At 66.3% G+C, this 55,686-nt stretch carries 58 protein-coding genes and 1 riboswitch; of the genes, 44 read left to right on the top strand and 14 right to left on the bottom strand.

Annotation, left to right across the window (positions count from 1 at the left end; genetic code table 11):
• Positions 1 to 49: 49 nt before the first annotated feature.
• From jaqu_RS12090 to gspD, 9 genes are all read left to right on the top strand, one after another.
• Complete coding sequence (locus tag jaqu_RS12090; protein WP_043919243.1) at positions 50 to 1,732, top strand: GspE/PulE family protein; 1,683 nt, start codon at positions 50 to 52, stop codon at positions 1,730 to 1,732.
• Positions 1,733 to 1,735: 3 nt separating this feature from the next.
• Positions 1,736 to 2,962 carry a type II secretion system F family protein gene (locus jaqu_RS12085; protein ID WP_043919242.1) on the top strand — a complete coding sequence of 409 codons (1,227 nt, stop codon included), beginning with the start codon at positions 1,736 to 1,738 and terminating at the stop codon, positions 2,960 to 2,962.
• Entirely contained in the window at positions 2,916 to 3,368 is a 453-nt protein-coding gene (gene gspG / locus jaqu_RS12080) for a type II secretion system major pseudopilin GspG (RefSeq protein WP_043919241.1), read from the top strand. Before jaqu_RS12085 ends, gspG begins: the two co-directional genes overlap by 47 nt.
• A complete protein-coding gene (locus jaqu_RS12075) occupies positions 3,346 to 3,762 on the top strand; it encodes a hypothetical protein (RefSeq protein ID WP_043919240.1) in 417 nt (138 codons plus the stop codon). Before gspG ends, jaqu_RS12075 begins: the two co-directional genes overlap by 23 nt.
• Positions 3,759 to 4,151 (top strand): PulJ/GspJ family protein, encoded by a 393-nt coding sequence (locus jaqu_RS20710; RefSeq protein WP_052500940.1) that lies wholly within the window; start codon positions 3,759 to 3,761, stop codon positions 4,149 to 4,151. The genes jaqu_RS12075 and jaqu_RS20710 overlap by 4 nt, the downstream gene beginning before the upstream one ends.
• Positions 4,148 to 4,795, top strand: a complete 648-nt coding sequence (locus tag jaqu_RS12065) for a hypothetical protein (RefSeq protein WP_043919239.1) — start codon at positions 4,148 to 4,150, stop codon at positions 4,793 to 4,795. Before jaqu_RS20710 ends, jaqu_RS12065 begins: the two co-directional genes overlap by 4 nt.
• Entirely contained in the window at positions 4,780 to 5,610 is an 831-nt protein-coding gene (locus jaqu_RS12060; RefSeq protein ID WP_043919238.1) for a hypothetical protein, read from the top strand. Before jaqu_RS12065 ends, jaqu_RS12060 begins: the two co-directional genes overlap by 16 nt.
• Entirely contained in the window at positions 5,611 to 6,246 is a 636-nt protein-coding gene (locus jaqu_RS20705; RefSeq protein WP_052500939.1) for a prepilin peptidase, read from the top strand. It abuts the gene before it with no gap.
• 87 nt (positions 6,247 to 6,333) lie between these two features.
• Entirely contained in the window at positions 6,334 to 8,703 is a 2,370-nt protein-coding gene (gspD, locus tag jaqu_RS20700; RefSeq protein WP_052500938.1) for a type II secretion system secretin GspD, read from the top strand.
• A 229-nt stretch (positions 8,704 to 8,932) separates the two neighbouring features.
• Here gspD and jaqu_RS12045 read toward each other — a convergent pair whose 3' ends face one another.
• Positions 8,933 to 9,625, bottom strand: coding sequence for an NAD(P)-dependent oxidoreductase (locus tag jaqu_RS12045; protein WP_043919237.1), 693 nt, complete (start codon positions 9,623 to 9,625; stop codon positions 8,933 to 8,935).
• Between the two features lie 141 nt (positions 9,626 to 9,766).
• Positions 9,767 to 9,952, bottom strand: a complete 186-nt coding sequence (locus jaqu_RS12040) for a hypothetical protein (protein ID WP_043919236.1) — start codon at positions 9,950 to 9,952, stop codon at positions 9,767 to 9,769.
• 121 nt (positions 9,953 to 10,073) lie between these two features.
• Here jaqu_RS12040 and jaqu_RS12035 point away from each other — a divergent pair, with 121 nt between their 5' ends.
• A complete protein-coding gene (locus jaqu_RS12035; protein WP_043919235.1) occupies positions 10,074 to 11,003 on the top strand; it encodes a LysR family transcriptional regulator in 930 nt (309 codons plus the stop codon).
• 48 nt (positions 11,004 to 11,051) lie between these two features.
• Here jaqu_RS12035 and ygfZ read toward each other — a convergent pair whose 3' ends face one another.
• The gene (ygfZ, locus tag jaqu_RS12030; protein ID WP_043919234.1) at positions 11,052 to 11,780 is read right to left on the bottom strand and encodes a CAF17-like 4Fe-4S cluster assembly/insertion protein YgfZ; all 729 of its coding nucleotides are present in this window, start codon (positions 11,778 to 11,780) and stop codon (positions 11,052 to 11,054) included.
• Between the two features lie 94 nt (positions 11,781 to 11,874).
• Here ygfZ and jaqu_RS12025 point away from each other — a divergent pair, with 94 nt between their 5' ends.
• The gene (locus jaqu_RS12025) at positions 11,875 to 13,098 is read left to right on the top strand and encodes a pyridoxal-phosphate-dependent aminotransferase family protein (RefSeq protein WP_043919233.1); all 1,224 of its coding nucleotides are present in this window, start codon (positions 11,875 to 11,877) and stop codon (positions 13,096 to 13,098) included.
• 67 nt (positions 13,099 to 13,165) lie between these two features.
• Here jaqu_RS12025 and jaqu_RS12020 read toward each other — a convergent pair whose 3' ends face one another.
• The 10 genes from jaqu_RS12020 to jaqu_RS11975 form a co-directional block, all read right to left on the bottom strand.
• Positions 13,166 to 14,062 carry a carbohydrate kinase family protein gene (locus jaqu_RS12020; protein ID WP_043919232.1) on the bottom strand — a complete coding sequence of 299 codons (897 nt, stop codon included), beginning with the start codon at positions 14,060 to 14,062 and terminating at the stop codon, positions 13,166 to 13,168.
• Positions 14,063 to 14,077: 15 nt separating this feature from the next.
• Positions 14,078 to 15,106 (bottom strand): primosomal protein N' (replication factor Y) - superfamily II helicase, encoded by a 1,029-nt coding sequence (locus jaqu_RS12015; protein WP_236687848.1) that lies wholly within the window; start codon positions 15,104 to 15,106, stop codon positions 14,078 to 14,080.
• Between the two features lie 80 nt (positions 15,107 to 15,186).
• The gene (locus jaqu_RS12010) at positions 15,187 to 15,720 is read right to left on the bottom strand and encodes a cytochrome b/b6 domain-containing protein (RefSeq protein WP_236687847.1); all 534 of its coding nucleotides are present in this window, start codon (positions 15,718 to 15,720) and stop codon (positions 15,187 to 15,189) included.
• 91 nt (positions 15,721 to 15,811) lie between these two features.
• Positions 15,812 to 16,213 (bottom strand): hypothetical protein, encoded by a 402-nt coding sequence (locus jaqu_RS12005; protein ID WP_043919231.1) that lies wholly within the window; start codon positions 16,211 to 16,213, stop codon positions 15,812 to 15,814.
• A gap of 3 nt (positions 16,214 to 16,216) precedes the next feature.
• Positions 16,217 to 17,326, bottom strand: coding sequence for an SPFH domain-containing protein (locus tag jaqu_RS12000; protein ID WP_043919230.1), 1,110 nt, complete (start codon positions 17,324 to 17,326; stop codon positions 16,217 to 16,219).
• Between the two features lie 179 nt (positions 17,327 to 17,505).
• Positions 17,506 to 18,105, bottom strand: a complete 600-nt coding sequence (locus jaqu_RS11995) for a hypothetical protein (protein WP_043919229.1) — start codon at positions 18,103 to 18,105, stop codon at positions 17,506 to 17,508.
• A gap of 77 nt (positions 18,106 to 18,182) precedes the next feature.
• Entirely contained in the window at positions 18,183 to 19,115 is a 933-nt protein-coding gene (locus jaqu_RS11990) for a DUF2927 domain-containing protein (RefSeq protein ID WP_043919228.1), read from the bottom strand.
• Positions 19,115 to 20,299, bottom strand: a complete 1,185-nt coding sequence (locus jaqu_RS11985; protein ID WP_043919227.1) for a toxic anion resistance protein — start codon at positions 20,297 to 20,299, stop codon at positions 19,115 to 19,117. The genes jaqu_RS11990 and jaqu_RS11985 overlap by 1 nt, the downstream gene beginning before the upstream one ends.
• A 4-nt stretch (positions 20,300 to 20,303) precedes the next feature.
• A complete protein-coding gene (locus jaqu_RS11980) occupies positions 20,304 to 21,104 on the bottom strand; it encodes a 5-bromo-4-chloroindolyl phosphate hydrolysis family protein (protein ID WP_316243065.1) in 801 nt (266 codons plus the stop codon).
• A gap of 326 nt (positions 21,105 to 21,430) precedes the next feature.
• The gene (locus jaqu_RS11975; protein ID WP_043919225.1) at positions 21,431 to 22,123 is read right to left on the bottom strand and encodes a glutathione S-transferase family protein; all 693 of its coding nucleotides are present in this window, start codon (positions 22,121 to 22,123) and stop codon (positions 21,431 to 21,433) included.
• A 115-nt stretch (positions 22,124 to 22,238) separates the two neighbouring features.
• A riboswitch (SAM riboswitch) is annotated at positions 22,239 to 22,316 on the top strand.
• 52 nt (positions 22,317 to 22,368) lie between these two features.
• On the opposite strand from jaqu_RS11975, the gene metZ reads away from it, so the two are divergent.
• The 17 genes from metZ (at position 22,369) to recN (ending at position 42,796) form a co-directional block, all read left to right on the top strand.
• The gene (gene metZ, locus jaqu_RS11970; RefSeq protein ID WP_043919224.1) at positions 22,369 to 23,565 is read left to right on the top strand and encodes an O-succinylhomoserine sulfhydrylase; all 1,197 of its coding nucleotides are present in this window, start codon (positions 22,369 to 22,371) and stop codon (positions 23,563 to 23,565) included.
• Positions 23,558 to 24,046, top strand: coding sequence for a GNAT family N-acetyltransferase (locus jaqu_RS11965; protein WP_043919223.1), 489 nt, complete (start codon positions 23,558 to 23,560; stop codon positions 24,044 to 24,046). The genes metZ and jaqu_RS11965 overlap by 8 nt, the downstream gene beginning before the upstream one ends.
• Before the next feature lie 111 nt (positions 24,047 to 24,157).
• Positions 24,158 to 25,198, top strand: a complete 1,041-nt coding sequence (folE2, locus tag jaqu_RS11960; RefSeq protein ID WP_043919222.1) for a GTP cyclohydrolase FolE2 — start codon at positions 24,158 to 24,160, stop codon at positions 25,196 to 25,198.
• Positions 25,199 to 25,359: 161 nt separating this feature from the next.
• A complete protein-coding gene (gene chrA, locus jaqu_RS11955; protein ID WP_043919221.1) occupies positions 25,360 to 26,562 on the top strand; it encodes a chromate efflux transporter in 1,203 nt (400 codons plus the stop codon).
• 98 nt (positions 26,563 to 26,660) lie between these two features.
• Complete coding sequence (locus jaqu_RS11950; protein ID WP_043919220.1) at positions 26,661 to 27,827, top strand: peptidoglycan glycosyltransferase FtsW; 1,167 nt, start codon at positions 26,661 to 26,663, stop codon at positions 27,825 to 27,827.
• Positions 27,824 to 28,912, top strand: a complete 1,089-nt coding sequence (locus tag jaqu_RS11945; RefSeq protein ID WP_043919219.1) for a UDP-N-acetylglucosamine--N-acetylmuramyl-(pentapeptide) pyrophosphoryl-undecaprenol N-acetylglucosamine transferase — start codon at positions 27,824 to 27,826, stop codon at positions 28,910 to 28,912. Before jaqu_RS11950 ends, jaqu_RS11945 begins: the two co-directional genes overlap by 4 nt.
• Complete coding sequence (gene murC / locus jaqu_RS11940; protein ID WP_043919218.1) at positions 28,909 to 30,318, top strand: UDP-N-acetylmuramate--L-alanine ligase; 1,410 nt, start codon at positions 28,909 to 28,911, stop codon at positions 30,316 to 30,318. The genes jaqu_RS11945 and murC overlap by 4 nt, the downstream gene beginning before the upstream one ends.
• 342 nt (positions 30,319 to 30,660) lie before the next feature.
• Positions 30,661 to 30,936, top strand: a complete 276-nt coding sequence (locus tag jaqu_RS11935) for a DUF2484 family protein (protein WP_043919217.1) — start codon at positions 30,661 to 30,663, stop codon at positions 30,934 to 30,936.
• 82 nt (positions 30,937 to 31,018) lie between these two features.
• Positions 31,019 to 31,942, top strand: coding sequence for a UDP-N-acetylmuramate dehydrogenase (gene murB / locus jaqu_RS11930; RefSeq protein WP_043919216.1), 924 nt, complete (start codon positions 31,019 to 31,021; stop codon positions 31,940 to 31,942).
• Positions 31,943 to 32,048: 106 nt separating this feature from the next.
• Positions 32,049 to 32,924 (top strand): D-alanine--D-alanine ligase, encoded by an 876-nt coding sequence (locus tag jaqu_RS11925; protein ID WP_236687846.1) that lies wholly within the window; start codon positions 32,049 to 32,051, stop codon positions 32,922 to 32,924.
• Positions 32,912 to 33,793 (top strand): cell division protein FtsQ/DivIB, encoded by an 882-nt coding sequence (locus tag jaqu_RS11920; protein ID WP_043919214.1) that lies wholly within the window; start codon positions 32,912 to 32,914, stop codon positions 33,791 to 33,793. The genes jaqu_RS11925 and jaqu_RS11920 overlap by 13 nt, the downstream gene beginning before the upstream one ends.
• Positions 33,790 to 35,118, top strand: a complete 1,329-nt coding sequence (gene ftsA, locus jaqu_RS11915; RefSeq protein WP_043919213.1) for a cell division protein FtsA — start codon at positions 33,790 to 33,792, stop codon at positions 35,116 to 35,118. The genes jaqu_RS11920 and ftsA overlap by 4 nt, the downstream gene beginning before the upstream one ends.
• A 234-nt stretch (positions 35,119 to 35,352) precedes the next feature.
• Positions 35,353 to 37,071 (top strand): calcium-binding protein, encoded by a 1,719-nt coding sequence (locus jaqu_RS20695; RefSeq protein WP_052500937.1) that lies wholly within the window; start codon positions 35,353 to 35,355, stop codon positions 37,069 to 37,071.
• 252 nt (positions 37,072 to 37,323) lie between these two features.
• Positions 37,324 to 38,898: a cell division protein FtsZ gene (gene ftsZ, locus jaqu_RS11905; protein WP_043919212.1), complete on the top strand. Its 1,575-nt coding sequence runs from the start codon at positions 37,324 to 37,326 to the stop codon at positions 38,896 to 38,898.
• Between the two features lie 314 nt (positions 38,899 to 39,212).
• Positions 39,213 to 40,127 carry a UDP-3-O-acyl-N-acetylglucosamine deacetylase gene (gene lpxC / locus jaqu_RS11900; protein ID WP_043919211.1) on the top strand — a complete coding sequence of 305 codons (915 nt, stop codon included), beginning with the start codon at positions 39,213 to 39,215 and terminating at the stop codon, positions 40,125 to 40,127.
• Positions 40,128 to 40,219: 92 nt separating this feature from the next.
• A complete protein-coding gene (locus tag jaqu_RS11895) occupies positions 40,220 to 41,044 on the top strand; it encodes an outer membrane protein assembly factor BamD (protein WP_043919210.1) in 825 nt (274 codons plus the stop codon).
• 90 nt (positions 41,045 to 41,134) lie between these two features.
• Positions 41,135 to 42,796, top strand: coding sequence for a DNA repair protein RecN (recN, locus tag jaqu_RS11890; protein ID WP_043919209.1), 1,662 nt, complete (start codon positions 41,135 to 41,137; stop codon positions 42,794 to 42,796).
• A 157-nt stretch (positions 42,797 to 42,953) separates the two neighbouring features.
• Here the strand turns inward: recN and jaqu_RS11885 are convergent, their stop codons facing one another.
• Positions 42,954 to 43,652 carry a response regulator gene (locus jaqu_RS11885; RefSeq protein WP_043919208.1) on the bottom strand — a complete coding sequence of 233 codons (699 nt, stop codon included), beginning with the start codon at positions 43,650 to 43,652 and terminating at the stop codon, positions 42,954 to 42,956.
• A 100-nt stretch (positions 43,653 to 43,752) separates the two neighbouring features.
• On the opposite strand from jaqu_RS11885, the gene mce reads away from it, so the two are divergent.
• The 16 genes from mce (at position 43,753) to jaqu_RS11800 (ending at position 55,524) form a co-directional block, all read left to right on the top strand.
• Entirely contained in the window at positions 43,753 to 44,166 is a 414-nt protein-coding gene (gene mce / locus jaqu_RS11880; RefSeq protein WP_043919207.1) for a methylmalonyl-CoA epimerase, read from the top strand.
• The gene (locus jaqu_RS11875) at positions 44,163 to 44,441 is read left to right on the top strand and encodes a DUF1467 family protein (protein ID WP_052500936.1); all 279 of its coding nucleotides are present in this window, start codon (positions 44,163 to 44,165) and stop codon (positions 44,439 to 44,441) included. Before mce ends, jaqu_RS11875 begins: the two co-directional genes overlap by 4 nt.
• A gap of 141 nt (positions 44,442 to 44,582) precedes the next feature.
• Complete coding sequence (locus jaqu_RS11870; protein ID WP_043919206.1) at positions 44,583 to 45,611, top strand: hypothetical protein; 1,029 nt, start codon at positions 44,583 to 44,585, stop codon at positions 45,609 to 45,611.
• A gap of 401 nt (positions 45,612 to 46,012) precedes the next feature.
• Positions 46,013 to 46,546, top strand: a complete 534-nt coding sequence (locus jaqu_RS11865; RefSeq protein ID WP_043919205.1) for a NuoB/complex I 20 kDa subunit family protein — start codon at positions 46,013 to 46,015, stop codon at positions 46,544 to 46,546.
• Between the two features lie 10 nt (positions 46,547 to 46,556).
• Entirely contained in the window at positions 46,557 to 47,195 is a 639-nt protein-coding gene (locus jaqu_RS11860; RefSeq protein ID WP_392387219.1) for an NADH-quinone oxidoreductase subunit C, read from the top strand.
• A complete protein-coding gene (locus tag jaqu_RS11855) occupies positions 47,195 to 47,431 on the top strand; it encodes a hypothetical protein (RefSeq protein WP_043919204.1) in 237 nt (78 codons plus the stop codon). The genes jaqu_RS11860 and jaqu_RS11855 overlap by 1 nt, the downstream gene beginning before the upstream one ends.
• Entirely contained in the window at positions 47,431 to 48,660 is a 1,230-nt protein-coding gene (locus tag jaqu_RS11850) for an NADH-quinone oxidoreductase subunit D (RefSeq protein ID WP_043919203.1), read from the top strand. Before jaqu_RS11855 ends, jaqu_RS11850 begins: the two co-directional genes overlap by 1 nt.
• Positions 48,661 to 48,943: 283 nt before the next feature.
• A complete protein-coding gene (gene nuoE, locus jaqu_RS11840; protein WP_043919201.1) occupies positions 48,944 to 50,500 on the top strand; it encodes an NADH-quinone oxidoreductase subunit NuoE in 1,557 nt (518 codons plus the stop codon).
• A 40-nt stretch (positions 50,501 to 50,540) separates the two neighbouring features.
• Positions 50,541 to 51,635 (top strand): hypothetical protein, encoded by a 1,095-nt coding sequence (locus jaqu_RS22090; RefSeq protein WP_236687845.1) that lies wholly within the window; start codon positions 50,541 to 50,543, stop codon positions 51,633 to 51,635.
• Positions 51,636 to 51,703: 68 nt separating this feature from the next.
• The gene (locus jaqu_RS11830; protein WP_043919200.1) at positions 51,704 to 51,913 is read left to right on the top strand and encodes a DUF5337 domain-containing protein; all 210 of its coding nucleotides are present in this window, start codon (positions 51,704 to 51,706) and stop codon (positions 51,911 to 51,913) included.
• A 5-nt stretch (positions 51,914 to 51,918) separates the two neighbouring features.
• Positions 51,919 to 53,217: an NADH-quinone oxidoreductase subunit NuoF gene (gene nuoF, locus jaqu_RS11825; protein ID WP_043919199.1), complete on the top strand. Its 1,299-nt coding sequence runs from the start codon at positions 51,919 to 51,921 to the stop codon at positions 53,215 to 53,217.
• Between the two features lie 263 nt (positions 53,218 to 53,480).
• Positions 53,481 to 53,891, top strand: a complete 411-nt coding sequence (locus jaqu_RS11820) for a DUF5333 family protein (RefSeq protein ID WP_141134340.1) — start codon at positions 53,481 to 53,483, stop codon at positions 53,889 to 53,891.
• Positions 53,891 to 54,289 (top strand): MAPEG family protein, encoded by a 399-nt coding sequence (locus jaqu_RS11815; RefSeq protein WP_043919197.1) that lies wholly within the window; start codon positions 53,891 to 53,893, stop codon positions 54,287 to 54,289. Before jaqu_RS11820 ends, jaqu_RS11815 begins: the two co-directional genes overlap by 1 nt.
• Positions 54,286 to 54,666: a DUF5333 family protein gene (locus jaqu_RS11810; RefSeq protein ID WP_043919196.1), complete on the top strand. Its 381-nt coding sequence runs from the start codon at positions 54,286 to 54,288 to the stop codon at positions 54,664 to 54,666. Before jaqu_RS11815 ends, jaqu_RS11810 begins: the two co-directional genes overlap by 4 nt.
• Entirely contained in the window at positions 54,663 to 55,040 is a 378-nt protein-coding gene (locus jaqu_RS20690; protein ID WP_052500935.1) for a hypothetical protein, read from the top strand. Before jaqu_RS11810 ends, jaqu_RS20690 begins: the two co-directional genes overlap by 4 nt.
• A gap of 97 nt (positions 55,041 to 55,137) precedes the next feature.
• The gene (locus jaqu_RS11800) at positions 55,138 to 55,524 is read left to right on the top strand and encodes a DUF5333 domain-containing protein (RefSeq protein WP_043919252.1); all 387 of its coding nucleotides are present in this window, start codon (positions 55,138 to 55,140) and stop codon (positions 55,522 to 55,524) included.
• Positions 55,525 to 55,686 lie beyond the last annotated feature (162 nt).

Raw genomic sequence — 55,686 nt, 5'->3', positions numbered from 1 at the left:
CGGGCGATTGAGCGGCGCGACGTTTCCAAGTCGGCTTTGGTCTGACGGGATGAGTCGAGTCGTCACGGTCCATCTTGAGGATGTCGAGATCCCTCAACGTCTGCTGGCGGAAGGCCGTCTGACGCCAGCGGATGTGGCGAAAGTCAGGCATCTCAGTTCCTCCAGCGGCCAGCCCGTACGCCTTGTTCTGGATCGGCTCGGGCTCGTCTCCCAGACAGACTGGGCGGGCATCATGGCGCAGGATCATGACCTGCCGCTGCTTGCCCTCGACGACTTCCCCGTACGGCTGCCGAAAGATGATCGGTTGTCCTCGGAATATATGCGGCGCAACGGGATCGCACTGCTCGAAGCGGCTGCCGATGGCGCGGCCCCGCTCATTGCCATTGCGAACCCTCTGGCGCGCCGCGTGAGGCAGGCTCTCGCGATGATCTACGGGCCGGGTATCCGCTACGCCGTGGCGACGGACCGCGACATCGAGACGGCGCTCGACCGAAGCGCCTCGGCGGAGGAGGCCGCGCCCGAAGAAGTCCTGTCGATCGCCCTGTCCGACGGCGACCTCGACGCGGATCGGCTGACGGAACTGGCGAACAACGCGCCAACCGTAAGGTACCTGGACCGGCTCTTCGCGCAGGCTGTCGAAGCGGGAGCGACGGACATCCATCTCGAAATGCTCGAAGGCGGCCCGCGCATTCGCCTGCGGCTCGATGGCATCCTGTCCGAGACGGCCGCGATGGAGAGGCATCTCTATGAAGGCGTCGTCTCGCGTCTAAAGATTCTCGCGGGGATGGACATCTCGGAACGGCGCCTGCCGCAGGACGGTCGCATCCGCCAGCAAATCGCGGGCCGACGGATCGATATCCGTGTCGCCAGCGCGCCGACCGTGCTGGGCGAAACACTCGTGCTTCGCCTGCTGGACAATGCGCAGAAGCGCGCCAGCCTCGGCGGGCTGCACTTGCCCGGCGCCGTCGCCGCTCGCTTGAGACAGGCCCTCCGCCAGCCCAATGGCCTGATCCTGATGACCGGCCCGACCGGCAGCGGCAAGACGACGACCCTGCACGCCGCCCTGGCCGAATTGAACGAGATCGGCCGGAAGATCGTGACGATCGAGAACCCGGTCGAGATCCAGACCGCCGGTCTCGTGCAGATCGAAGTGAAGGCGGAGCTCGGCTGGACCTTCGCGGCTGCCCTGCGCACGGTCCTGCGCCATGACCCCGACGTCATCATGGTCGGTGAAATCCGGGACGCCGAGACGGCCGAGCTGGCGGTTCGTGCGGCACTGACCGGACATCTCGTCCTGTCGACGCTGCATACCAATCGCGCAACCGAAGCGGTGATGCGGCTGACCGATATGGGCGTGCCGGACTACCTGCTGACCTCCGTTCTGCGTGTCGTGGGTGCTCAACGGCTCGTTCGGACTCTCTGCGATTGTGCCGCGCCTGTCGATCTTGCCCGGCGGCCCCGGCTCCGCACGTTGCTCGCCAAGTTCGCGGCGGTCGATCCGTCGCTCGGTCCTGTCGAAAGATGGTCGCCCCGCCTGCCTACCGGCTGCCCTCGCTGCAATCGGACGGGATATGCAGGCCGTGCGGCGCTGTTCGAGGTGGCGACCGAAGACGGGGCAGGCGTCCAGGGCGGTCGGACGCTCGGGCTCGAGGGTCTTGCGCTGCTCGCAAGCGGTCGCACGACCCTGGAGGAACTGGTCCGCGTCCTGGGCGCCGGCCGGTTCTGGATCTGACGGATGAGCGACCTTTCCGCCTTTCGCTACAAGGCCCGCGATGCCGAGGGGAGGCGCCGGGACGGGACGGTAGCCGCCGTAGACGAGGTCGATGCCCTCCGCCGTCTGCGCGCCGATGGGCTGTTGCCGGTGGACCTGATCGCCAACCCCCAGGCGACGACGCGGACGACCCGGCGCACGCCGTGGGGCCGCAGAACTGCGATGTCTGCGCGCGCGCGCGCGGATTTCGTCACCCGACTGGGAAAACTGACCGACAGCCGCATCGACCTCGACCGGGCGCTCACGATCATGTCCGAGGGACGCAGTGGCCCGATCCAGAAGGCTGCCGTCGGACTGCGGACGCATATGCGTGAAGGCGGCACGTTGCTCGATGGGCTGCGCGATCACGCGAAGATCGACGACCCTGCGACGCTCGCGCTGGTTCGGGGGGCAGAGGCGTCTGGCGACCTGCCCGGCGCGCTGACGACCGCGGGGTCATTGCTGACGCAGAGGCTTGCGCTTCGCAGGAAGGTCGTCACCGGACTGCTCTATCCATCGCTCCTGCTTGTCGTCGCAATGATCGCCGTCGGCGTGATCATGGTCGCGATCATCCCCCAGTTCCGGCCGTTGATCGAGGACCGGATGGACGCGATCCCGCCGCTGGGTCGGCTGATCTTCGCGTTGTCCGCCATGGTCAGCGGCCTCTGGCGTCTCTTGCTGTTCGGCGTGGCCGCCATGCTTGGCGTCTTCATGTGGCTCCACGGAAAGGGCCAGGCCGGTGCGCTCCTGCGCCGTGCGACTGCCCGACTGCCGCTGCTCCGCGATGTCGTCGGGCGGGGGCAGGTGACCATCACGCTTCACGTCCTCGGTGCGCTTCTGACCCGCGAGGTCACCCTTTCCGAAGCTCTGCGGACTGTGACCGAGGGCCTCCCGGACGGCCCTGTGCGCAGCGCACTCGAGGCGGCACGGCGCGAGGTCGAGGGCGGCGCAGCCCTTTCGGCCTCGCTTCGCGATATGACCGCGCTCGCGCCTAGCGCCGTCGAGATGATCCGGATCGGAGAGGAGACCGGCGACCTTGCCGGAATGCTCGGCCGCGCCGCTGCCGAAATGCGCGAGGCGTCGGATCGCGGCCTCGAACGTTTTCTCGCCCTGTTTCAGCCGGCCCTGATCGTCGGGGTCGGCCTCATTGTCGGAGTCAGCCTTTATGCGCTCTTTTCTGCCATCGTCGCGGTCAACTCGATCGCGCTCTAGACGTCGCCGCGGCGCTCGCGGGTTCTCGCTGGTCGAGATGCTCGTCGCGGTTGCGATCGTCGGGCTACTCGTGGGCCTGATCGGACCCGCCGCGATGCGGCAACTGCAATCGTCACGGGTCAAGACGACCGAGGCGCAGATCGCCCAGATCCGGGCGGCCATCGACATCTACCAGATCGACACGGGTCGATTGCCTCCAGCAGGCACCGGGCTTGGCGCATTGGTTTCAGATCCCGGCGCGACCCCCGGCTGGAACGGCCCGTATCTGCGGGACGGCAAGATGCCTGTCGATGCGTGGGGCGGGACGTTCCAGTACAGGCTGGAGCAGGGCAGGCCCCGCCTCGTCTCCCTCGGATCGGATGGGCAACCCGGCGGAACCGGCGATGCTGCGGACATCGAAGGCTAGACGCCGCACCACCCGCGGCTTCGCGACCGTCGAGGTCCTCGTCGCGGTGGCGGTCGTCATGTTTGTCGGGACCATCGCGCTCCTGACCTTCGGGGGCGGTGACCGGTCCCGGGTCGAGGCCGAAGCCGCGCAGGTCGCGCTGTTTCTCCAGCAGGCCCGGCTTCGCGCCCTGGAGAGTGGCCGCGCGGTCGAGGTCGCATTCGTCGACGGCGCACTTGTTGCCGGTCCGGCAAGGCACAGCCCGGGAAACGGCACCCGGATCGACGCCCTGCGCGGCGGTACGGTGATCCGTCCGTCGGGCGCATCGGACGGCCTGACACTGACCGTGAGGCGGGGCGAAGCGAGCCGGGTGGTCACGCTCGACTGGCTGACCGGTCGTGTGGAAACGAAATGAAGCGCAGCAAGAGCCAGAGAGGTTTCACGCTTATCGAGTCGCTGGTGGCACTTGCTATCGCGGCGATCGTTCTCAATGGCTTCTACGCCGCGCTGTCCACCGGAGGATTGCTGGAGCGGCGCGCCGAGACACAGGCCGGGCGGATGCTCGTTGCGGCAACCGTCCTGGACAGGGTGGGGGTTGATATCCCGTTGCGGCCGGGCACGCGCCTGAACGACCGTCTGGACGGTCACGATTGGGATCTTGTCATCGGCACGATTCCGGCGGTCGACATGCAGCTTGGCCCGGTCCGCGACGGTGAATTGCTGTTCGTTTCCGTCTCCGTTGCCGTGCCGGGCGGTCCGCCGGTAACATTGCGCGCCATCCGCTACGCCGAGGCGCCGATATGAGACGGCGCCCGGTTCGCCGCCGCGGCCCCGCGCGCGGCTTCGCTCTGGCAGAGGCGCTTGTCGCGCTCGCGGTCGCTGCGATGACGCTCGCCCTTCTGACCGGCGCCACGTGGGGATTGCGGCAAGCGGCCGAGCGGCGCGATCTGGCGCAGCAGACAGGTCCGGCCGATTGGCTCGCCACGCGCCGCGCCGTCTCTGCCTGGGCGGCGGGGCTCAGCACCAGTGGGGCGCAGGGGGCACAAGGACGCCTGATCGGGACGGCGACGACGGCCCGTATGGTCGTCGAAGGTGGCTCCCGCTATGTGGCGGAGTTGCGTGTGGAGCGTCGTGGCGCGGACGCCTTCGCCCTCGTGGCGGCACGCTATCCCGGTCGCCGCGACGTTCGGGTCGTGCCGGAGGCCGGCCAGGTGTCAGAACTCGTCCGAAGTTCGCGCCCCATCAGGTTGCTGTACCTCCACGACAGGCCGGGAAACCCCGATCCGGTCTGGGTCTACGAGACGGGGGACGACCTCCCGGCAGCGATCGCCGTCGAGGTCGGGGACACGCGTCGTCTGACCGCCGCGATCCACCCCACGGTCAGTGGCGAATGCCTCGCTGCCGGCGGCCTCGCAGCGTTGGAGGATACGACATGCGGCCTTCGTTGACACGCCGCACATCCGCGACCCGTGGCTATGTCATGATCACGGTGCTCTGGATCGGGATCGCGCTTTCCCTCTCGGTCGCGGCCTATCTGTCCGGCGCGCGCGAGCAGGCGCTGGTGGCGCGGGCCGAGGTCAACACGCTCCGGGCGGCGGAACTTGCGCGAGCCGGGCTGAACGTCGCCTTGGCCGATCTCGGCCGCGTCGGTGCGGATCAGCCTCGGACGCCCCGCGACGGAACCATGGCGACCCTGCGCATGGCCGAAGGGATCGTGACCTACCGGATCCGGGACGAGGGGGGGAAGGTCGATATAAGTCATGCGCCGTCCGAGTTGATTGCCCCGATCCTGAACCGGATCGGCGAGGTCGAGGGGATGGATGCCTTCGATGCCGTCAACGTCGCCCAGGCCCTGGCGGCGGATGCGGCGCCCGGTGCGGATGTTCGGCAGATCCTGCGGGCAGCCGGTCTGGACAGCCGAACCGCGGATATCGGCGCCCGCTACCTGACGACCTATGGCTTCGACGCTCAGATCAATCCCGCGACCGCGCCGCTCCCGGTTCTGGAGGCCGTTCCGGGCCTCGGTCCGGCAGCGGCGGCGGATATCGTGGCCCGTCGCGAGAGTGGGCGTCCGTTGCCGCGGCTCGGCAGTGCCGCCGCCTGGCTCGTTGAACGGGCCGGTCCCGCCTACACGATCGAGGCCGAAGCCCGGTTGGACACGGGTGCGACGGCACGCATTCGGGCGCTGGTCGTCGCGCGCGGCCTCGGGTTCCGCAGTGGTCGAATGCGCTACGAGATCCTCTCCGTCGAGAAGGAGCTTTGATTGGACGCCGCGCAGACATTGATCGCGCTCGCTGTCGTCGCGGTGGCATTCTGGCTGGGGCCGACCCGGATCGCCGTTCGCGCTGTGACCTGCTTCTTCGGCGGTCGACCGGCCATGGTCAGGTGGCAGGGCCCGGCTCATCTCGGCCTGATTGCAGGCGGACTGTCTGCGATCGCCATGGCTGGCCACCTGTCGGGCGGTCATGGGGCTCTTCAGGCCGCGCTTCTCGTCCTGCTTCTGATTCTCGCGGTGATCGACTTGAAATGGCATTGGCTGCCTATGGAATGGACGGTTCCGGTCCTTTTTATCAGTCTTATTTCCGCCCTATTCGCGGCCGATCTCGCCCCATCTGTGATTGGCGCATTTTTAGGCGGCGGCGCGCTCTGGCTCTTGCAGACGCTTTTCAGAGCCGTTCGCGGCATTGAAGGTCTGGGGACCGGCGATGTCGTGCTCATGGCCGGTATTGGGGCCGCAGTCGGGGCGGACGCAATATCTTGGGTCTTGGCCCTCGCCTCGGGGACCGGTCTGCTGCATTGGTTGTGGCTTTCCCTGCACGGGTCGAACACTGCATCGCGCCCGATCGCCGTGGCTTTCGGGGCACATCTCTGCGCGGTCACTCCGTTTCTTCTGTCGTGAATTTCTAGGGACGATCCCCGCCTGCTGATAGCGACTGTTTCGAACGATCGAACAAAAGAAGTCGGTCGGCATTCGTTGAGGCAGGATATGAATAAGTTGATCGCAGGCGCCGCCCTTATTGCGCTTCTCTCTGGCTGCAACGCTCTCGTGCAGCGGGATGACCCATCGCGCGACGGTTTGGAGAGTTGGCGCGCAAAGACCATTCTCGGCGGCGGGGATGGGCAGTCATCGCGCCGGTCCGAGGGTCGCGTCGTCAGCGGCCGCATGGTCGAAGCTGGCAATGGGACGATCTACCCGGGCCGCCAGCCGCTCTTCCGCAGCAGCGACATGCGTGACAGTTCCGGGCAGCGCACCGTATCACTGAACCTCGTGGACGTCTCGATCTCGGATGCCGCCGCCGCCATCCTGGGCGAATTGCTCAACATCAACTACGTGCTCGACCCCGCGGTGCAGGGCACGGTCAATATCCGCTCGACCGAGCCGATCAGCCGGACCACCGCGATCGAAGTCTTCGAACTGGCGCTCAAGCAGAACAACGCGGCCCTCGTGCGGCGTGGCGACACCTTCGCCATCGTTCCGCTGTCGTCCGATCTGTCCATCGGCGCCTCGGTCGGTCGGGACGTGCCCATCGGCTACTCGCTGCGGGTCATTCCCCTGCGGAACATCGGTGCCCAGGAGATGGCGACCATCCTCCAGCCCTTCGCAGGCAGCGGGATCGTGGGCATCGACGCCCAGCGGAACATCGTGGTCCTGGCCGGAACGTCGGGCGACCAGCGCGCCTGGCAGGACGTCATCCAGAGCTTCGACGTCGATTGGCTGGCGAACAAGTCGGTCGGCATCTTCCCAATCCGGGGCCGCTCTGCGCAATCCATCGTCGAGGGCCTCAACCTGATCGTCGAAACCGAAGCCGGGTTCGAGCCCCTCGTCGTGTTCGAGACGATCCCGGAGAACAACTCGATCCTCGCCGTCGCCAAGACGCCGTCGGCGCTCAAGAACGTCTCGACCTGGATCCAGCGCCTGACGCGTGAAGGGGCCAATGACGCGCAGGTCTATTCCTACGACATGAAATACGCACGTGCCTCCGACATCGCGCCGACCTTGGCGTCAATCCTGGGCGCGGGAGTCGAGGCCGATGTCGTCAACGCCGCCTCCGAAGAGGATCTGATGGTGGAAGCCGGGCTCGTCGCCGACCCGAATGCGACCCGCATCGTCGCGAGCGAGGGCACAAATACGCTGCTCGTCCATGCCACCCACAGCGAATACCAGCGCATCCTCGGCATGCTGCACCGCCTTGACGTTCCGCCCCGCCAGGTTCTGGTCGAGGCCACCATCGTCGAGGTCTCGCTGACCGACGAGTTGCGCTACGGGACGCAGTATTTCTTCGAGGACGGCAACGACCAGTTCGCGCTATCCCGCAATGGGGGCGCGCCTTCTGCGACGCCACCGCCCGGCTTCAGCGCCGCCTTCAACGTCCCGGGACCAGAGATCGTGGTGGATGCGCTCGACGAGGTTACGGACGTGAAGGTCGTGTCTTCGCCCAATCTCATGATCCTGAACAACGAATCCGCACGCCTCGCGGTCGGCGACCAGATCCCGATCTCGGTTCGCACGGCGGCCGACGCTGACGAGAACGACGACGAGACGATCTTTGTTTCCGATGTCGAGTTCCGCGACACCGGCGTGATCTTCGAGGTGACCCCGCGCATCAATTCCTCGGGCGCCGTCATCCTCGACATCGAGCAGGAGGTGAGCACGGTGGCCGGCACCGATGCCAGCACGGGCAACCCGATCATCTCGCAACGCACCTTCTCGAGCTCCGTGGCCATCGATAGCGGCGAGACCATTGCGCTGGGTGGCCTGTTCGAGGACCGGAAGACCCGCGGGTCCGCGGGGATCCCGGTTCTCAACCGCGCGCCCATCGTCGGCGGGCTGTTCGGCAACAAGAACCGCCGGAACCAGCAGACCGAGCTTCTGGTGCTGATCACCCCGCGGATCGTCAACTCGAAGATGGATGCACGACGCGTCACCTCTTCGCTGCGGGATCGCATGCAGCGGATCCGGCTGGACGACGCGACCCTGTCCACGAATGTCGGTGTGCCCAGCATCGGCGGCAGCGGAAGTCTTGCGGACGAGATCACGTCGATCGAGAATACGGCCGCCCCGGCAACCCGTTCAGCGATCCAGCCGGCGGCCATCGAGACCCGGCCCATCGAGCCTGCCGCGACCGGTCCCGCCACGCATCTGACCTATCTCGGCATGTTCGGCAGCGAACGGGCGGCGAAGCGGCATTGGGCCAGACTGAGCCGGGACCACGACGATGTCCTGGGGGGGCTTCAGCCGCGCCTCACGACGGAACGGGGGCGGGTCGAACTGGTTGTCGGTCCCTTCACCGCAGCACGTGCGAACGGCATCTGCGGCAAGGTCCGGTCGGACTGCTACACGCAAATGGTGAACTGAGAAGTTGATGGGAGGGCCTGGCCCTCCCGTTTGCTTTCGCGGCGGCGGTATCTTGCGGGCGGGGGCGTCCTGCACTGGTCGGGCCTCGTGGAATTCCCTCGTCCGGTTTCCTACCGGTTTGTACCTGCCGTCCAATCGAAAGCGCATGAGGCCTTGCGGACGCGGTGCACTCGATCCTCGCCCCCAGAGCCTGTTCCTCGGTCAATTTCGCACAGGCCGAAAGAGGGCCCTATCCCGCCATCTCCTTGAGAACCGCCTGCATGTCGGACTTCTCCTCCGGTTCGGCGCGCGCGATGGCCGGAGTCTCCCGGATGTGGAGATCCTCCTCTGCGCAACGGAGCATGAAATGGGCGAGGTCGCCGGTGCGGGTGCGGATCAGATCTTGGGGAATGACGTCGGCAAAGACGCCGTAATCCTCGGTCGGATCCTCGTCGAGCAGCCAGCCCGGGCGGATGGCCGTCCAGCGGAGGTCACTCTGCTGGGCGAGGATCTTCTCCATCAGCGCCATGTCATCGAAGATCGCGCGCAAGCCGACACTCGCCGCCGCGCGGAAGGCGATGGGCCCCCGCTCGAGCGTCTCCACGAAGGTGGCCGAGATCGTGATGAGCCGGTCCACGCCGGTGGCACGCATCGCGGACAGGATGTTCCGCGTGCCCTGTGAATGCAGCGGCGGAGGCGCGACCGCCGTGACGGGCCCCGCATCTATCCCGACCGCGTTGAGCACGGCGTCGATGCCTTCCATGTCCCGGTCCAGTTGTTCTGCTGCCAGAATGTCCGACGTCACCCATTGCAGCTGATCGTGGCCGCGCTCGGATCCATCCAGCGACCGGACCGATGCCCGCACTTTGTGCCCGCGTGCCAGCGCCTGTCCGACGAGGCGTCCCCCCGTCACTCCATCCGCGCCGTAGATCAGAAGATGCATCGTTCGTAACCCTCTTGCGATATCGATTCATGCTAGGGCTCGAAATGGTCCTTGCCACGAAAACGGAGCGGCCCGAGCCGCGACGCATCGTCCGACGAAGGCCGCGGCTTTGCCTTTGCATGAATGCTGCCGTTGGAAGCTTCACTCCCCTCGGGTGGCGATGGCATGGCCGCCTTTGACGGCCAGCTTTCCGGCGCCGATCCCCGTCTTCACGACGGTTTTGCCGGTCCAGAACGTCGTATCGACGGTGTTGTCGACGACCTGCTCGGTCGAGCACGCAGCGACGAAGGTCAGCAGGGTCGCGGCGAGGGTGAGGCGTAGTTTCATTGCGACATCTCCAAGATGCACCGGTCGTTCCCGGTGGCTTGGCTCGGATCTAGCCGCAGGAGATCATCATGAAAAACGAATAAGAATTGCAGTTGAAACGAGTTTCGGTAAGGTAACCGAAATGGATATTGCCCTCATCCGGACGTTTCTCGCGGTTGCCGAAACAGGCAGCTTCGTCGCCGCGTCGGGGCGCCTCTTCGTCACGCAATCGGCGGTCTCCCTTCGTATCCAGCGCCTGGAGGATGCCCTGGGGCGTCCGGTGTTCGAAAGATCGAAGGCCGGTGCGACCTTGACCCCTGCTGGCGTTGCGTTCGAACGCTATGCGCTGTCGCTCCTGAAGATCTGGGAGGAGGCGCGTCAACAGATCGCCGTGCCCGAGGGGTTCAGCCGCGCCCTGACGATCGGCGCGCAATACTCGCTCTGGCCACAGCTCGGATTCCGTTGGCTCGACGCGCTCCGGGACCGGATGCCGGACCTCTCGCTCCGTGCCGAGTTGGGGATGCCGGATCGTCTGACACGGTTCCTGATCGAAGGAACCTGTCAGGTCGCGCTGACCTATACGCCGCAATCCCGGCCGGGCCTGACCGTGGAACCGGCGCTGGAGGACGAGCTGATCCTGATCGCCGCGTGGAGCGGTGTGACGGGCCCCGACGACCCCGACCTGAAATCGGCCTACATCTTTTCGGATTGGGGGCCTGAATTCGGTCACGCGCATTCCGTCGCGCTCCCGGATCTTGCGCTTGGAGGCCTGACACTGTCTCTCGGCGCCTTGGGGGCCGATTATCTGATCGGACGACATGCGGCCTGCTACATGCCCGCACGCGCCGTGCGGTCGCATCTTCAGGCAGGACGGTTGCATCTGGTGCCTGATGCGCCGCGCTTCCCATACCCGGCCTGGGCCGTCTTTCGCGACGACCTCGACCCGGACGTGTCGGAGGCCGCGCGCCACTGCCTCGGAACCGTCGTGTCGCAGGCCGAGGATGCGCAGGAGGCGATCCTCGCCGATCTGGAGCGGATCAGCAGAGGCGATGTGGAGGTCATGTCCGGTTGAGGCGTCGGAAACGTTGCTTCCGAGCGAGCGCGAGGGCTCGGAGCCTCTCTAGACCTTTGCGTCCAGCGTCACGTGGGCATCGCCCGCGCGCATCTCCCCATCGGTGCGATCGTAGCGCAGATGGGCCAGCGCCCTGTCGCCGGAAACCGTGTGCAGCCGGCCGATGGTCCGCCCGTCGGCGGTAATGTCCGACCCCTCAGGCGCGGCGCCATCGAGGGTGACACGGGCAAGCCCCTTCCGCAGTTCGGTCTTGTGCTTCATCCGGGCCGTCACCTCCTGGCCGACGTAGCACCCTTTCCGGAAATCGACCCCGCCGAGCCGTTCGAAGCCTATCTCCAGGATGTAGCTGTCGTTGGGGATCAGTTCGCGACCGGTCTCGGGGATCAGGTTCTCGACCCGGACCCGATCCCAGTCGACATCCCGGTCAGCGCCGGCGTTGTAGAGGCGCCATCCCATGCCGGGCCGTGGATCCGCCATCGCGGCATCCGGCGGATCGCCAAGGCCCCTTGCCACGTCCGCCTCGGATGCTTCCAGCGAGACGTCGGCGCGCAACTTGTACATGGCCAGCCGCTGCATCGTGACAGTCGCGATCTCCGGGTCGATATCCAGCACGATGACGTCGCCGTCACGGAAGGTCAGGAAATCTGCGAGATACTTGCCCTGCGGTGTCAGCAGGGCTGCATATCCGAGGCCCGTCTCCGGTACGTCCCGTGTGAGCAGGCCTTGCAGGAACTTGTCCCGGTCTGAGCCGGAGACGTGGATCAACGTGCGTCGCATAGGCCGGACATAAGGATGGCTGATGACGGCGCCAAGTCGCGTTGACCGGGAGGCCCGGCGGGCGTAGCCGTCGACCGGCACGAAGGGGGCGAAGATGCGCGACGATACCACGAAAAGCGCCGCTGGTTTGGGGTACGGGCCGCACACGCTTGCAATCCCCGGCCCGTCGATCGTTCCGGACCGCGTGTTGCGGGCGATGCACCGGCCCAGCCCGAACATCTATCACGGTGAGCTGGTCGACCTGACACATTCCCTGATCCCCGACCTCAAGCGCGTCGCCCGGACCGAGCACAATGCGACGATCTATATCGGAAATGGCCATGCGACATGGGAAGCCTGTCTGGCGAACACCCATGCGCGCGGGGATCTTGTGCTGATCCCGCGGACCGGGACCTTCGCCGACGGATGGGGAGAGATGGCCCGCGGCCTCGGTCTCCGGGTCGAGTATCTCGATTTTGGCAATCGCGACGCGATGGACGCCGCTGCGATCGGCGCGCGCCTTCGGGAAGACAAGGCGCATGAGATCCGCTCCGTCCTCGCCGTCCATGTGGACACGTCGTCGAGCGTGCGGTCCGACATTGCGGCGATCCGATCCGAAATGGACGCTGCCGGCCACCCCGCATTGCTCCAAGCGGATTGCATGGCATCGATGGGATGCGACGTCTTCGAGATGGACGAATGGGGCGTCGATGTCGCCATCGCAGGGTGCCAGAAGGGTCTCATGACGCCTGCCGGGATGGGTTTCGTCTTCTACAACGACAAGGCGGCGCGTGCCCGCGCGCGCGCCGATTGCGTGACCGGCTACTGGGATTGGGTCCCGCGGACCGAGCCGGAGATCTATTTCCGCTATTTCTACGGGACCGGCCCGACCCATCACCTCTACGGGCTACGCGAAGCGCTGGACATGCTGGTCCACGAAGAAGGCGTGGAGCAGGCGTGGGAACGTCACGGACGCCTGGCGCGCGCACTTTGGGCGGCTTTCGAACGCTGGGAAGCGCCGGGCGGCCTCGAGCTCAACGTGCGGGACCGCGCGGCGCGGTCACACGCGGTGACGAGCGTCCGGCTGCCGGAACGTGGGACGGCCCTGCGCGAGTGGTCCGAACAGGAATTCGGGCTGACCCTCGGCATCGGTCTGGGGATGGCCCCCTTGGGCAGCGAGGAGTGGCACGGTTTCTTCCGCGTCGGTCACATGGGCCATCTCTCGGGGCATTCGATGATGGGGACGCTCGGGGGAATCGACGCGGCGCTGAAGGCGCTTGCGATCCCTCATGGCGACGGAGGGCTCGAGGCTGCGACCCGTGCCCTCGTCGCGGACTGACGCCGCTCGTTATCGCCGGTCGGTCCGGTCGCGTCCGAAAGGCGTCCGGGACCTGCGCAGCCGCACCTCAGACTGACACCTCGTCCCGTGTCGGTGGGTTTGCGCCGGCCCGAGAGACGGTCACGGCGGCTGCGGCGACGCCCAGTTCGAGAGCCGCGCGGAGCGTGTCGGCGTTGGGGGCCCTCTCGTTGAGATCGGCCAGCGCTCCCGCCTCGTAGAGACCGGTCAGCACGCCGGCATTGAACGTGTCGCCCGCGCCGACCGTGTCCACCACGTCCGCCTCGACCGCGGGAACGCTCACGCGCCCGTCGGCGGTGATGGCCGTCGCCCCCTTGTCGCCCTCCGTCAGACAGACGACCTTGACCCCGCGGGACAGGACCGATTCCGGAGTGACTCCGATCCAGTCCATGTCCTCGTCCGAGAGCTTGACGATGTCCGCCGCCGTCAGGAGGCGGTCCAGACGGGCACGGAACAAGGTTTCGTCCGGGATGAAGCTGGGCCGGATATTCGGGTCCATGATCAGCGGAAGATGACGGTTTCCGAGCGCGATGGCTTCGTAGGCTTGCGCGCAGGGCTCGACGGCAAGCGAAATTCCTCCGAGGAAGACTGCGGTGACCCCCTTGGTATCCGGGGCATTGGCCGGCGACAGCATCCGGCCCGCCGTTCCCTCGTCATAGAAGGCGTATTCTGCCTGACCGTTGGACAGCGTCACGAAGGCCAGCGTGGTCGGACGATCCGAACGGTAGCTCCGATCCACGACCCCGGACGCGGTCAGGGCCTCGGACAGGCGCTGTCCGAACAGGTCCGTCGAGAGGCCCGTGAACATGCCCACCGGCGCGCCCAGACGCCCCAACGCGATCGCCGTGTTGAAAACCGCTCCGCCGGGGACGGGAAGGAACACGGTTCCCTCCTCGGTCTCGCGGGGCAGCATGTCGATCAGGGCTTCTCCGGCGCAGAGGATCATCGCGGCTCCATCATTCTATTGGGCGCCCGCATAGATGGCGGCGGCGATGGCCGCAACGATCAGAGCGGCGATCACTGCGGCAGCGATCTTCCACGTGGACCAGGGCCGCTCGCCGCGGACGCGTCCCGTCTGGCCGTTCACGACGAAGCGGAACGACTTGCCGCGGTAGCGATAGGCGGCGATCCAGACCGGCAGCAGCACGTGCTTGAAGGTCACGTCGGACATCTGCGTCTTGGCCGACGTGATCTGTTGCCGGTCGCCGCCGATATCCATCCGGATGTCCCGGGCGATCACCGTGTCCATGATCTGCCGCGCCTCCGCGAGACCATCCTCTAGGTCGACGCGGTAAGCCTCGGCGCGGAAGCCGGCGAGGTATTGCGGCGCGTAGGGCGCGAGTCCGGACAGATCCCATGGCTGGAGCGCGTCGGTGTGCGACTTCGGCAGAGAGGTAGAGGCGAGGACGAGCACATCGTCGAAGAAACGTCGCACGCGTCCGCGACGAGGGGACCATCGGATCTTCGGGACGTGCACCTGCACACGCTTGCCGTCCCGGACAACCGTCTGTGTCTCGTAATAGGTATCGCCGCGCTGACCCGTATAGGCGGTGTCGGTCTGCGCGTCGAAGGTCCAGAACGGAACGTAGATCCCCTGCATCCGCTGCCCCTTGCGGGCGTATTTCTGCAAGCCGTTCGGCGCGAACCAGAGATTGCCGAGCCAGTCCGTCATCGCCTGCCGGGCCTGCGCTTCTTCGAGCGCGAAAGGGACCAGGGCTGCCGGTTTGATGTGCCGGTCGGTCCCGGTATCGATCACCACCGGCGTCGCGCAGAAAGGGCATTCGGCGGCATGGATCGCCGGGTCGAATTCGAACCGGGCGCCGCAATTCGGGCAGTCGGTGACCCGCGTCTCTTCCGTCTCGGCCCCGCCGGCATCGAGGCCCCGCTCGATCGCGATCTCAGCGATTTGCGACCAGGGCGCCGCCCGCAGCGCTTCGATATGTCCGCAATGGTCGCATACCAATCGGTCATCGCCGGGATCGAAGCGCATGTCGCCCCCGCAACTGTCGCATGGGAAACGGTGTTCCGCGGTGGCGGGGATCTCGGGCGGGCGGTCGGGTTCGGTCTGTATCACAGGAAGCGGTGTAGCGCCTTCGGGGCCATGATGCGAAGCGCATTGTCGCGAAGCCGGACATGGCGCCAGATGTGGAAGCCCGCATGAAACGCGGCGACGGCGCCGAGGGCGTAGAATTCGACCGAGTGGACAAGGCCGACCCAGTCGTTTGCCGCCGGAAGGCCGAGCGGCGGCGCGATCGGCAGGATCGTTCCCGCGAAGAGCAGCCGTGAGGACGTCAGTCCCAGAAGGAAGCCCGTCAGCGCGACGCCGAACAACCCCCAGATCAGGATAAGGTGCAGCGGCCTATGGATCGCTCGCAGCCAGCCGCGCAGCTTCGGCCCCGGTTGCGAGGCGAGACCCCGCCACAGCAGGTCGCCCGTCCAGATCAGCGCGCCGGTCACGAAGATCAGACCGAAGACGGAATGGAGATCGACCCAGAACGGCCCCCAGCGGCCGACGTCCCTAGGCTGGACCGTCAGGAACCAGACGAAGAGCGGCAGCATCGTCCAGTGCAGCGCCTTGAGCCAGCTTCGGCGGGTCAGCGGCACGGGTCGGGGGCTGGCGAGCCAGCCTTCTCGCTCTTCCCGGGAGCAAAGCTGCCGAGAGGAAGGCAAGTTCTGGCGACCGAGACCAAGTCGGCTACCACAGCGCCTTCGGGAGCATCCTGCGGAATGCCCCGTCGCCCAGGACCGACGCGCGCCAGATGTTGAACATGCCGTGAAGAACGCCCACAGCGATGGTCGCCATCAGGATCGAACCGGCCGCGACCAGCCCCATCAGCGCCGTGACCGCGCCCACGACATAGAGCGCGAGCAGAGCTGCCTGTCCCAGCCACGCAAGTTTGCGCCATGGATCTGGTAGCGCAGGCGAAGGGCCGCCGCGCAATCCCCATGCGATGGAGATGCCGGCCCAAGCGAAGGCGTGCAAGGCAAGCGCCCATGTCGGCAGGACACCGGCCAGCCAAGCCACGATGGCGATCAGCGCCGTCCAGTGCAGTGCCATGACGACGCCGCCCAGAGCGGCCGGGCCGCGCGGCGCCACGGATCAGGCACCCGGCGGAGGGGGCGGGGGCATCACGGTGAAGAGTTGCGCCAGCTCGTCCACATCCTCGGCTTTCTGCCAGCCGTCCTGGCCCTGCGTCCAGACATAGGTCTCGCGGGTGACTTCGCCCTCGGTGACCATCCGGCCGAGGCGCGCTTTCGAGAACGGCCCCTTGGTCTGGCCGCCTTCCGCGACGTGCCAGACATGCTCGACCGGTGGGGGCGGGGGTGCAGCGGGTGCGGCTTGCGGTTGCCCGCCCCACGGGCCCTGCTGCGCCATCTGGTTGGCCATTCCGAAGCCCATGCCCATCCCGATGCCGGCGCCCATGCCGGAATTCGTCGTGCCGGCTGCGGTCTGCATCGCTTCGGCGGTGGCATATTGCTGATACTTGGACAGATCGCCCAGCACGCCCATCGACGTGCGCTTGTCGAGTGCCTCCTCCACCGCGGGCGGCAGAGAAATGTTCTCGAAGTAGAGCTCCGGAACGCTGAGACCGTATTCCTTGGTCGTCTCGCTGATCTGCTCGGCGACGATCTTGCCAAGCTGATCGGTCGCCGCCGCCATGTCGAGGACCGGGATCTTCGATCCGGCCAGTGCCCGAGACGCCGACTGAACGATGATGTTCCGGATCTGATAGCTGATCTCGTCCTGGGTGAACTGACCGTCGGTGCCGACGATCTCCTGCAGGAACAGCCCGGGGTCGGCGACCTTGATGGAATAGGTCCCGAAAGCCCGCAGGCGGACGGGGCCGAACTCCGGATCGCGCAGGGTGATCGGATTCTTGGTGCCCCATTTGAGATCGGTGAACCTGCGGGTCGCGACGAAGTAGATCTCCGACTTGAAGGGCGACTTGAAGCCGTGATCCCAGTGCTGGAGGTTCGTCATGATCGGCATGTTGTTGGTCTCGAGCATGTAGAGACCCGGCAGGAACACGTCCGCCAGCTGGCCCTCATGCACGAAAACCGCGGCCTGGCCTTCGCGGACGGTCAGTTTCGCCCCGTACTTGATCTCATGTCCGTAGCGCTCGAACCGATGGACGAGCGTGTCCCGCGTATCATCCGTCCATTCGATGACGTCGATGAACTGGCCCTTGATGAAGTCCATGATGGGCATGGCTGTCTCCGTGAACGCTCGTCTTGAAGTCTATGAAACCGACTTAGGGACATTTTGCCGGATTTGCGAGGTCCGGTTGGATGCAGACCGTTCCGTCCGCGGCAGATGGAAGACGGTTTTGTATATGGGAAGCACGACGCGGATGTGGCGGCAGCGCGACCCGAACTCACCGGTTCCGGTCATTCGATACTGCGTAGGGCTTCGACGACCTCCGCCCGTCTTTCCTCGCGATCGAACGAGACGACGTCGGGCATCGAGATGATGGTGGCCAGCCTTTCCATTGTGAGACGTGCCATCGCCTCGGCGACATTTTCTTCGATTGCCGGCGCGATATATTTCATCAGGTCCGGTGCCCGTGACTCGAGGAGCTGTGCCACATCCTCGTCCAGAAGGTCGGGGCGAATCGGAATTCCCGCTGCGATCAAGCTCCTGATCTCTGGCGTTCGATAGTAATCCGCGATCCTGCCCAGTTCGTCGGCATCGAACACCGCGACGTAGGCTCGGATGGCGGCGCGGCCGGTGTCCGCGCGAAGCCGATCCGGGAGGTCCCCGAAGAGTTCCGTCCTGAAGCGGCCAGGGTCGGCGATCGTGGCTCCGAGATCTTCCAGATGGCGTGCAACGGATCGCTGGATGCCCATGACCACGGTGTCGGCCTTGAGCGTCATCTCGACCGCCGTGCTATTCAGTTCGACAATGTAGGTGGCATCGTCCAATGGATCGGCCAATACCGGGACCGGTAGGAGCGAAAAGCCGAGGGTGACGAGAAGGACGCGAACCATGCGGACAGACGCCATCTTCAGCTGGCGAAAGTGTGACGAAAATGGAGGGCGGGCCGACGTTCTCCGTCCCGCGCACGTCAGACCGGTCCGCCGCCAGCCCGTTCTTCTGCAAGACGGCGGATGATCGGGGCGGCCTGCTCGGCGGTCATGCCGATGCGCAGGCGACTGTCGTAGAGCATCCCGAGCAGTTCTTCGTCGTGACGGGTCAGCAGCGCGAATTCCTCGTCATCGTTGAAGATGGACGGTCGCGCGACAGGGCTGTCATTCGCGAGCCCGAGGCCCTGGGCGATCTCTTCGTGATAACAGCTCAATCGCATGAGGTCGGGATGCTCAGACCGGATCAGGGCGATGGCCGAGACATAGGCGTTCGGCCTGTCCGACGTGGAGGATGCGTAGACCGCGCAATAGGTGTTCCGGCCGAGCGACGTGATCTCGCGGATGGTGGTCCGGCTCAGGCCCGGCTCGACGCGACTGATCTGCGGGCCGAGTTCGCGCTGCTCGTCCAGCGACGCGACGAAGACGTGGTAGTTGCCTCCTTCGTCGACCAGTCGGATCGGGTGGTTCGTTGCCCGCCTCAGGCGCGCCAGATAGGATTCGACGCGCAGACGGTCGGTGCGGCGGGTCGCGGGATCGACGCTTTCCCCGAAATGGAGCTGCACGCGGACGGGCCCGGGCCACCGCCGCAACTTGGCGCGGCTCTGCTGGGCGACGTAGCGCCCGCCGATCTGGGTATACTCGGAGAAAAGCGCGATCCGTTCGAAATTGCGGGCAAGTTGTGCCGCACCGAACGGCGCGTCGGGCGCAAGACCATCGCGGCGCAGGCGTCCATCCGCCAGGAGCCGCGACTCGATCCGGCGATAATACCCGGACAGCGCGCGGCTTTCCCCCGACGGACCGGCCTCGGGACGCGGCGGCGGAGGTGGCGACGCGTCCGGGGCGGACGTCGTTGTGGGCTGGCAGCCGGTCAGGAACGCGCCGAACACCACGCTGAGAAGCGCACGTTTCGTCATCACCGAGAGGCCGCCTCCTGCGTGCCGCCATCACGGATCTGCCCGGCCGAAGCGGCGGCAAGCGTCTCGCGCAATTCCTTCTCCATTCCCTCCAACTCCTTCTCGGCCTCGGCACGCCGGGCCTTGCCCTCGTCGGCGATCTGAAGGCTTTCGGTGATGGTGGCAATGAGGTTTTCGTTCGCCTCGCGCACGGCGGCGATATCGAAGACGCCGCGTTCCATCTCCTCGCGAACCACCTTGTTGGCTTCGCGGAGGTTCTGTGCGTTCGACTTCAGCAACTGGTTGGTCAGGTCATTGGCATCGCGCACGGCCTCGGCAGCCTCGCGGGAACGTTGGATCGTCACGGCCTGCGCCAACTGCGTCTCCCAAAGGGGGACCGTATTCACGAGGGTCGAGTTGATCTTGGTCACCAGGCTCTTATCGTTCTCCTGGACCAGCCGGATCGAGGGCAGGGATTGCATCGTCACTTGCCGCGTCAGCTTGAGGTCATGGACGCGCCGTTCCAGATCGTCGCGAGCGGCGCGCAGGTCGCGCATCTCCTGGCTTCCCAGCATCTTGTCGTCTTCCGGCAGGGCGGCGATCTCGGCCTCCTTGGCGGGGATTGTCGTGCTGTCCAGCTCGCCCAGCTTCGCTTCGCCTGCGGTGATGTAGAGGCCCAGCTCTTCGTAGAAGTCGAGCGTCTTCTCATAGAGCTTGTCGAGCGATTTGATGTCCTTGAGGAGCGTGTGCTCGTGCTTGAGCAACGTGTCCGTGATGCGGTCGATCTGATCCTGCACGTCCTCGTAGCGGGCAACGAACTTGGCGAATGGCGCCGCGCGCCCGGTGATCCGTTCCCAGAAGGAGCGCTTGCGGCGGACGTCCAGCTCGCTGACCGAGAAGCCGCGGATCGTCGAGACCATTCCACGCAAGCTCTCGCCAGCCGGGCCGACATCCTTGTTCTTCACGTCCGCCAACATGGCCTGACTGATCTGCTGCAATTCGGCCTGAGCGGAGGATCCGAACTCGATGATCGACTGGGTGTCGGTGATGTCGATCTGATCCATGCGCTGACGGATCGCGGCGGCCTGCTCGGGCGGGGCCTGCTCCAGGGGAACGAGTTCGCCACCGGGCTCCGGCAGCGTGATCGCGGTCTTCTCGATCTCTGCGGTCAGCGCTTCGGCTTCGGCGCGGGTCTTAGTATCCATTCGTCTATTCCCCCATTGGCAGGCCGTCCCGTTTCAGACGGTCCCGCAAAACCTCGATCTCGACCTCGAGATCGGTACGGTCGGTAATAAGCAATGTCTCGCGCTTCGCATCGAAGCCGCGCTCCAACTCGTCAAGCAATTCGAAGAAGTCCGCCTTGGCCTTGGCGTCCCGCGTCTGGGCGTAGAGGTCGGCGAACTTGGCCGCCGCATCGCGTGCCGCCATGAGATAGACGCCCAGATACTTGCGCGCGGCCGACAGGTCGCGGGGATCGTCCTCGACGGTGCGGAACATGGCCCGGGCCTTCGCGGCGAGCCGTTCGACCCGCGTCTCCGCTTCGCGGTCGCGGGCGCGCAGGACGGCATCCTCCATTGCAGAGAGATGGGCCTCGGCTTCCTCGATCGTGCGGGCCACGCGATCCGTCTGCCAGGTGTCGATCCCTTCTATCCCCTTGTCGCGCATCGGGTCCGACCCGAAGGCCGCCACATGCAGGCCGGCGGCCACCAGCCCATAGACGATGGCCGGGAACAGCCCCGAGAGACCCGACATCGTGGCGAACCCGACACCGAAGCCCATGATCCCTGCGCCCAGCAGCTTGCGGGGAAGGGCGGGTCGACGCGCGATCTTGCGCTCGGCCCAGGCGGCTTCGGCCTTGAGGCCTTCGCGGGTCAGGACCGCGGCGCCGAAGATCGCGGCGGCCGAGATCAGGTTGATCGCCAGCGGAACAGCCCCGCCCGACCAGAGCGCAGAGATGACGGGCACGACCGAAAGCGCCATGAGGATCTGGACGCGCGCGCGTCCCGGCATCGGGGAGCGCAACGCGGGGGGCGGCGTCGGATCCGCGTCGCCCCGCGCCCCTCCCGGGCTAAACCGACCTCCATAGCGGCGCGCCATCGCTCAGAGCGCCCCGCCGTCCAGAACGCCGGCACCGGCCAGGGCAATCAGCACCGCAAGCGCGACGAATGCGACTTTCTGAACTCCGGTCGTCTTCACGATTCCCCCGATATCCTCGTGACCGTGGACAGGAACATATGAATGCCGGCGCCGCGACGCCAGCGCCAAGCCGCCGATCCGTGCGGAGGCTTGCCGAGCGTGGCAGCTTTGCGGCGCTCGGATTGCGGCATGGTCGCGGATCATCCTTTCGCAAAGAGCCCGGACCGGGCCGTGCTGCCCGGATCCGCGGGTCGCAGATCGGCGTGCAGCGCACGGCCCGCTCGCACGCCCGGTCGCGCGGCAACCCGGTCGAGCCAGGCCCGCATATGGGGCTTGTCGGACAGATCCTGCTGCTGGCCCTCCCACAGCGAGGCCCATGGCCAGATCGCCATGTCCGCGATCGAAAAGGAGTCCCCGGCGATGTAGGGCCGATCGGCAAGCCGTTGGTCGAGAACGCCGTAGAGGCGTCCGACCTCGGTTCTGTAGCGCTCCTTGGCATAGGGCAGATCCTGCGGCGGATCCATCGCGGGGGCGTACTTCAGAAAATGGTGCGCTTGCCCGGCCATAGGCCCGACACCGCCCATCTGCCACATCAGCCACTGGTCGATTTCGATCCGCTCGCGTTCCGTCTTGCCGCAGAAGCGGCCCGTCTTGCGGGCGAGATACTGCAGGATCGCGCCGCTTTCGAAGACGGAGATCGGATCGCCATCCGGTCCATCGGGATCCACGATGGCGGGCATCCTGCCGTTGGGCGACAGCCTCAGGAACTCTGCGGTCTTCTGGTCGCCCTTTCGGATGTCGACCAGTCTCACCTCGTAGGGCAGGCCCATCTCCTCCAGGGCGATGGACACCTTCCACCCGTTCGGTGTGGGCCAGTAGTGAAGCTGGATCATTGGTGGGCCTCCTTCGAGGCACCGTCCTAGGCCGCGGCCATGATGGCAAGCCCTCCTGCCGGTCCGGAGGGCGCGACGTCAGGCCGCTTGACCGCCTTGGCGGGGGGCGCTACTGCGACAGGATCGAGGGGATTTGTCTCCGGCTTGCGGCCCTCGCTAAACATACCGCTAAAGAGGGTGGGGCCCGGCCTGACAGGCGGCCCCGGCTTCCCGGCACTGCTATTCGGCCTGCAAGGAGGCCCGCCATGAAGGACACACCGTCCCGCCGTCCCCTGTCCAAACGCACCCGCGCCGTCCATGCCGGCACACGCCGCAGCCAATATGGCGAGCTGTCCGAAGCAATGTTCCTTACCCAGGGCTTCGTCTATCCGGATTCCGCTACGGCCGAGCGACGGTTCCTCAAGTCCGGGGACGATGAATTCATCTATGCGCGATACGGCAACCCGACCGTCGCCATGTTCGAAGACCGCATCGCCGCCCTGGAGGGGACCGAAGACGCCTTCGCCACGGCCAGTGGTATGGCCGCCGTCAACGGTGCCCTCTGCGCGATGCTGTCGTCGGGGGACCACGTCGTCGCCGGGCGCGCGCTCTTCGGGTCCTGCCTCTACATTCTGCAGGACGTCCTGCCGCGCTGGGGCGTCGAGGTGACTCTGGTCGACGGCACCGATCTCGACGCCTGGCGGCAAGCGATCCGGCCAGACACGAAGGCCGTCTTCTTCGAGAGTGTCTCCAATCCCGCGCTTGAGGTGATCGACATCGCCGGCGTCGCGGATATCGCACATACCGTCGGTGCCACTGTGGTGATCGACAACGTCTTCTCGACCCCCGTCTTCAGCCGCGCGGTCGAGCTTGGGGCCGATGTGGTGATCTACTCCACGACGAAGCATGTCGACGGGCAGGGACGGTGCCTTGGCGGTGTGATCTGCGGCTCTCGCGACTTCGTGCGTGGTACGGTCGAGCCCTACCTAAAGCACACGGGCGGTGCGCTGAGCCCGTTCAACGCGTGGGTCATGTTGAAAGGCCTCGAGCACATGGATCTTCGCGTCCGTGCCCAGGCCGAGACGGCGCTGCGGATCGCGCAGGCGCTGCGCGGGCATCCCAAGCTGGCGCGCGTGATCCATCCGCACCTGCCCGACCATCCTCAGCACGCCGTCGCCGTCTCGCAGATGGAGCAGGGAGGTACTATACTCTCGATCGACATCGCCGATGGCAAGGAGGCTGCATTCCGGTTCCTCGATGCGCTGGAGATCTTCCTGATTTCCAATAACCTCGGCGATGCCAAGTCGATCGCCACGCATCCGGCGACCACGACGCATCAGCGCCTCCCCGACGAGACGAAGGCAATGCTCGGGATAACGCCGGGCTTGGTCCGGCTGTCCTGCGGCCTCGAGGACCCGGACGACCTGCTCGACGATCTGACGCGCGCGCTCGACCATGCTTGAGCTCCGCGCGGGTCTGGAGGAGGATTTCGCCGCGCTGGCGGAGATCTTCTGGCGCAGCGTCCATGAAGGCGCCGCGCCTCGTTACGATGCGGCTCAGAGACGGGCCTGGTTGCCGAGACGGCCGACCCCAGCGCAGTTCGCCCAGAGGATCGACGGGCAGGTTCTGCGTGTCGCGGCGAGGGACTGGATCCCGGTCGGATTCATGACCATGACAACCAGCGGATACGTCGATCTCGCCTTCGTCCTGCCGGAAGAGCGGGGGCGCGGGACGGCCGATGCCCTGCTCGCGATGCTTTTGAACCATGCCCGCGCGACCGGCCTTGCCCGGTTGACGGTGCGGGCGAGCGAGATGGCGCGGCCTTTCTTCCGGCGGCATGGATGGCAGGCCCTCGCCCCCGCGCCGGTGGAGCGGAACGGGGTCACCCTGCTCTCGACGGAGATGGCGTTCGATCTGACCCCTCCTGTCCTGGCCGCGGAATGATCTGACGGGTGATCCGCTCCGGCGCGCTGTGCGTAGATGTGTCTGAAGGCTGGTAGAGGAGGCAACCGGCCCATACCTCATCCGCACAGCGCGAACCGAAGGGAGGGACGCATGAACGTCCACGCACCGGATATTGACCGCCCCGTCACTGAAGACGAAGCACAGGCCGCTCTGGCGTTGCTGAACCGCTATGCCGGTCAGTCAGGCGCCGCGCCGATGCCGTACCCCGTTCTGGCCGCGCTCTATGACGACGCGCATGTGGCCGACGAGGGCTATCGCACGACGCTGCCGGACCTTCAGAATGGCCCTGCCAGTCTGATCCGCGGTGCAGACCGGCGGATCCAGCATGTGGGAATTTCGAACTTCCGGCTTCCGCTGTCGGTCCCGACCCGCGAGGGGCCGCATCGAGTCGACGCTTCGGTGACCGGAACCGTCAGCCTGGAGGCCGGCTCCAAGGGTATCAACATGAGCCGCATCATGCGGTCGTTCTACCGTCATTCGGGCGACACGATGGGCTTCGACACGGTCGAGGCCGCGCTGGACGACTATCTTGTCGATCTGGGCGCGTTCGATGCGCGCCTCCTGCTGCGCTTCCAACTGCCTCTCGAAGTCACCGCTCTTCGGTCCGGGCTGAAGGGCTGGCAGTATTACGATTGCGCCATCGAGATGATCCAGAAGGACGGCGTCCGAACCCGGATCCTGCATCTGGACTACGTCTATTCGTCGACCTGCCCCTGTTCGCTGGAACTGTCCGAACATGCGAGACGCGAGCGTGGCCGGTTGGCAACGCCTCACTCCCAGCGCTCGGTCGCGCGGTTGTCCGTCGAGGTGACGGGCGCCCTGACCCACGAAGACATCGTGGATGCGTGTCGCAGGGTGGTGCCGACCGAGACGCAGGTGATGGTCAAGCGTGAGGACGAACAGGCTTTCGCGGAACTCAATGCCGCCAACCCGATCTTCGTCGAAGATGCCGCGCGTCTCTTCGCAGAGGCGTTGGAGGCGGAGGCCGGCGCCGGCGCGTTCCGCGTCGTCTGTTCGCATCAGGAGAGCCTGCACAGCCACGATGCGGTCTCGGTCCTGACCGCGGGCGACCTCTTCGACGTGGAAACGCTGGAGCCGCGCCTGTTCGGCACGCTCGTCCATCCCGGCTGACACGGAACCTTCGCTTTTCAGGTCCGGGCCGTCGCTCTACGGGTAGCTGACGAGGGGCTTGTTGCGACGATCCCGCGTTGGTTCCGGAGGAGGACGCGTTTTGGCCGGTCAGGTTCGGGTGCGCAGACCGTGATGGGCGAGATCCCAGTCCTGGGCCGCGCATGACGCCCTGGCCAGAGATGTGGCGTGCCTTCGGTCGGATCGGTCTTCTGTCCTTCGGCGGTCCCGCGGCGCAGATCGCGATCATGCAGGAAGAGCTGGTCGACCGGCGGGGCTGGCTGGACCGGGACACGTTTCTTCGGGGGCTCGGCTTTTGCACGCTCCTGCCGGGGCCCGAGGCGATGCAATTGGCGACTTTCGCGGGCTGGCGCCTGCGTGGAACGGCCGGGGGTCTTCTGGCAGGGCTCCTGTTCGTCATGCCGGGCGCTCTGGTGATGATGGGGCTCGCCTGGGCCTATCTGGCCTTCGGGCGGCTGGCGCCGGTCGAGGCGGCTTTCGCGGGCGTGAAAGCGGCCGTGCTCGCCATCGTGCTTTCGGCTCTGTGGAAGCTGCGCTCGAAGGTGGAAGGCGACAGACTGGCGGTGCCGGTGGCCCTCGCGGCCTTCGTCGCGCTCTTCGTCCTGGGCCTGCCGTTCTGGGCGGTGATCGGCGGAGCCTTGATCCTCGGTCTCATGCGAGGCGGAGATGGCACATTCGCCATACCCGCGCAGTCGACCGGCGGAGCGGCGAAGGCGGTGCGGACCATCGTCGTCTGGCTGATCGTGTGGTGGGCACCGCTGATCCCGCTGATCCTGATCTTTCCGGGCACGGCGCCCGCAGAGGCGGCGGTCTTCTTTTCGTGGCTCGCGACGGTCAGTTTCGGCGGCGCCTATGCGCTTCTGGCTGCGCTAGCTCAGACAGCGGTGGAAGGCTACGGCTGGCTGACATCGGCGCAGATGATCGACGGCCTGGGTCTGGCCGAGACGACACCCGGGCCCTTGGTGCTGGTCACGGTCTTCGCCGCTTGGTTGGGAGGGGCGGGCGATGGAGGCCTCCCCTCGGCGATCCTTACGGCCTGTGTCGCGCTCTGGGCCACGTTCGTGCCGTGCTTCCTGTGGATCTTTGCCGGCGCACCGCATCTGGAGATGCTGTCATCGCGGCCCCGCGTCGGCGCAGCCTTGCAAACCGTGACGGCCGCCGTCGCAGGGGTCATCGCCAATCTGGCTGTCGTGTTCGGACTTGCGGTCCTCTGGCCAGACGGCCCGGACCTGCAGGCCTTGTCCCTTGCCGCGCTCGCGGCCGGACTCCTCTGGTCGGGCCGGGCGGGGCTGCTCGCGACGCTTGCGATCTGCGCGACCGTGGCGCTTCTGCTGCATGTGATTTGACCCCTCGTCACGTGGGGGCTGGCCTGAAGCGCCCCGATTCGCTATTTTGAATGCACAGACCCGGAAAACCGGGCGGGGCAGAACAGGCGGATCTGAACATGACCGAGATCGCTCATGGCGCGGTCGTCGTCCTTCCGGGCGAGGCTATCCTGTCGCGGTGGTGGCGCACGGTGGACAAGGTCGTACTGGGCTGTCTGGTCACGCTCTTCGCTATCGGCATCCTCCTCGGGCTGGCCGCTTCGGTCCCTCTGGCCGAGCGGAACGGCCTGCCGCAATTCCATTACGTCGAACGGCAACTCGTCTTCGGGATCCTCGCCTTTGCGGTGATGCTCGTCGCGTCGATGCTGCAACCGCACGTCCTGCGCCGGCTCGGTGTGATCGCATTCGGGATCACCCTTCTGGCCGTCATGGCACTGCCCATCGCAGGCACGGATTTCGGCAAGGGCGCGACGCGCTGGTATTCGCTGGGCTTCGCATCCGTGCAGCCGTCCGAGTTCCTGAAGCCCTGCTTCGTCGTGGTCACGGCCTGGCTGATGGCCGCCGCGCACGAGCCGAATGGCCCCCCCGGCAAGTCGATCTCTGCCTGTCTGACCCTCGTCATCCTGGGATTCCTGGTGACGCAGCCAGATTTCGGGCAGGCCATGCTGACGGTCATCGCGTGGTCTTCGATCTACTTCGTGGCGGGGGCGCCCATCGCGGTCCTGACCGGCGTTGTCGGCGCCATCGCGCTGACCGGCATGGTCGCCTACCAGAATTCCGAGCATTTCGCGCGCCGCATCGACGGCTTCCTCAATCCGGAAATCGACCCCAGGACGCAGCTTGGCTACGCGACCAACGCGATCCGCGAAGGCGGCTTCTTCGGCACCGGTGTGAACGAAGGCCGGGTGAAGTGGACGCTGCCGGATGCGCATACGGATTTCATCATCGCGGTCGCGGCCGAGGAATACGGCCTCATTATGGTGCTGTTCATCGTCGCCCTCTTCGCGACGATCACGGTGCGCTGCCTGATCCGCCTCACGCGCGAGCGGGACATGTTCATCCGTCTCGCCGGGACCGGCCTGACCGTCCTGTTTGCTGCGCAAGCCTTCATCAACCTCGGCGTCGCCGTCCGGTTGCTGCCCGCCAAGGGGATGACGCTGCCATTCGTCAGCTACGGGGGGTCGTCCCTTATCGCGATGGGAGGGCTGGCCGGCATGCTGCTCTGCTTCACGCGTACGCGGCCGCAGAACGAGATGCGCGATCACCTGCTTGGCGGACGGGAATGAGCCCCCTGCTGGTCATCGCGGCAGGCGGGACGGGGGGGCACATGTTCCCTGCCCAGAGCCTCGCGGAAGAGATGCTCTCCCGCGGCTGGCGTGTCACGCTGTCGACCGATCAGCGCGGCGCACGGTATTCCGGCGGGTTCCCCGAAGACGTGCCGGTCGAGGTCGTTCCGGCCGCAACCTTCGCCCGCGGCGGTCCCCTGGCCAAGGCGGCCGTCCCCCTGCGTCTTACGCAAGGCACCTTTCGGGCGATGCAGGCGTTTCGCCGCGACCGGCCGGCCCTTGTCGCAGGCTTCGGGGGCTATCCCTCGATCCCGGCTTTGGCCGGCGCGACGCTTCTGAAGCTGCCGCGCCTCATTCACGAGCAGAACGGCGTTCTGGGCCGTGTGAACCAGATCTTCGCGACCCGCGTCGATGCCGTGGCCTGCGGAACCTGGCCCACCGAATTGCCCGACGGGGTGGACGGCAAGCATGTGGGCAATCCGGTCCGTGCCGCGATCCGTGCCCGCGAAGCCGCGCCCTACATCGCCCCCGGCGACCACCCGATGAGCGTTCTCGTCACCGGCGGAAGCCAAGGGGCGCGCATCCTTTCGGACGTGGTGCCCGAGGCGCTCTCCCGCCTGCCTGTCGACCTGCGCGCGCATCTGCGGGTCGCCCATCAGGCGAGGCCGGAAGACATCGACCGCGTCACCGCCGCCTATGCTCACACGGGTCTCCGGGCCGAGGTCCTGCCGTTCTTCGACGACATGCCCAACCGGATGGCCGATGCGCAGCTCGTCATCGCGCGATCGGGCGCCTCGACTGTTGCCGATTTGTCGGTGATCGGACGCCCCTCCATCTTGGTGCCTCTTGCATCGGCCTTGCGCGACGAGCAGACGGCCAACGCACGCGGGCTGGTGGAGGCGAACGCGGCGATCCTGATCCCGGAACGGAAGCTGACCCCCGACACGCTGGCCCAGCAGGCCGAATTGATCTTGACCAACCCCGATGGCGCGTCCCGCATGGCCCGTGCCGCCAACTCGATTGCAATCCCGGATGCGGCCAGCCGTCTGGCCGATCTCTGCGAAAGCCTGAGGACGCCCGCATGAACGCCACGAAGATGTCCACCTCGACCGGCCCCATCCATTTCGTCGGGATCGGCGGCATCGGCATGTCCGGCATCGCCGAGGTCTTGCTGAGCCAGGGCTTCACGGTTCAGGGCTCGGACATGAAGTCATCCGAGATCACCCGGCGGCTGGAAAAGCTGGGGGCGCGGATCTTCACCGGACAGCAGCCGCAGAACCTGGAGGGCGCGGAGGTCGTGGTGATCTCGTCCGCGATCAAGCCCGGCAATCCCGAACTGGATGCGGCGCGCGCGCGGGGCCTTCCGGTGGTCCGCCGGGCGGAGATGCTGGCCGAGTTGATGCGCCTCAAGTCGAATGTCGCCGTCGCCGGGACGCATGGCAAGACGACCACGACCACGATGGTCAGCGCGCTGCTGGATGCGGGCAAGCTGGACCCCACAGTCATCAATGGCGGGATCATCCACGCCTACGGCTCGAACGCGCGGCAGGGCACCGGCGAATGGATGGTGGTCGAAGCCGACGAAAGCGACGGCACGTTCAACCGCCTGCCGGCCACCATCGCGATCGTGACGAATATCGACCCGGAGCACATGGAGCATTGGGGCACGATCGAGAAGCTGCACGAGGGCTTCACCGACTTCGTCTCGAACATCCCGTTCTACGGGCTGGCCGTGCTTTGCACCGATCACGCCGAGGTTCGCGCGCTGGTCGGACGCGTCACCGACCGGCGGGTCGTCACCTACGGCTTCAACGCGCAGGCCGATATCCGCGCGATCAATCTGCGCTACGAGGCGGGCGTGGCGCATTTCGACGTCGCGCTGCAGGCCGAAGAGCAGGTGATCGAGGGCTGCACCCTGCCGATGCCGGGCGATCACAACGTGTCGAACGCGTTGGCCGCCGTCGCGGTCGCGCGCGAACTGGGCGTGCCCAAGGACGTGATCCGCGACGCGCTGGCCAGCTTCGGCGGCGTGAACCGCCGCTTCACCCGCGTGGGCGAGTGGCACGGCATTCCCATCATCGACGATTACGGCCACCATCCCGTGGAGATCGCCGCCGTCCTCAAGGCCGCGCGTCAGGCCATCGGGGACGAGGGCCGGGTCATCGCCGTTCACCAGCCGCACCGGTATTCGCGGCTGCACAGCCTGTTCGACGATTTCTGCGGCTGCTTTGCGGATGCCGATGTCGTGGGCATCGCCGAGGTCTACGCCGCAGGCGAGGATCCGATCGAGGGCGCCAGCCGCGACGATCTTGTCGCGGGCCTGATCCGAACCGGGCACCGCCATGCCCGCTCCGTTCACGACGAGGCCGATCTGGCCCGCCTGGTGAAGGAGCAGGCCCGCCCCGGCGATATCGTCGTCTGCCTTGGTGCCGGCACGATCTCGACCTGGGCCCGCGGTCTGCCGGAAGCTCTGAACGGGGCGGCAGCGTGACGTGTGCAAAGCCCTTTCCGGTCAGGATCGGGCGGCCTCTGGAGTCACGGGACTTCGACGCGATCAACGATCCTGCCGGCGGTGAATGGGCGTCGTGAAGCAAGGCATCCCGGCTTCCGTCGCAATGCTGTTCGACGCGCCTCTCGCGGCCTTGTGGACAAGTCGGCTGGCAGCGATCCCCGTCGTGGGTCGAGGCGGCCGCTCCGGGGCGCCATATGGTTCTCTTGGCGGGCGCCTCGTCCCCTGTGAATGGACCGACCGTTCGGATGGCGCGCACCAAGCCCATGGCCATCACGGCGGGGTGCTGGAATTCGTGGCCATCCCGGTCGGTCTTCGGACCAGATGCTCCGAAAGGGGAATGCGGTGGCCCTGATCGCGCTTTGCCTCTGGGTGGTCTTGGCCTGGATCCTGCAGACCGTCCTGACGGCCAGGCAATCTTGGCCGGCGGCCTATGGCCTGATCGCGGTCGGCCTGCCGCTCCTGATCTGGATCGGCATCAGTGAGGGCTGGGGCTGGGCGGCGCTCGGTCTTGCCGTGATGGCTCTCGTCCTGCGCTGGCCGGTCATTTATCTGGGCCGGTGGCTTCGGCGGCTCATGGGGCGATCGGGGGCGTCGTAAAAAAAACCCGCTCCGCCGATCTGGCCAGTTGGCCGGTCCTGCCGCCCTTGTCCCTGCCGCGTTGCCCCCCTAACCCCGACCCATGACCTACCCACCCGTCAGAGGCACGCTCACGCTCGACCGCGATCTCGCGTCGCTGACCTGGTTGCGCGTGGGCGGTCCCGCGGATGCCTTGTTCCAGCCGGCGGATATCGAGGATCTGAGCGCCTTTCTCGCGGCGCTCGATCCCGACGTCCCGGTCTTTCCGATGGGCGTTGGCTCCAACCTTATCGTGCGCGATGGTGGATTGCGCGCGGTGGTCATCCGGTTGGGACGCGGCTTCAACGGGATCGAGATCGACGGGGCGCGTGTCACGGCGGGCGCGGCCGCTCTGGATGCGCATGTGGCGCGCAAGGCGGCTGCGGCGGGGCTCGACCTGACGTTCCTGCGCACGATCCCCGGATCTGTCGGGGGTGCGGTCCGGATGAATGCGGGTTGCTATGGCACGTACACGGCCGACCGCCTGATCGAGGTGGAGGCCGTCACCCGGCGGGGAGAGCGCGTCACGATCCCGAGTGCGGATTTGCGGATGGCTTACCGCTCCTCTGTCCTGCCAGACGGTTGGGTGCTGATCTCGGCGGTCTTCGAGGCACCCGAAGGCGATCCGGCGGAGCTTGAGGCGCGGATGGAGGCGCAACTCGCCAAACGCGACGAGACGCAACCGACGAAGGACCGCAGCGCGGGATCGACGTTCCGCAATCCAGCCGGGTTCAGCAGTACGGGTCGCGAAGACGACGTCCACGACCTGAAGGCCTGGAAGGTGATCGACGACGCCGGATTGCGCGGCGCGCGGCGGGGCGGCGCGATCATGAGTCCGAAACATTCCAACTTTCTCGTCAACGAGGGTGGCGCAAGTGCCGCAGACCTCGAAGGATTGGGCGAGGAGGTCCGAGAGAAGGTCTTGGCCCACAGCGGAATATCGCTAGAGTGGGAAATCATGCGGGTCGGTGAGCCCGCGCCCGAATAGGTCCGTCAGAGGCCGGGGGCACAGAGTTCAAGAGGGCCATCAAGGCCCCGATACAGGCGGATCGTAGGGTATGTCGGGCAGGACACCCCGGAAAATCGCCGTCCTCATGGGCGGCCTCTCATCGGAGCGCGAGGTCTCGTTGTCGACGGGCCGCGGCTGCGCGCACGCTTTGCGCGAAGAAGGCTTCGACGTGACCGAGATCGACGCGGGTCCCGACCTCGTGGACGATCTGCGCGCCGCGGCGCCGGACGTGGTCTTCAACGCACTGCACGGACCCGGCGGAGAAGATGGCGTGGTCCAGGGGCTGATGGACTGGCTGGGCTATCGGTACACGCATTCCGGCGTGCTGGCCTCGGCATTGGCCATCGACAAGAGCCGAACCAAGGACATCTACCGCCAGCACGGTCTGCCAGTCGCGGAGAGCCGGCTGGTCCCGAAGGCAGATGTGCAAAAAGCACATCCGATGCCCGCCCCATACGTGGTCAAGCCCAACGACGAGGGGTCTTCGGTCGGGATCTACATCGTGCCCGAAGGCGCGAGTTCCCCGCCGATCCTGGCCGAGACGATGCCGGACATCGTCATGGTCGAAGCCTATGCCCCCGGCCGGGAGCTGACCTGCACCGTCCTGGGCGACGAGGCGCTGGGGGTCACGGAAATCCTCACCGACGGGTGGTACGACTACGAGGCGAAATACGAGGAGGGCGGCAGCCGTCACGTCCTGCCGGCCGATCTGCCGGCCGAGATCACCGAACTCGTCCGCGACATGGCCCTTCGGGCGCATCACATGCTTGGGTGCCGGTCGATCAGCCGGACCGACTTTCGCTGGGACGAGAGCCGTGGCCGGGACGGATTGATCGTCCTCGAAACCAACACGCAGCCGGGCATGACGCCGACATCGCTGACGCCCGAGCAGGCGGCCCATGCCGGGCTGTCCTTCGGCGCGCTCTGCCGCCGCCTGGTGGAGGACGCATGGCGAACGTGAAGCCCGATCCCGCGCCCTCGAAGTGGCGCTACCGGCTGGAGCGGTTGTGGCTCACCCCACTCTTCCGCGCGCTGGTCCGGACGGGCATCCCGTCATTCACCCTCGTGTTCCTGTTCGCCTGGTACATCAACGACCCCCACCGGATCGAAGCGATCCGGACCGGTTGGCAAAATGCCGTCGACGCCGTTCAGGATCGACCCGAATTCATGGTCGGGCTGCTCCGGATCGAAGGCGCGGGCCAGCAATTGCAGGCGGACATCCAGGAGGCGCTGCCGCTCGAATTGCCCATCTCCCGCTTCAAGCTCGATCTGGCGGAATTGCGCGCGGAGCTCGAGAAGCTGGATCCCGTCCGGTCGGTCGAGCTGCGGATCAAGTCCGGCGGCGTCCTTCTTCTTCGGGTCACGGAGCGGACTCCGGCGGTTGTCTGGCGGGGCGAGGACGGGATCGACGTGCTGGATGCGGAGGGCCACCGGGTGGCGACGCTCGACAGCCTCGATGCCGCCGGAGCGCTGCCGCTCATCTCCGGCGAGGGCGCGGCCGAAGTCGTACCCGAAGCGCTGACCCTGCTGCGCTCGGCGGACCCCATTCGCGACAGGCTGGTGGGTCTGGTCCGGATCGGCGACCGTCGCTGGGACGTGATCCTGACCGGCGGCACACGGATCCTGCTGCCGGAAGTCGCGCCTGCGGCGGCGCTCGACCGGGCGCTTGCGATGCATGAGGCACGCGACGTGCTGTCGCGCGATATCGCCGCGCTCGACCTGCGACTGCCACGGCGCGCGACGCTGCGCCTCAATCCGGGTGCGGTCGCCGAGCTCAAGCGGATGCAGCAGGTCCAGAGGTTGTCTTACGAGGAAGCGGAGGACGGATGAGCCGTTTGTTCCAGGCCCAACGCGCGATGCGGCGCAAGCGACAGGCTGCCTTGCAGCGGGGCGTCGTGGCGATCTTGGACGTGGGGACGTTTCAGACGTCCTGCCTTGTCCTGCGCTTCGAAGAGAACACGCCCGAAGGCGAGGGCGTCGGCCACATGGCCGGCCAGTCCAACTTCCGTGTGATCGGCGCGGCGACGACCCGGTCGCGGGGGGTCCGCTGCGGAGAGGTCGTCTCGATGCCCGAGACCGAGCGGGCGATCCGGACCGCCGTGCAGGCGGCGCAGAAGATGGCCGGTATCCGCGTGGACCACGTCATCGCCTGCTTCGCGGGTGGACGGCCGGGAAGCTTCGGGCTGACGGGCGAGGTCCTGCTGGAGGACGGACCTTGCGCCGTGCAGGACGTCGCGCGGGTTCTGGCAAGCGTCGACCGCCCCGATCTGGGGCCGGGCCGCGAGGTTCTGCATGCCCAGCCGGTGAATTTCGGGATCGACCATCGGGCGCAGCTGCGCGACCCGCGTGGCCAGACCGGCGAGGTTCTGCGCGCCGACATGCACCTGCTGTCGGTGGACGACCATGCGATCGAGAATCTGCTGACCTGTATCCATCGCTGCGACCTGGAGATCGCGGGTCTGGCCTCGGCGCCCTATGCCGCCGCGACGAGCGCGCTGGTCGAGGACGAGAAGGAACTCGGCGCCGCGTGCATCGACATGGGTGCGGGAACGACCGGGATCAGCGTGTTTCTGCGCCGTCACATGGTCTATGCGAATACGGTCCGCATCGGCGGCGACCACATCACGAGCGACATAGGGCAAGGGCTGCGCATCCCCCGCGAGATGGCCGAAAAGATCAAATGCCGCTATGGCGGGGTTCAGGCGACGGGCATGGACGACCGGGAGATCATCGCCCTCGAGGCGGAAACCGGTGACTGGCATCACGACCGCCGCTCGGCGACGCGGACGGAGCTTATCGGGATCATTCGACCCCGGGTCGAAGAGATGCTGGAAGAGGCCCGCAAGTGCCTCGACGATGCGGGGTTCGCACACCTTCCGGGGCAGCGGATCGTCCTGACCGGCGGTGCGAGCCAGTTGCCGGGTCTCGATGGCCTAGCGGCTCGGATCCTGGGAAATCAGGTTCGTCTGGGTCGGCCGCTGCGGGTTCAGGGACTGCCCGCGATGGCGAAGGGGCCGGCATTTGCGGCCTGCGTGGGGCTTTGCATGCAGGGCGCAGAGCCGCAGGACGAGTTCTGGGATTTCGATCTGAAGCCGCATCAGGCGTCGGGTCGCACGCTCCACAAGGCCGTGCGGTGGTTCCGGGACAATTGGTAGGAATACGTTGACTTTGCCGGGTCCGGCGTGGAATTCGTTAATCGCCGTTAACCACCTTTCGCAATATAGGGTCGGGGCGGTTTGAATGGGGCGGCGGTGCCGTCGAATTGCGTAACGAGACGCGGTGGTATGCGGGATCCGTACTGATCTCTCTGAGGCCGACCGCGTCGGGGCTTGGGGGTTAAGATGCCGGTCTCTGCGAATTATTCTTTTTTTGGAAATGGTAACTGGACGTTGGATGCCGTCGGCGGCGCCGCGACAGATGGCGGGACGCTGGAACTGCTGATCCCGGAAGGATCGACGGTGGAAGCCGCGTTCCTTTATCAGACGACGTACAGCGCCACGGTGGGCGGCCTTTCCGTCACGCTCGAAGGTGAAGAAGTCACTGGCGACGAGTTCACGGCGCTTGGGGTCAACAACAACCTTCAGGCCTGGCGGGCGGATGTTACCGATCTGATCGACGATCTCGTCGGAGATGGGGACGATGCGACGATCGAAATCGACGTCGATGCATCTACGACTTCGTTGGCTCTCGACGGCTATGTCCTTGCCGTGGCCTACAGCAATCCGGACGAGGCAGAACGCTCGATCGTTTTCCTGGACGGATTTTCGAACAGTTCCGGCGATACCGCGACGGTCGGCTTCGCAGAGGCGGTCGATACATCCGTCGACGGCTTTGAGGCGCTGCTTTCGCTTGGCATCGGCTTTGGCTTCCAGGGCGGATCACAGGACTCGGAGGTCGATATCGACGGTCGGCGTCTGACCAGTTCGGCTGGCGGGCAGGACGACGGTCTGGGCACGAACGGGGGTCTGGTGACCGTGGGCGGCACCGGAGACGATCCGGCCAACCCGGCGGACCCCTTCGCATCCGCGAACGCCGATCCCCGGCTGGACGACGAATTGTACGACCTCGCCCAGGGTAACGATGTCGATGGAACCCCCTTCATCGCGGACGGGGCCACATCTCTCGTTCTGAATACGCGGAACGCGTCCGGGGACGACAACATCTTCTTCGTGGGCCTCAACATCCTCGCCGATGCCCGGGTCGATACGGACGCCAACGACCGCCCCGATGCGCGCGACGACACGGCGATGACCGATGAAGGCGTGGCCATCGCTGCGATCGACGTCCTCGGCAACGATGTCGATGCCGACGGAGACATCCTCGCCATTGCCGCTTTCGACGCGATCTCCGCAAATGGCAGCACGATTGCGGAGAATGCGGACGGAACGCTGAGCTATACGCCCGCGGCGGGCTTTGCGGGCGACGACACCTTCACCTACACCGTGACCGATGGCGAACTGACGGATACCGCGACCGTGACCGTCACCGTAGAGGAAGACGACGACGACCCCGTGGTCATAGAGGGTCAGCGTCTGGTCGACCGCGACAGGGACTCGCTGGAGGTCGGTGCCGACGGTAACGACACGATCTACGGCCTGTTCGGTGACGATCTTCTTGTCGGCAACGGCGGAAATGACCGCATGTTCGGCGGAGACGGCGACGACACGCTGGAAGGCGGCGACGGCGACGATCTGATGAATGGCGGCGATGGCGCCGACGAGTTGATCGGAGGCGATGGAAACGATCGGATGAAAGGCGGCGCCGGCGAAGATACCGTTGATGGCGGGGCCGGGAACGATCGGATCTGGGGCGGCTTCGATTCCGACCTGCTGCTTGTCGGCGAAGGCGACGATAACCTCCGGACGGGTCTCGGTGTCGTAGGCGACGGTGCGGCCGATACGATCCTGGTGGATGTTCTGGCGAACGGGGACGATTTCGTCTTCGGCTTCGAGGGCGGCCTGGATCGGATCGACCTGAACGGGTTCGACGCGACGGTAAGCTTCGAGAACGACAACACCGTCGTGGCGCTGGACGGTGGCGGCACGATCACCCTCTTCGGGCTGAGCGAGGCCGATTTCACCGCGATCTCGGGCGACATCTTCGTCTGATCCGGACATCACGCGTTTCTGGAGCGGGCGCCCGGACCCACCGGGCGCCCGCTTTCCGTTCCGGTCTGTAGAAAGGAGATCCTGCGGTTTCATGAAGGCTACGTCGGCGCCCGGACCGGCTTGCAACAGGAAATCCGCTTTCCGGCACGTGTTTCTTGCTTTTTGGCGTGACGCGCGGAAACGCAGCGGTTAGAATCACTGCCAATGGCTCGGGAACAGGGCTGTGGCAGAAATATACAGGTGGACAGAGCAATGACATTGAATCTCTCCATGCCCGGCGGCGCTCCGGAGCATGATCTGCGGCCTCGCATCACGGTGTTTGGCGTTGGTGGGGCTGGCGGAAACGCAGTCAACAACATGATCCAGAAGGATCTGGAAGGCGTCGAATTCGTCGTGGCGAACACGGATGCGCAGGCGCTTCAGCAGAACCAGGCACAGGCTCGCATCCAACTTGGCGCACGCGTCACCGAGGGTCTGGGCGCAGGAGCCCGTCCCGAGGTCGGAGCCAGCGCCGCCGAAGAGACCATCGAAGAGATCGTGGACCGCCTCGCCGGTGCGCATATGTGTTTCATCACCGCCGGGATGGGCGGGGGCACCGGCACCGGGGCCGCCCCGATCATCGCGCAAGCGGCGCGGGAACTCGGCATCCTCACCGTCGGCGTGGTGACCAAGCCGTTCGCCTTCGAAGGCGCCAAGCGGATGCGCCAGGCCGAGGAAGGCGCCGAGGCGCTCCAGAAGGTCGTCGATACGCTGATCATCATCCCGAACCAGAATCTGTTCCGGCTGGCCAACGAGAAGACGACCTTCACCGAGGCGTTCCAACTGGCCGACGACGTGCTCTATCAGGGCGTCAAGGGCGTGACCGATCTGATGGTCCGCCCGGGCATGATCAATCTCGACTTCGCCGACGTCCGGTCGGTGATGGACGAGATGGGCAAGGCCATGATGGGCACCGGCGAAGCGACTGGCGAGGACCGCGCGCAGGTCGCCGCCGAGAAGGCCATCGCCAACCCGCTTCTGGACGAGCTGTCGCTGAATGGGGCGAAGGGTGTGCTGATCAACATCACGGGTGGCTACGACCTGACGCTGTTCGAGATGGACGAGGCCGCGAACGTGATCCGGGAGCAGGTCGATACCGATGCGAACATCATCGTCGGCTCGACCCTCGACCCGGAGATGGAAGGCTCGATGCGGGTTTCGGTCGTCGCGACCGGGATCGACGCCACCGCCGAGAACGCCGCACCGGCACCGATGCCGCGCCGCCGGCTGAGCGAGCCGACCGCTCCGGTCGAGGTTCAGACCGCTGCGGCCACCGCGATCGCGTCCGAGCCGGAGGTCGTGGCCGAACCCGCGCCCGAGCCGGAAGAGGTCTTCGCCCGCGAGGAAGCGCCGGCCGCGTCGTTCTTCGATGCGATGGAAGCGCAGGCCGCTGAAGAGGAGAGCGCAGCGGACGACTTCTTCGGCCGTCCGGCAGAGCCCACCTACGAGGCGCCCCGTCCGTCCGCCCCGCTTCAGGCAGCGGAGCCGACCGCACCGGCCTTTGTCACGGCCCGCCCGGCCGCCGGGACGCCGACGCCGGAAGCCATCGCGCGCCTGCGCGCAGCCGTCGAGAAAGGGGCCGCGTCCCGGCCGGCGGAAACCCCTGCGGAGCCGCCCCGCACCGGCGACGCACGCTTCGGCATCAGCAGCCTGATCAACCGGATGACGGGATCCGCGGACACGGCGCCGCAGCGTGTCGAGCCGCGCGCGGCAGAGCCTGCCAGCACGGTCGACCCTGACGAGGAACGGATCGAGATCCCGGCCTTCCTCCGGCGCCAGGCGAACTGACCGAGCCAAAACTCACCCTGAAACGGCGGCCCCCGGGGTCGCCGTTTTGCGTTTCTGGACGTCACGTCAGGATCACGTTCGCCTGCCGATATTCCTGCAAATCGCGTTCTGCGTCTCTTTCAACGCCTTGATTTTTCTGCCGTCTGCCGTTCACCAAGGCATTTGAGCGGAAATCTGCTCATCGTCCGATGCGGTTCCGTTGCACCCCGTAACGCAGCTTGAATTGCTTGGACGGGGTCCTTTCTCTAGCTGATCCTCACCAGAAAAGGCGCCCGCCAAATGTGGCGTCGGGAACCAGATGAGTGAGGCAAGCCATGCAGACGACAGTTCGGAATGCGATCCGCTTCTCCGGCGTGGGCCTCCACAGCGGGGCGCCCGCGCGGATGACGATCCATCCTGCCGGAGCGCATCACGGGATCTGGTTCCGCCGGACCGATCTCGACGGGAACACGATGATTCCCGCGCGCCATGACGCGGTGGAGCGCTCGCCGCTTTGCACGTTGCTCGTCAACGAGGCGGGCGTGTCGGTCTCGACCGTGGAGCATGTGATGGCCGCGCTTTCGGGCTGCGGCGTGCTGAACGCGGTCGTGGATGTCGACGGGCCGGAAGTGCCGATCCTCGATGGATCCGCGATCGAATTCGTCCGCGCCATCCTCGCGACCGGTGTGCGCCGGTTGGACGCGCCGGTCCACGCGATCGAAGTGCTGCGCCGGGTCTTCGTGACGGACGGATCCGGCAGCGCCGAATTGACCCCCGCCGCCGAGCTCGAGATCGACTTCTCGATCGAATTTCCGGACGCCGCCATCGGACGGCAGCACAAGGTTCTGCGTCTATCGAACGGCACCTTCGTGCGTGAACTCTGCGACAGTCGGACGTTCTGTCGCCAATCCGACGTCGACGCCATGCGGGCCGCGGGCAAGGCCCTGGGTGGAAGTTACGACAACGCGGTCGTCGTCGATGGCGCCAAGGTCCTAAACCCGGGCGGGCTCCGCCATGCGGACGAAGCCGTGCGCCACAAGATGCTCGACGCGATGGGAGATCTCGCACTGGCCGGTGCGCCCATTCTCGGGCGCTATACCGGTCTCAAGGCGGGCCATGCCCTGACGAACAAGCTGCTTCACGCGCTGTTCTCGGATCCTTTGGCGTATCGCATCCGGACGCTGAAGACCGAAGAGTGCCGGATCCTCCCGGGCGCCGGGCTCGAGCGTGACCGCTTCGCCCACGTTTGACTCTTTCCGTCCCGCTGCCGCTTCACACCATCGGACGGCGCCGCTAAGGTGCCGCCGGATGGGAACGATGAAGGCCTGAGGGACGCGCCCGCATGATGCACGCTCCGCGCTACGCTCTGGTCGCTATGGCCGTCACCCTGCTGTCCGCATGCGGGGGCGGAAACGACGTGGCCCTCGAAGATACGGATCCGGAAACGATCTATCAGCGGGCCGAGCGGGAGCTTGCGTCGGGCGATGCGGACGACGCAGCCGGCCTCTTCTCCGAGATCGAGCGGCTCTACCCCTATTCCGAATGGGCGAAACGTGCCCTCATCATGCAGGCGTTCGCCTACCATCAGGACCGCGACTACGAGAATGCGCGCGCCGCTGCGCAGCGGTTCATCGACTTCTACCCGGTGGACGAGGATGCGGCCTATGCACAGTACCTGCTTGCGCTGTCCTACTACGACCAGATCGACCAGGTGGGGCGCGATCAGGGTCTGACCTTCCAGGCGCTTCAGGCCTTGCGGACCGTGATCGAGCGCTATCCCGAGAGCGAATACGCGCGCTCCTCGATCCTGAAGTTCGACCTCGCCTTCGACCATCTCGCGGCCAAGGAGATGGAAATCGGGCGCTACTACCTGAAGCGCGGTCACTATCCGGCGGCCATCAACAGGTTCCGTGCCGTCGTTGAAGAGTTCCAGACCACCACGCATACTCCCGAGGCTCTGATGCGTCTCGTCGAGGCCTATCTGGCGCTCGGGCTGGAAGACGAGGCGCAGACCGCCGGGGCGATCCTCGGCTACAACTTCCAGGCCTCGCCGTTCTATGACGATGCGTTCCGGCAATTGACGGGGCAGGGCCTTTCGCCCGAAGCGCGTGGGTCGGGCTGGCTGCGGTCCATCTACGACAGGACGATCCGCGGACGCTGGCTCTGAGGCCTGCTCGACCGTCGGGGCGAAACGACCGTAGGGATGGCTGGATCAGACCGACTGGCGCAGCGCCCGGGCCGGCGATAGACCGGCGGCATGCTCCGCTCGCTCGACATTCGCGACATGCTCATCATCGATCGGCTGTCTCTCGATCTCGGAGCCGGCCTCAATGTCCTGACCGGCGAGACGGGGGCGGGAAAATCGATCTTGCTCGACAGTCTGGGCTTCGTTCTCGGCTGGCGCGGCCGCGCGGCTCTGGTGCGCGATGGGGCGGCCCAGGGCGAAGTCACGGCGGAGTTCCGGATCGGTGTGGACCATCCGGCGCGCACAGTGCTGCGCGACGCCGGGATAGAGGCCGATGACGACGAACTCCTCCTGCGGCGCGTAAACACGGCCGACGGACGAAAGACGGCGTGGGTCAACGGAACCCGCGTGTCCGGCGATGTCTTGCGGGCCTTGTCGGACACGCTTCTGGAACTGCATGGACAACACGACGACAAGGGCCTGCTCGATGCGCGGGTTCATCGCGACCTTCTCGACGCCTTTGCCAGTATCGACCTCTCGGAGGTCCGCGCCGCGTGGACCGGGCTCGGGCAGGCCCGCCGTGCCCTTCGCGACGCGGAAGCCCGCATCGAAGCGGTGAAGGCCGAGGAGGACTTTCTCCGCCATGCCGTGGCCGAATTCGATGCCCTGGACCCGCAGCCGGGCGAGGAGGCCGATCTCGACGCAAGGCGCAGGATGATGCAGGGCGCCGGGCGGGTTCGCGAGGACGTCGCGAAAGCGTTGCAGGCAATCGGACCGAACGGGGCGGAAGCCCTGATGACCGACGCGACACGATGGCTGGAGGACGCCTCCGCCGAGATGGACGAGACGCTTGGCCCGGCCGTGGATGCGTTGGGCCGCGCGATGGCGGAACTGGGCGAGGCCCAGTCCCGCGTCGAGGGCGCCTTGGACGCGCTCGATTTCGATCCGCACGAACTGGAGAACGTGGAGGAGCGGCTGTTCGCGATCCGCGCGCTCGCCCGCAAGCACGGCGTCCTTGCCGACGATCTGGCGGGCTTCGGTGCCGACCTTCGATCGCGCCTGGACTTGCTCGACGCGTCGGCATCGGAGATCGACGCGTTGGAGGCCAGGCTCAAGAGCGCGTCTGCCGGATACAAGGCCGCAGCCGACGCGGTCGGTGCGCAGCGGCGAGAGGCGGCAACGCGGCTGGACCGAGCCATGGCCGCGGAGCTTGCACCGCTTCGGATGGAGCGGGCCGTTTTCACCACGCGGATCAGCGCGGGAAATGCCGGCCCGACCGGTCACGACGACGTGGCTTTCGAGGTCGCGACCAATCCCGGCGCTCCGGCGGGAGCGCTGAACAAGATCGCCTCGGGGGGCGAGTTGTCCCGCTTCCTTCTCGCGCTGAAGGTCTGTCTGGTCGGAGGAGAAAGCGGGCGAACCCTCATCTTCGACGAGATCGACCGTGGCGTGGGTGGTGCGACCGCCGATGCCGTAGGCCGACGTCTGAAAGCGCTCGCGGAACAGGGACAGGTCTTGGTGGTCACCCACTCGCCTCAGGTCGCCGCACTCGGTGCGCATCATTGGCGCGTCGAGAAGCGGATCGAGGAGCGGGAGGGGGCGGAGATCACCGTCAGCCGTGTTCTTCCGGTCGCCGAGGGCGAGCGGGTCGACGAATTGGCCCGGATGCTGGCCGGCGACACCGTGACCGACGCGGCAAGGGCGGCGGCGCAGGCGCTGCTGGACGCCGCCTGAAAGATCGCCGGTGGCCGGCGGTCCGCAACGCGGATGAGTCCGTGGCCTCTTGGTGGCGCCGCCCTGGGCGCTCACCCGTATCGGTGTGGACGCTGGAGGCGTGATTGGTGCCGCGGCTCGGCTCGCGATCAGGAGACCGGCCGTCCGCGGCATCGCGTCAGATGATGCGTTTCGTGCTCCGGCGTTCCGCGATCAGTTCCCGGAGGCGTGGGCGTATATCCTCGTGGATATCGCGCAGGCCGCGGGTCTGCGACAGCAGGGCGGGATCGCCGCCGGTTCGAGCCAGCCCTTGCAGAAAGCCGGCCACGAAGCCGGGGGAAACCTCTTCATCTTCGAGCATCCGTTCCGCATAGGCCAGATCCTCGACCAGGGCGAGGCGATCCGGGACAACGGTTTCGCGGCTGAGCCTCCGAACACCCTTAGGATGATGCTCACTCGGCAGATGGGCGAGGATCGCCTGCTGGAAGACCGCGATGCTTTCGATCGGCTTCGCGAGGAACCCGTCCGCGCCGGCCACCTTCGCAGCCGTCTCGGCCTCCGATCGGTCGACACCGGACGTGGCGAGGATGACCTTCGGGCGGTATTGCGCGGTCGTCAGGCGTTCGATGAGGGTCAGGCCGGAGCCGTCGGGCAGGCCCAGATCGACGATGGCGACATCGGCGAGATAGGTCCTGAGATGGCGTTCTGCGCTTGCGATGCAATCCGCGCGGCGGATCCGCGCACCCGACCGAAGACAGAGCAGGCGCAGCGCCTCGGACGCGAAGCGACTATCCTCGACCGCAAGGACGGTGAGCCCCAGAAGCGGCCGCTGCGCGGTCGGCGTGAGGGGGCGGGTGTGAAGCGTCAGATCGTCCATCGGGTCCTCCGGTGTCTTGAGCCTTCGCGTCAAATTGCCCAGATGGATTTAAGAAAGCATGAAGACGGCCGGCTGATCCGGCGCTGACCGGAGGGATCCCATGATCGGACGACTCAATCACGTGGCCATAGCCGTGCCGGACCTGGAGGCCGCAGCCGCCCAGTATCGGGATACGCTCGGCGCGAAGGTCGGCGACCCTCAGGACGAGCCCGACCATGGGGTGACGGTCATCTTCGTGGAATTGCCCAACACGAAGATCGAGTTCCTCTATCCGCTGGGCGACAACAGCCCAATCGCCGGCTTCCTCGAAAAGAACCCGTCGGGCGGCATCCACCATGTCTGCTATGAGGTGGACGACATCCGAGAGGCCCGTGACAAATTGCAAGCCTCTGGCGCTCGCGTCCTCGGTGATGGAGAGCCGAAGATCGGCGCCCATGGAAATCCGGTGTTGTTCCTTCATCCGAAGGATTTCACCGGGACCCTCGTGGAACTCGAACAGGTTGCCCCCTCATGATCGGATGGTTTTCCGCATTCGTGCTGTTCGCGATGGTCTGGGCGATGGTCATGCTCGTTCTGCTGCAGACCGGCGTCACGACACAGGGGGACGAAGGGCGAAAGCTGTCGGGAACACATGCCTCGGCGCCGGTCGCCGTGGGGCTGAAGCGGCGCCTCTGGCTCGCGACGGGTATCGCGCTCGTCATCTGGGTGCCGCTGTGCTGGCTTATCGTCTCTGGCTTGATTACGATCGATGGCCTTCGTGCGGTCACAGGACGCCCGCCCCTGGACTGAGCTATTCCGATCTATGTTTCCGGTATCGGCATAGTGGCGGTTCGTCCGTCGCAGATTGCCGAAATCGGGAACGATGACGCCGCAGTTCCGACCGGTTTCCGCTCTAGCCTGCCTTTCGGGGGCCAAGATGCGGATAATTCAATGATGGCACTGCGTGTCCTGCTGTATCGCTTGTACCGTCTGAGGCGACTGGTTCTGTCGGCCATAACCCTGCCGCTCCTCCTGGCGATCGTGATCGCTGGCTTTGCGGGCGGATGGACCTACGGCCTGCTCCCGCTGGCCCTTCTTCCCGCGGCACACGCGTTGCGCTATCCGCATGAATGGTCCGAGACCCTGATGGTGTCGGCCGTCCTGATGGCGGTGATCTATCCGTTGGGGATCGTCGGGACGTTCCTCGGCCCGTTCGGGTTGATCGTGCTCTTCTGCGTTGCGCTGGCAGGTGGTGTCGCGCTGTTTGCCTGGCTGACGCAGATCGTCCCGGAATGGCTGAACGAAGGCCCTGCCGAGGCGGTGACGCTGGAAGCACGCACCCGGTCCCGACTTTCCGTGGCGACGCTGCGGGAGCGGGTTCTCCTTCGCCCCGGCCGGCGGGATGCGCGGATCACGTGCGGTGCCGCGGATGCGGGTGGAAAATTCTCTGTGACATGCACATTCCCGCCCATGCGCCGTGGCGGCTTCGAACTTCAGGCTGCGGCGCTCAGGTTCCGCGCGCGCCGCGAGGAAGATGCCGGGGGCTGGGACGAGGTCCGCACGGTTTCGGACGACGGCAAGGATGTCTCCGCCCTGCGCCTCCGGTTCCGGAAAACCGTTCTGGGAACGCTGATCGAGGCGGAAGAGGTCACCGAACCCGTGACACGCGGCCACGCGATCGGCCTTTGGCTGGTGGATGGACTCGCGGATCTTCTGACCGACGAATTGGACCGGGCTGCCGGTCGGCCCGTCCGCTCGATCCGGTTCACGGTTCCCGACAGCCTCGTTTCGGAAATCCAGCGCTTCGTGCACCGTCCCCGGCAGGTGGAGCGGACGGAAAGCGCACCGATGAAAGTCGCCACCTCCACCGCCGCCGCGATCATTCCCGAGCCGCAGGGCATGACCGAACCGATGAGCGAGGAAGAGCGCCTCGTCGCGGAAGTGCAGCGCCGACTCGCAGGAGAGGGCGCACCGGCCTGACAGGACTCTCGGGTGGGCTCCCGGCCGTGATCCGCAGGGCGATAGCCATGTCGCACCACGCCTGACCCCCGCGCGGCGGGCATTCCGACGATCGTCGATTGCCAGGCCCCGATTTGCAAATCTGGTGGATTTCACGCCGCCGATCGCCGAAGCGCCGTGCTGCAAAGCGGGCCGGTCCCAAGGAGAGTGTCGGCCGGTCGCAGACCGATCGGAAGATCCGCGATCTTCGATGCGCCGTCCGACCTCCGAAGACAGGAGCGCGACCGGCGGACGCACTTCCTCCTGCGGCGCTATCGCCTACATTGGTGGCAGGTGTCCGCGTTGACCCTCACGGGGGCGCGGGCTACACCGCCACCCGTTACCGGGCGCCAGACCGCCCGGCCTATCCCGAGAGGTGAGACATGGGCGTCCAGACCGGGCTGAACACCGCGGATGCGGACAAGGAACACGCCACGCAGCTTCTGAACCGGGAGTTGCAGGACAAGGGGTTCCTCCTCACCTCGACGGAGGACATCATCAACTGGGCGCGTACCGGCAGCCTTCACTGGATGACGTTCGGTCTGGCCTGTTGTGCCGTCGAGATGATGCACACGGCCATGCCGCGCTACGACATGGAGCGGTTCGGGACCGCCCCTCGCGCCAGCCCGCGCCAGTCAGACCTGATGATCGTGGCCGGCACGCTGACCAACAAGATGGCGCCCGCGCTGCGCAAGGTCTACGACCAGATGCCCGAGCCGCGCTACGTGCTGTCGATGGGGTCCTGCGCAAATGGCGGCGGGTACTACCATTACAGCTACAGCGTGGTGCGCGGCTGCGACCGCATCGTTCCGGTCGACCTGTACGTGCCCGGCTGCCCGCCCACGGCCGAGGCGCTGCTCTACGGTCTCTTGCAGCTCCAGCGGAAGATCCGCCGGACCGGTACGCTCGTTCGATAAGGAGGCTCTGATGGCTCTCGTGACGACCCCGCACATGGCCGACCCCGCCTCGCTGGAGGAACTAGCCGCGCATGTCGAACTGAAGCAGCCCGATCTGGTCTCGTCGAGCATGATCGACCGGGGCGAGTTGACGCTGGATTGCACCTCGTCCGACATCCCCGCGCTCGTCGAGTTCCTCAAGACCGACGAGACGTGCCGTTTCGCCTCTCTGGTCGACATCACGGCCGTCGATTATCCCGGCGACGACCGGCGTTTCGCCGTCGTCTACCACTTCCTCAGCATGTACCGGAATCAGCGCATCCGGCTGCGCGCCCGCGTCCGCGAGGACGAGGTGGTGCCCTCGATCATCGGCATCCACCCTTCGGCCGACTGGTTCGAGCGCGAGGTGTTCGACATGTTCGGCATCCTCTTCTCCGGCCACCCGGACCTGCGGCGCATCCTGACGGATTACGGCTTCCGAGGGCACCCGCTGCGCAAGGACTTCCCGACGACGGGCTATACTGAGCTGCGCTACGACGAGGTGCAGAAGCGCGTGGTCTACGAGCCGGTGAAGCTGACGCAGGAATACCGGATGTTCGATTTCGAGAGCCCGTGGGAGGGCGCGGAATACGTGCTGCCGGGCGATGAGAAGGGCGGGGAGGCGAACTGATGTACGCCGTGCAAACCTATGGCCCTGTGGTCGGCTGGGGGATGGTGATCCTCCTCACGGTCATCGTCGCCGGATGGCTGGCGCATCTCGCCGGACAGTCCCCGGCCCTCGGTCTGGTCGCACTGATCCCGGTCGCGGGACTCCTGATATTTGCTGTACTGGTCATCAGCCGTCGGGGCAGGGCCATGCGTAATGAAAGAGCGGCCCGATGGGCCGAAGAAGAGAGGGTGAAGTGATGGACGGCGACCTGAACCCGCGCGGCTACGAAGACGCCCTCACCGGCGAGCAGAAGATCCGCAACTTCAACCTGAACTTCGGTCCCCAGCATCCGGCGGCCCACGGCGTGCTTCGCCTCGTTCTCGAACTCGACGGCGAAGTCGTGGAGCGCTGCGACCCGCATATCGGTCTGCTGCATCGTGGCACCGAAAAGCTGATGGAGAGCCGGACCTACCTGCAGAACCTGCCCTATCTGGACCGCCTCGACTACGTGGCGCCGTTCAATCAGGAGCATGTCTGGTGCATGGCGATCGAAAAGCTGACGGGTATCCAGATCCCGCGCCGCGCCAGCCTGATCCGCGTCCTTTTCTGCGAGATCGGTCGCATCCTCAGCCATCTGCTCAACGTCACGACGCAGGCGATGGACGTGGGCGCGCTGACGCCGCCCCTCTGGGGCTTCGAGGAGCGTGAGAAGCTGATGGTCTTCTGCGAGCGGGCCTCGGGCGGGCGGATGCACATGGCCTATTGCCGCCCCGGCGGCGTGCATCAGGACCTACCGCCCGATCTGATCGACGACATCGAGGAATGGTGCGAGCACTTCCCCGCCGTGATGGACGACATCGACGGCCTGATCACAGAGAACCGCATCTTCAAGCAGCGCAACGTGGATATCTGCGTCGTCAGCGAGCAGGAGGTGATGGACTGGGGCTTCTCCGGCGTGATGGCACGCGGGTCCGGTCTGGCCTGGGACCTACGGCGCGCGCAGCCCTACGAACTCTATGACGAGTTCGACTTCCTCATCCCCACCGGCACGAACGGCGATTGCTACGACCGCTACCTCGTCCGGATGGAAGAGATACGCCAGTCGCTGTCGATCATGAAGCAGTGCATCGCCAAGCTGCGCGAACCCGAGGGCGGGGGAGACGTGCTGGCGCGCGGCAAGCTGACACCGCCAAAGCGCGGCGACATGAAGACCTCGATGGAAGCACTGATCCATCACTTCAAGCTCTATACCGAAGGCTTCCACGTCCCCGCCGGCGAAGTCTATGCGGCGGCCGAGAACCCGAAGGGCGAGTTCGGCGTCTACATGGTTTCGGACGGGTCGAACAAACCCTACCGCGCCAAGCTGCGCGCCCCGGGCTACCTGCACTTGCAGGCGATGGACCACGTGTCGAAGGGCCACCAGCTCGCCGACGTGGCCGCGATCATCGGCACGCTGGACGTGGTGTTCGGGGAGATCGACCGATGAGAACGCAGCGGGTCGTCGAATGCGACGCGCATGGTGCGACCCGCGCGGCCTTCATCTGCAAACATCTTGTGGCATCTCTGGATGATCGCGTGAACCGGGGCGTGAACTGTGTTCGAAGTGACATCGGAGAGGTTAACGCATGGTGCGATGCCTGCGATGCACGTTTGATCGCGGATGGCGGCGCCTAAAATGACGCGAACGAAGCATTCGCGAAGATACAATTCGTCTGCGAAGGCTGCTTTCGCTCGCTAGGTGAGACGAACACGATGAGAGATATGACCTGATGCTCCGCCGCCTGCACCCAGACCAACCCGACACCTTCGCCTTCACGCCCGCCAACCAGGAATGGGCCGAGGCGCAGATCACCAAGTATCCCGAAGGCCGTCAGGCCAGCGCGGTGATCCCGCTCCTTTGGCGCGCGCAGGAGCAGGAGGGATGGCTCACCCGGCCGGCGATGGAGCATGTCGCCGAGATGCTGGGCATGGCCTATATCCGCGTGCTCGAAGTCGCGACCTTCTACTTCATGTTCCAGCTCCGTCCGGTGGGCAGCGTAGCCCATATTCAGATCTGCGGCACCACGTCCTGCATGATCTGCGGTGCCGAGGATCTGGTCGAAGTCTGCCGCAAGGAGATCGCGCCCAAACCCCATCAGATCAGTGAGGACGGCAAGCTGAGCTGGGAGGAGGTCGAATGCCTCGGGGCTTGCGCGAATGCGCCGATGGCCCAGATCGGCAAGGACTATTACGAAGACCTGACGACCGAGCGCTTCGAAGAGATGCTGCGCGAGTTCCGCGCCGGCGAAGTTCCGACGCCGGGCCCGCAGGCGGGCCGCTGGGCGTCCGAGCCGGCAGGCGGGGTGACGTCACTGACGGACCACGCCGAAGCGCCGGACGAGAAGGCCAATGCTTCCGTCGCGCTGGCCACCTCGATCGGGGACACGATCAAGCGGATCGACGGGACCGAGGTCCCGCTGGTCGCGCCTTGGGGCAAGGCCAGCCAGGCCGACGAGGACCCGCAAGCGGCGTCCCGCGATCCGCTGCTCGGACCCAGCGGGCCCGATGGCAAACAGGGCGGTCGCGTGGCCGACGAGGCAGAGGCTCCGCGCAGCCGGGGCGACGCCAGCGACGGTCGCGCGAATGTGCGCGGCTCCGAGGCGACGGCCCGTGCGAAACCCGAACCGGGGAGTGTCGCACCGGATCCGGAAGGCAAGCCGGGCGACGGTCTGGGTGCCGATGCCACGGCCGCGGAAAAGGGTGTCGATCCCGGACCGCAGGTCACCGGCACGACCGATGACGACGGTGAGCCGAAAGGGACCAAGACCGCGGCCGAATCCACCTCCACGCCCGATGGATCCACCGGTTCCGGAAGCCCCGAGGGCGCGTCCGGCGACATCTCGGCGCCGCGGGCGGATGCGCAACAGGCTCCGGTCGGCCCGGGCGGGTTGTCGGAGCAGCGCGGCAGTGCCCCGGCCGCCGGCAGCACCCATGGCCACGACGCGCAGACCGAATCCGGCGGCGTGGCCGGCGGGCCCGAGATCGGCGCCGAAGGCCCCGGTACACGCCCGGACGCCCTGAAGGCGCCGCGCGACGGCCAGGCCGATGATCTGAAGCGGATCAGGGGGATCGGTCCCAAGCTGGAGACGCTCTGCAACGACCTCGGCTTCTACCATTTCGACCAGATCGCTGGCTGGTCGGACGACGAAGTCGCCTGGGTCGATAGCAACCTCGAAGGCTTCAAGGGACGCGTGACCCGTGACGAATGGGTCAAACAGGCTAAACTCCTTGCCAGCGGGGGCGAGACCGAGTTCTCTTCCCGCGTGGACAAGGGAGACGTCTACTGAGGCCGGCGGTAGCGGGCTCCCCTTATGACGGGAGTGCGCAATGCAACAGGAAATCCGTCCCGTAGGGACGTTGGAGAGCACAGCCATCTGCTTCGGAGTCGCGGCACTCGCGGGCTTCGGTGCAATGGTCATGCTGTATCTCCTGGCGGATTGGACCCCGCTTCAGGCCATCTTCAGTGGCGGTGCGATCGGAACGATCCTCGCCGTCTTGCTGATCGCGACGATCGGACGGCCGCAGCCCGCGCCGACCCTCATGACCGGCCAGATGGAGATGCCGACGGAAAGCCGGTCAAAGGCGACCTCGCCGGGTCAGCCAGGTGAACCGGCCATGCCCGAGCCGATGGGGCCGCGCGATCTGAGCGCGCCGTCGCCGCACCGGAACGAGATCCCGGGTTCCATCATCTCTTCGACGGATACGCTCGAGCCGCATCCGATCGCCAAGATACTGGAAACGCCGAAGGTCGAGGCTGTACCCGCGACGCGGATCCCGTCACCGGCACCGATCAATGCGGCCGACCCGGCCGTGGCGCGGCCGGTGGGCGTGACCTCCGATCCCCGGCCGATGGGTCAGCCGGCGCCGCTGAACGGCAAGGTCGTCTCACCCGAGCCGCCCGTCGCGCCGCCCTTCGCGGCTGGTGCCGCTTCGTCGGCACCCGCGGCGAACCGAAACGAGGCCGCACCCGGTGGCGGGGACGCCCCTGCGCCCACGGCGTCGGCGGCGGCACAGAGCTACAACGAGACCGACCCGATGCCGGATGCCGTCGCCCGCACGTCGGAGCCTGCGGGCGTGGCGCCGAAATCCAGCGGTAGCAGCGCCGCGGCCGCGGCTGCGGGTGAAGCGCAGGAGGAACAGAAGCCCGTCACCCTCGACGCGCCGAAGGATGGAAAGGCGGATGATCTGAAGATGATCAAGGGCGTCGGACCGAAGCTCGAAAAGCTCTGCAATGAGCTCGGCTTCTATCATTTCGCCCAGATCGCCGCATGGACGCCGGCCGAGGTGGCCTGGGTCGACCGCCATCTTGAAGGCTTCAAGGGGCGCGTCAGCCGGGACGATTGGGTTGCTCAGGCCAAGCTGCTGGCCGATGGCGGCGAGACGGAGTTCTCGAAAAAAGTCGGGGACGGCGGCGTCTACTGAGCCTTTCCGCAGGGTGCGACGGCGGGCGCGCTTGACGGCGCGCCCGCCTTTCCATTGATAGGGGGCAAATGACCGACCCAGCCGAAATCGCGCGGAAGCAGCGCCGGATCGCGGCCGTGATCCTCGGGGCCATGGCGCTCTGGATCGTGGCCCTGTTTCTCGGACAGGCCCTGGGCCTGCCGCCGCGTGTGGCAGGGCTGATCGATCTGGCCGTTCTAGCCGTGCTCGGCTGGGCGATCTTCATGGCGTTGCGTCTCTGGCGCGCCCGCAAGGAGTGAGAGCGATGCTCAAGGACGAAGACCGCATCTTCACCAACCTCTATGGCATGCACGATCGCACCCTCGCCGGGGCGAAGGCGCGCGGGCATTGGGACGGCACGAAGGATCTGATCGGTCTGGGTCGGGACAAGATCGTCCAGATCATGAAGGATTCAGGCCTGCGGGGCCGGGGCGGCGCGGGCTTCCCCACCGGCCTGAAGTGGTCGTTCATGCCCAAGGAGAGCGACGGCAGGCCCGCCTATCTCGTCGTGAACGCCGACGAGTCCGAGCCCGGAACCTGCAAGGACCGGGAGATCATGCGCCATGATCCCCACACGCTGATCGAGGGCTGCCTGATCGCCAGTTTCGCGATGGGGGCGCATGCTTGCTACATCTACATCCGCGGCGAATACATCCGCGAGAAGGAAGCCCTGCAGAACGCGATCGACGAGGCCTACGATGCAGGCCTGATCGGGCGCAACGCCTGCGGGTCCGGCTGGGATTTCGATCTGTACCTGCATCACGGCGCGGGCGCCTATATCTGCGGCGAGGAAACGGCCCTGATCGAAAGCCTCGAGGGCAAGAAGGGCATGCCGCGCATGAAGCCGCCCTTCCCGGCGGGGGCGGGCCTCTACGGCTGCCCGACGACCGTGAACAACGTCGAGTCGATTGCCGTCGTGCCCACGATCCTGCGCCGCGGTGCCGAGTGGTTCGCCCAGTTCGGCCGGCCCAACAATGCGGGCACCAAGCTCTTTGCGATCTCGGGTCACGTGAACCGTCCCTGCGTCGTCGAGGAGGCCATGTCGATCCCGTTCCAGGAACTGATCGACAAGCATTGCGGCGGGATCCGTGGAGGCTGGGACAACCTCAAGGCCATCATCCCCGGCGGGTCGTCGGTGCCGCTCTTGCCACGCGAAATCGCGCGCGAGGCGATCATGGATTTCGATTGGCTGCGCGAGCAGAAATCCGGCCTGGGAACGGCCGCCGTGATCGTGATGGACGAGTCCACCGACATCATCAAGGCCATCTGGCGGCTGAGCGCGTTCTACAAGCACGAGAGTTGTGGCCAGTGCACGCCGTGTCGCGAGGGCACGGGATGGATGATGCGGGTCATGGACCGGCTGGTGAAGGGCGAGGCGGAGGTCGAGGAGATCGACATGCTGCTGGACGTCACAAAGCAGGTGGAGGGACATACGATCTGCGCCCTCGGCGACGCGGCAGCCTGGCCGATCCAGGGCCTGATCCGACACTTCCGGGATGAGATCGAGGATCGGATCAAGGCCAAGCGCACCGGCAGGGTGACGGCGGCAGTGGCCGCCGAATGATCCGGACCGCGGTGTTCGGCGTCTCATTCGCTGCCGTGGCTGCGTTCAACCTGACATCGGCGGCGGTGTCGTCGAGCTCGTAGCCCAAGGCCTCGCTGGTTCTGGAAGGTCGACTGCGGGCTTGGTCTGGCTTGTTGGCCCGGCCTGAATGGGGAGGGGCCGCGCCCCGCACGCAACAATGTCGCGCTACGTCACTTTCCCGTCTTACCCCCACCGCTCTGCGTGTTATTGCCGGATCCGAAACAATTGACGCGCGAGTAAAGATGAGACGTCGTTTGAATGCCGGGGCGATCCTGGCCGCATTCTTCTTAGCAGCCTGCCAGACCAGCGGACCGGCCGATCCCCGTGTGCTGCAGCAGACGACCCGGCAATTCGGAATCGATTTGGCGCTGGCCAGCCTGGCCGCCGAGAATTGCGGTGATCTGCGCCTCATCGGCGGATCGACGGAGGCAGCCTCGCGGCAATATGTCGAGCAGATGCTGGCCCGAGGCTACTCCCCCCGGCAGATCGGCGAGACGACGGCAGCCATCGACGAGGACGAGGCCGGCCGCGAGGCGATCGCCTACCTCGAGGATCGTGGCGTGACCCCCGGCGATACGGCGCGGCTCTGCACTGTTGCGCGCGGCGAGGTGGCCGCAGGCACCCGGTTCGGACGCTATCTGAGGGCGACGTGATGGAGGCCTATTCGCATGCGCTCGCCGCGATGGCCGGCTGGGCAATCCTTATGGTCGTCCTGACGATCTTCTCTGTCGCGGGGACGCCGAAGGCCCGGACCGAATCCGGCCATCCGGTTCGCGACTATTCTGATCCGGCCTACCGGCGCCACCGCGCACTCCAGAACGCGATGGAGACGACGGGCCCGTTCCTCGCTGCGCTTCTCGCCGCGATGCTGACCGGTGCCGCCCCGTTCTGGGTCAACCTGTTCGCATCGGTCTTCCTGGTCGCCCGGATCGCGATGGCGGTGATCCATATCGCGACGGAGATCCAGCCCTTGCGCTCCGCGGCCTGGATGGTCGCGTCGATTTGCGTGCTGGCGCTGGCCCTGATGGCCGGATGGGCGGCATTTCTATGAGGTTCCTCCTGCTCCTTTCTGTGCTGGCCTTCCCCGCCTCGGCCGAGGGGGTGCCCGATTGGTATCTCGATGCGGTCTTCGCCGCTTCGACGGCCAGCCGTGTGGCACAGGCCTGTCCGACCCTCGACATCGACGCCGACGCGGCCGCGCGCGCGACCCGAGAGATGACGGCCCGGCTCGACGGCGAAGGTCACAGTGCAGAGCAGGTCTCCGTCCGGCTGGCGGGCGATGCGTCCGGTCTCCGGTCCAGGCAGAGCGCGTTCCTCAAGCGCCACGCCCTTGCGGAAGACCCCTCGGCAGAGGCAATGTGCGCCGCAGGCCGGCTGGAAATGCGTCTGCGGACGCGGGTCGGTGCGCTGTTGCGAGAGGTGGAATGAGATTTGTCCTGATCTGCGCGCTGATCGCGCCTCTCGCCGGGTGTGGTGCTATCGGAAGCCTGTCCTCCGGGGCGAGTTCTCCGTTCGGGCAAGGCATCCGCGGCAGTGCGACCGAGGTGGACGGCATCCGGTTCCGGTCGCGTGTACGGGCCGAAGAGCGGGGGTCGCGGAACTTCACCGTGGCGACGGCGGGGGCTCAGCGGAACGTACCGGCTGCCCTTGAGGCCGGGCGGCAGCGGGCGGTGGAGTATTGCCTGACCCGGTTCGGGGAAAGCGACATCGCCTGGACGATCTCTCCGGATCGCCCCGTTGCGGAGGTTTCGATCGCCGATGGCGGTGCCCTCCAGCTTGCCGGGGCGTGTATATCACGCTGATTTCAAACGCGTCTTCCTCTGGCGTCTTGATGTCATTGAATATCCGCGAGGTCGTGCCAAGGTCTTGCCGGGACCGATGAACCACCGGAGGCCGATGATGCGCCACCTGATCGCCGCGCTGATGCTGGCCGCGACGCCCGCAAGTGCCGACCTCAACGATGAACGGACGATTTCCGAGGGGCTGATCCTGATCGGGATCGCCTACGAGATCTCGGAGGTCTGTCCCGATATCGCCCCCCGTCGGCTGCGGGGTCTGAATGCGCTTTTGACACTGCGATCAATGGCTTACGATCTGGGCTACTCCAGGGCCGAGGTCGAGGCCTATATCGATGACGATGCCGAGAAGGACCGGCTCGAGGCGATCGCGCGACAGCGTCTGGAACGGCTGGGCGCCAAGCCGGGGGACGTCGAATCCCACTGCGTCGTCGGCCGGTCGGAGGTCGCGAAGGACAGCCAGGTCGGACGGCTTCTGAACCCGAACTAGGGGGCCAAATCCTGCGAAATTCGTGTGCACCCCCTGTGCACCCCCCGTGCACCCCCCTGTCTGCACAATCGGCACCGGGTCGGTTGCGCGCCGCCTTGCGCGGCCCGCCCGGGAGCGGATCGGACGGGGCATCGAGCCCCGTCCGATCCGGGCCTCCGGCGG

Origin of the sequence: Jannaschia aquimarina, assembly GCF_000877395.1 — a bacterium.
GTDB classification, from domain to species: domain Bacteria; phylum Pseudomonadota; class Alphaproteobacteria; order Rhodobacterales; family Rhodobacteraceae; genus Jannaschia; species Jannaschia aquimarina.
This window is presented reverse-complemented; position numbering and strand designations above follow the sequence as displayed.

Bases quoted from the DNA above. Each gene is read 5' to 3' on its own strand.
- jaqu_RS11935 (WP_043919217.1), top strand. From the start codon at position 30,661: ATGCTCCGAAAGGGGAATGCGGTGGCCCTGATCGCGCTTTGCCTCTGG.
- jaqu_RS11990 (WP_043919228.1), bottom strand. From the start codon at position 19,115: ATGACGAAACGTGCGCTTCTCAGCGTGGTGTTCGGCGCGTTCCTGACC.
- recN (WP_043919209.1), top strand. From the start codon at position 41,135: ATGCTCCGCTCGCTCGACATTCGCGACATGCTCATCATCGATCGGCTG.
- jaqu_RS12025 (WP_043919233.1), top strand. From the start codon at position 11,875: ATGCGCGACGATACCACGAAAAGCGCCGCTGGTTTGGGGTACGGGCCG.
- lpxC (WP_043919211.1), top strand. From the start codon at position 39,213: ATGCAGACGACAGTTCGGAATGCGATCCGCTTCTCCGGCGTGGGCCTC.
- jaqu_RS11965 (WP_043919223.1), top strand. From the start codon at position 23,558: ATGCTTGAGCTCCGCGCGGGTCTGGAGGAGGATTTCGCCGCGCTGGCG.
- jaqu_RS11995 (WP_043919229.1), bottom strand. From the start codon at position 18,105: ATGGTTCGCGTCCTTCTCGTCACCCTCGGCTTTTCGCTCCTACCGGTC.
- murB (WP_043919216.1), top strand. From the start codon at position 31,019: ATGACCTACCCACCCGTCAGAGGCACGCTCACGCTCGACCGCGATCTC.
- jaqu_RS11885 (WP_043919208.1), bottom strand. From the start codon at position 43,652: ATGGACGATCTGACGCTTCACACCCGCCCCCTCACGCCGACCGCGCAG.
- jaqu_RS12035 (WP_043919235.1), top strand. From the start codon at position 10,074: ATGGATATTGCCCTCATCCGGACGTTTCTCGCGGTTGCCGAAACAGGC.
- jaqu_RS12065 (WP_043919239.1), top strand. From the start codon at position 4,148: ATGAGACGGCGCCCGGTTCGCCGCCGCGGCCCCGCGCGCGGCTTCGCT.
- jaqu_RS11920 (WP_043919214.1), top strand. From the start codon at position 32,912: ATGGCGAACGTGAAGCCCGATCCCGCGCCCTCGAAGTGGCGCTACCGG.
- jaqu_RS11815 (WP_043919197.1), top strand. From the start codon at position 53,891: ATGGAGGCCTATTCGCATGCGCTCGCCGCGATGGCCGGCTGGGCAATC.
- jaqu_RS12020 (WP_043919232.1), bottom strand. From the start codon at position 14,062: ATGATCCTCTGCGCCGGAGAAGCCCTGATCGACATGCTGCCCCGCGAG.
- jaqu_RS12015 (WP_236687848.1), bottom strand. From the start codon at position 15,106: ATGCGCTTCGATCCCGGCGATGACCGATTGGTATGCGACCATTGCGGA.
- jaqu_RS11830 (WP_043919200.1), top strand. From the start codon at position 51,704: ATGACCGACCCAGCCGAAATCGCGCGGAAGCAGCGCCGGATCGCGGCC.
- jaqu_RS20690 (WP_052500935.1), top strand. From the start codon at position 54,663: ATGAGATTTGTCCTGATCTGCGCGCTGATCGCGCCTCTCGCCGGGTGT.
- jaqu_RS11810 (WP_043919196.1), top strand. From the start codon at position 54,286: ATGAGGTTCCTCCTGCTCCTTTCTGTGCTGGCCTTCCCCGCCTCGGCC.
- nuoF (WP_043919199.1), top strand. From the start codon at position 51,919: ATGCTCAAGGACGAAGACCGCATCTTCACCAACCTCTATGGCATGCAC.
- jaqu_RS11925 (WP_236687846.1), top strand. From the start codon at position 32,049: ATGGGCGGCCTCTCATCGGAGCGCGAGGTCTCGTTGTCGACGGGCCGC.
- jaqu_RS12075 (WP_043919240.1), top strand. From the start codon at position 3,346: ATGCTGCGGACATCGAAGGCTAGACGCCGCACCACCCGCGGCTTCGCG.
- jaqu_RS12085 (WP_043919242.1), top strand. From the start codon at position 1,736: ATGAGCGACCTTTCCGCCTTTCGCTACAAGGCCCGCGATGCCGAGGGG.
- chrA (WP_043919221.1), top strand. From the start codon at position 25,360: ATGACGCCCTGGCCAGAGATGTGGCGTGCCTTCGGTCGGATCGGTCTT.
- jaqu_RS11980 (WP_316243065.1), bottom strand. From the start codon at position 21,104: ATGCCGGGACGCGCGCGCGTCCAGATCCTCATGGCGCTTTCGGTCGTG.
- jaqu_RS11850 (WP_043919203.1), top strand. From the start codon at position 47,431: ATGGACGGCGACCTGAACCCGCGCGGCTACGAAGACGCCCTCACCGGC.
- jaqu_RS12090 (WP_043919243.1), top strand. From the start codon at position 50: ATGAGTCGAGTCGTCACGGTCCATCTTGAGGATGTCGAGATCCCTCAA.
- mce (WP_043919207.1), top strand. From the start codon at position 43,753: ATGATCGGACGACTCAATCACGTGGCCATAGCCGTGCCGGACCTGGAG.
- jaqu_RS11870 (WP_043919206.1), top strand. From the start codon at position 44,583: ATGATGGCACTGCGTGTCCTGCTGTATCGCTTGTACCGTCTGAGGCGA.
- jaqu_RS12045 (WP_043919237.1), bottom strand. From the start codon at position 9,625: ATGCATCTTCTGATCTACGGCGCGGATGGAGTGACGGGGGGACGCCTC.
- jaqu_RS12000 (WP_043919230.1), bottom strand. From the start codon at position 17,326: ATGCCCATCATGGACTTCATCAAGGGCCAGTTCATCGACGTCATCGAA.
- jaqu_RS20710 (WP_052500940.1), top strand. From the start codon at position 3,759: ATGAAGCGCAGCAAGAGCCAGAGAGGTTTCACGCTTATCGAGTCGCTG.
- jaqu_RS11800 (WP_043919252.1), top strand. From the start codon at position 55,138: ATGCGCCACCTGATCGCCGCGCTGATGCTGGCCGCGACGCCCGCAAGT.
- jaqu_RS12040 (WP_043919236.1), bottom strand. From the start codon at position 9,952: ATGAAACTACGCCTCACCCTCGCCGCGACCCTGCTGACCTTCGTCGCT.
- jaqu_RS11865 (WP_043919205.1), top strand. From the start codon at position 46,013: ATGGGCGTCCAGACCGGGCTGAACACCGCGGATGCGGACAAGGAACAC.
- jaqu_RS11975 (WP_043919225.1), bottom strand. From the start codon at position 22,123: ATGATCCAGCTTCACTACTGGCCCACACCGAACGGGTGGAAGGTGTCC.
- metZ (WP_043919224.1), top strand. From the start codon at position 22,369: ATGAAGGACACACCGTCCCGCCGTCCCCTGTCCAAACGCACCCGCGCC.
- jaqu_RS11820 (WP_141134340.1), top strand. From the start codon at position 53,481: ATGAGACGTCGTTTGAATGCCGGGGCGATCCTGGCCGCATTCTTCTTA.
- ftsA (WP_043919213.1), top strand. From the start codon at position 33,790: ATGAGCCGTTTGTTCCAGGCCCAACGCGCGATGCGGCGCAAGCGACAG.
- jaqu_RS11875 (WP_052500936.1), top strand. From the start codon at position 44,163: ATGATCGGATGGTTTTCCGCATTCGTGCTGTTCGCGATGGTCTGGGCG.
- jaqu_RS11950 (WP_043919220.1), top strand. From the start codon at position 26,661: ATGACCGAGATCGCTCATGGCGCGGTCGTCGTCCTTCCGGGCGAGGCT.
- folE2 (WP_043919222.1), top strand. From the start codon at position 24,158: ATGAACGTCCACGCACCGGATATTGACCGCCCCGTCACTGAAGACGAA.
- jaqu_RS11985 (WP_043919227.1), bottom strand. From the start codon at position 20,299: ATGGATACTAAGACCCGCGCCGAAGCCGAAGCGCTGACCGCAGAGATC.
- jaqu_RS11945 (WP_043919219.1), top strand. From the start codon at position 27,824: ATGAGCCCCCTGCTGGTCATCGCGGCAGGCGGGACGGGGGGGCACATG.
- ftsZ (WP_043919212.1), top strand. From the start codon at position 37,324: ATGACATTGAATCTCTCCATGCCCGGCGGCGCTCCGGAGCATGATCTG.
- gspG (WP_043919241.1), top strand. From the start codon at position 2,916: ATGCGCTCTTTTCTGCCATCGTCGCGGTCAACTCGATCGCGCTCTAGA.
- nuoE (WP_043919201.1), top strand. From the start codon at position 48,944: ATGCTCCGCCGCCTGCACCCAGACCAACCCGACACCTTCGCCTTCACG.
- jaqu_RS11860 (WP_392387219.1), top strand. From the start codon at position 46,557: ATGGCTCTCGTGACGACCCCGCACATGGCCGACCCCGCCTCGCTGGAG.
- jaqu_RS11895 (WP_043919210.1), top strand. From the start codon at position 40,220: ATGATGCACGCTCCGCGCTACGCTCTGGTCGCTATGGCCGTCACCCTG.
- murC (WP_043919218.1), top strand. From the start codon at position 28,909: ATGAACGCCACGAAGATGTCCACCTCGACCGGCCCCATCCATTTCGTC.
- jaqu_RS12060 (WP_043919238.1), top strand. From the start codon at position 4,780: ATGCGGCCTTCGTTGACACGCCGCACATCCGCGACCCGTGGCTATGTC.
- jaqu_RS11855 (WP_043919204.1), top strand. From the start codon at position 47,195: ATGTACGCCGTGCAAACCTATGGCCCTGTGGTCGGCTGGGGGATGGTG.
- ygfZ (WP_043919234.1), bottom strand. From the start codon at position 11,780: ATGCGACGCACGTTGATCCACGTCTCCGGCTCAGACCGGGACAAGTTC.
- gspD (WP_052500938.1), top strand. From the start codon at position 6,334: ATGAATAAGTTGATCGCAGGCGCCGCCCTTATTGCGCTTCTCTCTGGC.
- jaqu_RS22090 (WP_236687845.1), top strand. From the start codon at position 50,541: ATGCAACAGGAAATCCGTCCCGTAGGGACGTTGGAGAGCACAGCCATC.